Annotated in this window: 50 protein-coding genes and 7 tRNA genes (2 of these 57 cut by a window edge); 27 read left to right on the forward strand and 30 right to left on the reverse strand. The window is 74.1% G+C overall.

From position 1 onward, the window contains the following. Together thrS and JN535_RS07320 are read right to left on the reverse strand one after the other, a co-directional pair. Positions 1 to 1,551, reverse strand: partial view of a threonine--tRNA ligase gene (thrS, locus tag JN535_RS07315; protein ID WP_205204338.1) — the 5' portion only. It extends 477 nt beyond the left edge of the window; 1,551 of the gene's 2,028 nt are visible here — the first part of the coding sequence; its start codon is at positions 1,549 to 1,551; the stop codon falls past the left edge of the window. Between the two features lie 131 nt (positions 1,552 to 1,682). Continuing rightward, a complete protein-coding gene (locus tag JN535_RS07320; protein ID WP_087471974.1) occupies positions 1,683 to 1,862 on the reverse strand; it encodes a hypothetical protein in 180 nt (59 codons plus the stop codon). Between the two features lie 160 nt (positions 1,863 to 2,022). On the opposite strand from JN535_RS07320, the gene JN535_RS07325 reads away from it, so the two are divergent. The 3 genes from JN535_RS07325 to JN535_RS07335 are packed head-to-tail and all read left to right on the forward strand — an operon-like array spanning position 2,023 to position 3,948. Further along, entirely contained in the window at positions 2,023 to 2,466 is a 444-nt protein-coding gene (locus JN535_RS07325) for a hypothetical protein (protein ID WP_047234531.1), read from the forward strand. After that, entirely contained in the window at positions 2,459 to 2,863 is a 405-nt protein-coding gene (locus JN535_RS07330) for a hypothetical protein (protein WP_205204340.1), read from the forward strand. Before JN535_RS07325 ends, JN535_RS07330 begins: the two co-directional genes overlap by 8 nt. Further along, positions 2,860 to 3,948, forward strand: coding sequence for a hypothetical protein (locus JN535_RS07335; RefSeq protein ID WP_205204342.1), 1,089 nt, complete (start codon positions 2,860 to 2,862; stop codon positions 3,946 to 3,948). The genes JN535_RS07330 and JN535_RS07335 overlap by 4 nt, the downstream gene beginning before the upstream one ends. A 93-nt stretch (positions 3,949 to 4,041) precedes the next feature. Here the strand turns inward: JN535_RS07335 and JN535_RS07340 are convergent, their stop codons facing one another. From JN535_RS07340 to JN535_RS07385, 9 genes are all read right to left on the reverse strand, one after another. After that, positions 4,042 to 4,704, reverse strand: a complete 663-nt coding sequence (locus JN535_RS07340) for a TetR/AcrR family transcriptional regulator (protein ID WP_205204344.1) — start codon at positions 4,702 to 4,704, stop codon at positions 4,042 to 4,044. Then, positions 4,701 to 6,518, reverse strand: a complete 1,818-nt coding sequence (locus tag JN535_RS20680) for an ATP-binding cassette domain-containing protein (RefSeq protein ID WP_307868356.1) — start codon at positions 6,516 to 6,518, stop codon at positions 4,701 to 4,703. The genes JN535_RS07340 and JN535_RS20680 overlap by 4 nt, the downstream gene beginning before the upstream one ends. After that, on the reverse strand, positions 6,515 to 7,639 hold the full coding sequence (locus JN535_RS07355; RefSeq protein WP_307868358.1) for an ABC transporter permease: 1,125 nt from the start codon (positions 7,637 to 7,639) through the stop codon (positions 6,515 to 6,517). The genes JN535_RS20680 and JN535_RS07355 overlap by 4 nt, the downstream gene beginning before the upstream one ends. Positions 7,640 to 7,729: 90 nt before the next feature. Then, positions 7,730 to 8,200 carry a CAP domain-containing protein gene (locus JN535_RS07360; protein WP_205204346.1) on the reverse strand — a complete coding sequence of 157 codons (471 nt, stop codon included), beginning with the start codon at positions 8,198 to 8,200 and terminating at the stop codon, positions 7,730 to 7,732. A gap of 77 nt (positions 8,201 to 8,277) precedes the next feature. After that, positions 8,278 to 9,594, reverse strand: coding sequence for a UDP-glucose dehydrogenase family protein (locus JN535_RS07365; protein WP_205204348.1), 1,317 nt, complete (start codon positions 9,592 to 9,594; stop codon positions 8,278 to 8,280). Positions 9,595 to 9,682: 88 nt separating this feature from the next. Then, entirely contained in the window at positions 9,683 to 11,356 is a 1,674-nt protein-coding gene (locus tag JN535_RS07370; RefSeq protein ID WP_307868359.1) for a polysaccharide biosynthesis tyrosine autokinase, read from the reverse strand. A 94-nt stretch (positions 11,357 to 11,450) separates the two neighbouring features. Further along, positions 11,451 to 12,440 (reverse strand): GDP-L-fucose synthase family protein, encoded by a 990-nt coding sequence (locus tag JN535_RS07375; protein ID WP_205204350.1) that lies wholly within the window; start codon positions 12,438 to 12,440, stop codon positions 11,451 to 11,453. Beyond that, complete coding sequence (gmd, locus tag JN535_RS07380; protein ID WP_205204352.1) at positions 12,437 to 13,465, reverse strand: GDP-mannose 4,6-dehydratase; 1,029 nt, start codon at positions 13,463 to 13,465, stop codon at positions 12,437 to 12,439. Before gmd ends, JN535_RS07375 begins: the two co-directional genes overlap by 4 nt. Positions 13,466 to 13,504: 39 nt before the next feature. Then, entirely contained in the window at positions 13,505 to 14,890 is a 1,386-nt protein-coding gene (locus tag JN535_RS07385) for a glycosyltransferase (RefSeq protein ID WP_307868360.1), read from the reverse strand. A 76-nt stretch (positions 14,891 to 14,966) separates the two neighbouring features. Here JN535_RS07385 and JN535_RS07390 point away from each other — a divergent pair, with 76 nt between their 5' ends. Then, a complete protein-coding gene (locus JN535_RS07390) occupies positions 14,967 to 15,500 on the forward strand; it encodes an acetyltransferase (protein WP_307868361.1) in 534 nt (177 codons plus the stop codon). 31 nt (positions 15,501 to 15,531) lie between these two features. After that, the gene (locus JN535_RS07395; RefSeq protein ID WP_307868363.1) at positions 15,532 to 16,632 is read left to right on the forward strand and encodes a glycosyltransferase; all 1,101 of its coding nucleotides are present in this window, start codon (positions 15,532 to 15,534) and stop codon (positions 16,630 to 16,632) included. Here JN535_RS07395 and JN535_RS07400 read toward each other — a convergent pair. From JN535_RS07400 to JN535_RS07440, 9 genes are all read right to left on the reverse strand, one after another. Then, the gene (locus tag JN535_RS07400) at positions 16,620 to 17,990 is read right to left on the reverse strand and encodes a hypothetical protein (protein WP_205204354.1); all 1,371 of its coding nucleotides are present in this window, start codon (positions 17,988 to 17,990) and stop codon (positions 16,620 to 16,622) included. The two genes, JN535_RS07395 and JN535_RS07400, sit on opposite strands and share 13 nt — an antisense overlap. A gap of 252 nt (positions 17,991 to 18,242) precedes the next feature. Then, on the reverse strand, positions 18,243 to 19,469 hold the full coding sequence (locus JN535_RS07405) for a hypothetical protein (RefSeq protein ID WP_205204356.1): 1,227 nt from the start codon (positions 19,467 to 19,469) through the stop codon (positions 18,243 to 18,245). Beyond that, entirely contained in the window at positions 19,466 to 19,810 is a 345-nt protein-coding gene (locus JN535_RS07410) for a hypothetical protein (RefSeq protein WP_205204358.1), read from the reverse strand. Before JN535_RS07410 ends, JN535_RS07405 begins: the two co-directional genes overlap by 4 nt. After that, a complete protein-coding gene (locus JN535_RS07415; RefSeq protein ID WP_205204360.1) occupies positions 19,807 to 20,748 on the reverse strand; it encodes a polysaccharide pyruvyl transferase family protein in 942 nt (313 codons plus the stop codon). The genes JN535_RS07410 and JN535_RS07415 overlap by 4 nt, the downstream gene beginning before the upstream one ends. Further along, complete coding sequence (locus tag JN535_RS07420) at positions 20,745 to 21,848, reverse strand: glycosyltransferase family 4 protein (RefSeq protein ID WP_205204362.1); 1,104 nt, start codon at positions 21,846 to 21,848, stop codon at positions 20,745 to 20,747. The genes JN535_RS07415 and JN535_RS07420 overlap by 4 nt, the downstream gene beginning before the upstream one ends. Further along, positions 21,845 to 22,975 (reverse strand): glycosyltransferase, encoded by a 1,131-nt coding sequence (locus tag JN535_RS07425; RefSeq protein ID WP_205204364.1) that lies wholly within the window; start codon positions 22,973 to 22,975, stop codon positions 21,845 to 21,847. The genes JN535_RS07420 and JN535_RS07425 overlap by 4 nt, the downstream gene beginning before the upstream one ends. Continuing rightward, on the reverse strand, positions 22,959 to 24,482 hold the full coding sequence (locus tag JN535_RS07430) for a sugar transferase (protein ID WP_205204366.1): 1,524 nt from the start codon (positions 24,480 to 24,482) through the stop codon (positions 22,959 to 22,961). Before JN535_RS07430 ends, JN535_RS07425 begins: the two co-directional genes overlap by 17 nt. A 201-nt stretch (positions 24,483 to 24,683) precedes the next feature. Further along, positions 24,684 to 25,250 carry a peptidase gene (locus JN535_RS07435; RefSeq protein ID WP_205204368.1) on the reverse strand — a complete coding sequence of 189 codons (567 nt, stop codon included), beginning with the start codon at positions 25,248 to 25,250 and terminating at the stop codon, positions 24,684 to 24,686. Between the two features lie 96 nt (positions 25,251 to 25,346). After that, on the reverse strand, positions 25,347 to 27,017 hold the full coding sequence (locus tag JN535_RS07440; RefSeq protein WP_205204370.1) for a DUF4012 domain-containing protein: 1,671 nt from the start codon (positions 27,015 to 27,017) through the stop codon (positions 25,347 to 25,349). A 333-nt stretch (positions 27,018 to 27,350) separates the two neighbouring features. Between JN535_RS07440 and JN535_RS07445 the strand changes: the two genes are divergently transcribed. Then, a complete protein-coding gene (locus tag JN535_RS07445) occupies positions 27,351 to 27,896 on the forward strand; it encodes an arsenate-mycothiol transferase ArsC (protein WP_307868364.1) in 546 nt (181 codons plus the stop codon). Positions 27,897 to 28,290: 394 nt separating this feature from the next. Here JN535_RS07445 and JN535_RS07450 read toward each other — a convergent pair whose 3' ends face one another. The 4 genes from JN535_RS07450 to JN535_RS07465 form a co-directional block, all read right to left on the reverse strand. Beyond that, positions 28,291 to 28,578, reverse strand: a complete 288-nt coding sequence (locus tag JN535_RS07450; RefSeq protein ID WP_205204372.1) for a helix-turn-helix domain-containing protein — start codon at positions 28,576 to 28,578, stop codon at positions 28,291 to 28,293. Between the two features lie 308 nt (positions 28,579 to 28,886). Beyond that, positions 28,887 to 28,958 (reverse strand) — tRNA-Val (locus JN535_RS07455). Positions 28,959 to 29,012: 54 nt separating this feature from the next. Continuing rightward, positions 29,013 to 29,933, reverse strand: coding sequence for an aminotransferase class IV (locus JN535_RS07460; protein ID WP_205204381.1), 921 nt, complete (start codon positions 29,931 to 29,933; stop codon positions 29,013 to 29,015). Continuing rightward, entirely contained in the window at positions 29,930 to 31,033 is a 1,104-nt protein-coding gene (locus JN535_RS07465; protein ID WP_205204383.1) for a chorismate-binding protein, read from the reverse strand. Before JN535_RS07465 ends, JN535_RS07460 begins: the two co-directional genes overlap by 4 nt. A gap of 177 nt (positions 31,034 to 31,210) precedes the next feature. Here JN535_RS07465 and JN535_RS07470 point away from each other — a divergent pair. From JN535_RS07470 to JN535_RS07505, 8 genes are all read left to right on the forward strand, one after another. Then, positions 31,211 to 31,283: transfer RNA gene (locus JN535_RS07470), tRNA-Gly, on the forward strand. A 48-nt stretch (positions 31,284 to 31,331) separates the two neighbouring features. Continuing rightward, positions 31,332 to 31,402, forward strand: a tRNA-Cys gene (locus tag JN535_RS07475). A gap of 20 nt (positions 31,403 to 31,422) precedes the next feature. Continuing rightward, a tRNA-Val gene (locus tag JN535_RS07480) sits at positions 31,423 to 31,494 on the forward strand. Between the two features lie 156 nt (positions 31,495 to 31,650). Continuing rightward, positions 31,651 to 31,723, forward strand: a tRNA-Gly gene (locus tag JN535_RS07485). Positions 31,724 to 31,777: 54 nt separating this feature from the next. Further along, positions 31,778 to 31,848, forward strand: a tRNA-Cys gene (locus JN535_RS07490). 23 nt (positions 31,849 to 31,871) lie between these two features. Beyond that, positions 31,872 to 31,946: transfer RNA gene (locus tag JN535_RS07495), tRNA-Val, on the forward strand. Between the two features lie 56 nt (positions 31,947 to 32,002). Beyond that, complete coding sequence (locus JN535_RS07500; RefSeq protein ID WP_205204391.1) at positions 32,003 to 32,881, forward strand: hypothetical protein; 879 nt, start codon at positions 32,003 to 32,005, stop codon at positions 32,879 to 32,881. 51 nt (positions 32,882 to 32,932) lie between these two features. Beyond that, a complete protein-coding gene (locus JN535_RS07505; RefSeq protein ID WP_205204393.1) occupies positions 32,933 to 33,256 on the forward strand; it encodes a DUF2277 domain-containing protein in 324 nt (107 codons plus the stop codon). 55 nt (positions 33,257 to 33,311) lie between these two features. Here the strand turns inward: JN535_RS07505 and JN535_RS07510 are convergent, their stop codons facing one another. Both JN535_RS07510 and JN535_RS07515 read right to left on the reverse strand, forming a co-directional pair. Further along, positions 33,312 to 34,514: an IS110 family transposase gene (locus tag JN535_RS07510; protein WP_205204403.1), complete on the reverse strand. Its 1,203-nt coding sequence runs from the start codon at positions 34,512 to 34,514 to the stop codon at positions 33,312 to 33,314. Positions 34,515 to 34,766: 252 nt separating this feature from the next. Then, positions 34,767 to 34,982: a hypothetical protein gene (locus JN535_RS07515; RefSeq protein ID WP_087471935.1), complete on the reverse strand. Its 216-nt coding sequence runs from the start codon at positions 34,980 to 34,982 to the stop codon at positions 34,767 to 34,769. Between the two features lie 207 nt (positions 34,983 to 35,189). On the opposite strand from JN535_RS07515, the gene glgX reads away from it, so the two are divergent. From glgX to JN535_RS07535, 4 genes are all read left to right on the forward strand, one after another. Next, positions 35,190 to 37,382 carry a glycogen debranching protein GlgX gene (gene glgX / locus JN535_RS07520; protein WP_205204405.1) on the forward strand — a complete coding sequence of 731 codons (2,193 nt, stop codon included), beginning with the start codon at positions 35,190 to 35,192 and terminating at the stop codon, positions 37,380 to 37,382. Further along, positions 37,379 to 40,015: a malto-oligosyltrehalose synthase gene (treY, locus tag JN535_RS07525; protein ID WP_205204407.1), complete on the forward strand. Its 2,637-nt coding sequence runs from the start codon at positions 37,379 to 37,381 to the stop codon at positions 40,013 to 40,015. Before glgX ends, treY begins: the two co-directional genes overlap by 4 nt. 68 nt (positions 40,016 to 40,083) lie before the next feature. Further along, on the forward strand, positions 40,084 to 41,922 hold the full coding sequence (gene treZ, locus JN535_RS07530; protein WP_205204416.1) for a malto-oligosyltrehalose trehalohydrolase: 1,839 nt from the start codon (positions 40,084 to 40,086) through the stop codon (positions 41,920 to 41,922). 14 nt (positions 41,923 to 41,936) lie between these two features. Continuing rightward, on the forward strand, positions 41,937 to 42,866 hold the full coding sequence (locus JN535_RS07535) for a polyphosphate kinase 2 family protein (protein WP_205204418.1): 930 nt from the start codon (positions 41,937 to 41,939) through the stop codon (positions 42,864 to 42,866). Positions 42,867 to 42,909: 43 nt separating this feature from the next. Here JN535_RS07535 and zapE read toward each other — a convergent pair whose 3' ends face one another. Next, positions 42,910 to 43,908 (reverse strand): cell division protein ZapE, encoded by a 999-nt coding sequence (gene zapE, locus JN535_RS07540; protein WP_307868406.1) that lies wholly within the window; start codon positions 43,906 to 43,908, stop codon positions 42,910 to 42,912. 166 nt (positions 43,909 to 44,074) lie between these two features. Here zapE and JN535_RS07545 point away from each other — a divergent pair, with 166 nt between their 5' ends. Together JN535_RS07545 and JN535_RS07550 are read left to right on the forward strand one after the other, a co-directional pair. Continuing rightward, positions 44,075 to 44,965, forward strand: coding sequence for a dihydrofolate reductase family protein (locus JN535_RS07545; protein ID WP_205204428.1), 891 nt, complete (start codon positions 44,075 to 44,077; stop codon positions 44,963 to 44,965). A gap of 5 nt (positions 44,966 to 44,970) precedes the next feature. Beyond that, positions 44,971 to 45,456, forward strand: a complete 486-nt coding sequence (locus JN535_RS07550; protein WP_205204430.1) for a hypothetical protein — start codon at positions 44,971 to 44,973, stop codon at positions 45,454 to 45,456. A 37-nt stretch (positions 45,457 to 45,493) separates the two neighbouring features. Here the strand turns inward: JN535_RS07550 and JN535_RS07555 are convergent, their stop codons facing one another. Beyond that, a complete protein-coding gene (locus JN535_RS07555; protein ID WP_205204438.1) occupies positions 45,494 to 46,234 on the reverse strand; it encodes an aspartate/glutamate racemase family protein in 741 nt (246 codons plus the stop codon). An 81-nt stretch (positions 46,235 to 46,315) separates the two neighbouring features. On the opposite strand from JN535_RS07555, the gene JN535_RS07560 reads away from it, so the two are divergent. Together JN535_RS07560 and JN535_RS07565 are read left to right on the forward strand one after the other, a co-directional pair. Beyond that, a complete protein-coding gene (locus JN535_RS07560; protein ID WP_205204440.1) occupies positions 46,316 to 46,999 on the forward strand; it encodes an HAD family hydrolase in 684 nt (227 codons plus the stop codon). A 48-nt stretch (positions 47,000 to 47,047) separates the two neighbouring features. Continuing rightward, positions 47,048 to 48,280 carry a carboxylate--amine ligase gene (locus JN535_RS07565; protein WP_205204442.1) on the forward strand — a complete coding sequence of 411 codons (1,233 nt, stop codon included), beginning with the start codon at positions 47,048 to 47,050 and terminating at the stop codon, positions 48,278 to 48,280. 46 nt (positions 48,281 to 48,326) lie between these two features. On the opposite strand, the gene JN535_RS07570 is transcribed toward JN535_RS07565, so the two are convergent. Then, positions 48,327 to 49,496 (reverse strand): DegT/DnrJ/EryC1/StrS family aminotransferase, encoded by a 1,170-nt coding sequence (locus JN535_RS07570; protein WP_205204444.1) that lies wholly within the window; start codon positions 49,494 to 49,496, stop codon positions 48,327 to 48,329. Positions 49,497 to 49,686: 190 nt separating this feature from the next. Next, positions 49,687 to 51,123: an NADP-dependent phosphogluconate dehydrogenase gene (gene gndA, locus JN535_RS07575; RefSeq protein WP_205204446.1), complete on the reverse strand. Its 1,437-nt coding sequence runs from the start codon at positions 51,121 to 51,123 to the stop codon at positions 49,687 to 49,689. Between the two features lie 263 nt (positions 51,124 to 51,386). On the opposite strand from gndA, the gene JN535_RS07580 reads away from it, so the two are divergent. The 5 genes from JN535_RS07580 to JN535_RS07600 all read left to right on the forward strand — a co-directional run. Beyond that, entirely contained in the window at positions 51,387 to 52,010 is a 624-nt protein-coding gene (locus JN535_RS07580) for a DUF3000 domain-containing protein (protein WP_307868369.1), read from the forward strand. Continuing rightward, a complete protein-coding gene (locus tag JN535_RS07585; protein WP_240200680.1) occupies positions 52,007 to 53,281 on the forward strand; it encodes an HRDC domain-containing protein in 1,275 nt (424 codons plus the stop codon). Before JN535_RS07580 ends, JN535_RS07585 begins: the two co-directional genes overlap by 4 nt. A gap of 21 nt (positions 53,282 to 53,302) precedes the next feature. Beyond that, a complete protein-coding gene (locus JN535_RS07590; protein WP_307868370.1) occupies positions 53,303 to 54,346 on the forward strand; it encodes a lipid II:glycine glycyltransferase FemX in 1,044 nt (347 codons plus the stop codon). Positions 54,347 to 54,539: 193 nt separating this feature from the next. Then, positions 54,540 to 55,835: a thiolase family protein gene (locus JN535_RS07595; RefSeq protein ID WP_205204450.1), complete on the forward strand. Its 1,296-nt coding sequence runs from the start codon at positions 54,540 to 54,542 to the stop codon at positions 55,833 to 55,835. Positions 55,836 to 55,837: 2 nt separating this feature from the next. Beyond that, positions 55,838 to 57,396: the 5' portion of a 3-hydroxyacyl-CoA dehydrogenase NAD-binding domain-containing protein gene (locus JN535_RS07600; RefSeq protein WP_205204452.1), read on the forward strand. 604 nt of this gene lie beyond the right edge of the window; only the first 1,559 of its 2,163 coding nucleotides appear in the window; its start codon is at positions 55,838 to 55,840; its stop codon lies off the right edge, out of view.

Here is a 57,396-nt window from a genome sequence, read left to right on the forward strand (position 1 = left end):
GAGCTGCCACGTGCGGCCGATCGCGTCCTTCGCCTGGACCGAGATCTTCGGGCCGTAGAACGCTGCGCCGCCCGGGTCGGCGACGAGCTCGAGTCCCGACTCCGTGGCCACCTGGCGCAGGACCTCGGTCGCCTCCTCCCACGTCGCGTCGTCGCCGACCGACTTCTCCGGGTCGCGCGTCGACAGCTCCAGGTAGAAGTCGTCGAGCCCGTAGTCCCGCAGCAGGTCGAGCACGAACGAGAGCAGCGAGCTCAGCTCGTCGCGCATCTGCTCGCGCGTGGTGTAGATGTGCGCGTCGTCCTGCGTGAACCCGCGCGCGCGCGTGAGCCCGTGCACGACGCCCGACTTCTCGTACCGGTACACCGTGCCGAACTCGAACAGCCGCAGCGGCAGCTCGCGGTACGAGCGCCCGCGCGAGCGGTACACGAGGTTGTGCATCGGGCAGTTCATCGGCTTGAGGTAGTAGTCCTGACCGGCGCGCTTGACGTTGCCCTCGTCGTCGAGCTCCTCGTCCAGGTGCATGGGCGGGTACATCCCGTCCGCGTACCAGTCGAGGTGGCGCGACGTCTGGAAGAGGTTCGCCTTGGTGATGTGCGGCGTGCTGACGAACGAGTAGCCCGCCTCGACGTGCCGCTTGCGCGAGTACTCCTCCATCTCCATGCGGATGGTCGCCCCGTTGGGGTGGAAGACGGGCAGGCCCGAGCCGATCTCCTCCGGGAAGGAGAACAGGTCGAGCTCGTTGCCGAGGCGGCGGTGGTCGCGACGCTCGGCCTCCGCGAGACGGTCGAGGTACGCCTTGAGCTCGTCCTTGGTCGGCCACGCCGTGCCGTAGATGCGCTGGAGCTGGGGGTTCTTCTCGCTGCCGCGCCAGTAGGCCGCGGCCGAGCGCATGAGCTGGTAGCCGTTGCCGATCAGGCGCGTGCTCGGCAGGTGCGGGCCGCGGCACAGGTCCTTCCAGACCACCGTCTCGCTCTCGCGACCCGCGCCGCGCACGTTGTCGTAGATCGTCAGCTCGCCGCCGCCGACCTCGACGCTCGCCCCCTCGGCGTCGTCGGCCGCGCCGCCCTTGAGCCCGACGAGCTCGAGCTTGTACGGCTCCTGGGCGAGCTCGGCCCGCGCCTCCTCCTCCGTCACGACCCGACGGCGGAAGGTCTGGCCCTCCCGGATGATCCGGGACATCGCCTTGTCGAGCGCCTTGAGGTCCTCGGGGGTGAACGGCGTCTCGACGTCGAAGTCGTAGTAGAAGCCGTCCGTGATCGGCGGGCCGATGCCCAGCTTCGCGTCCGGGTTGACCTGCTGGACGGCCTGGGCGAGCACGTGCGCGGCCGAGTGCCGCAGCACCGCGAGCCCGTCGGGCGAGTCGATGGTCACGCCCTCCACCACGTCGCCGTCGGCGACGGGCGTGTCGAGGTCCTTGAGGACGCCGTTGACGCGGATCACGACGACGTCGCGACGGGCGGCGAACAGGTCCGTGCCCGTCGTGCCCGTCGTCACCGTGGTCTCCTCGGCGTCGAGGGTGATGGTGAGGGGTGACGAGACGACGTCAGACACGTCCGTGCTCCGATCTGCTGGCGGGAGGCGCGCGGCGCGCGCCCGGTCGGGTCCTGCGGCCGGCGGGCCCTGCCCGACAGCACGAAGGGCGCCGTCGTGGACGGCGCCCCTCGATCGTACCGACCCGCAGGTCAGTCGTTGGCCTCCTTGGCCTTCTCGGCCAGGGTGTCGACGTGCTGGTCGACCGAGTCGGGCGCGACGGACTTGATCTTCTCCGCGACGTCGTCGATGCGGTCGTCGGTGAGGAACTCCTTCGCCTTGCCGAGAAGGTCGTCGAGGCCCCCCTGGCCCTTCGGTGTCTGCTCGCTCATGTCGGCTCCCTCGAGGATGGTGGTGCGCGCGTCCCGCGCGGGGCGTCGGGCCGTCCCGCGCCCGTCCGGAACGCTACCGGCGCGCGCTGCGCGCCGCGACGGGAACCGCGTCGCCGGCCAGGCGCACCACCGCCGCCCCGCGCCTGCCACAATCGTCGGCATGGACGACGACGTGGCACCCGGCGAGCGGACCGCGCGGGTCTTCCGCCGCCGGCTCAACGAGCTCTTCGCACGCGGGCGGGGCGGGCGCCCCGTGACCAACCGCGAGGCCGCCCAGTGGATGACGGAGCGCGGGTACTCGATCAACGAGGCCTACCTCAGCGCGCTGCGCGGCGGGCACCGCTCCTCGCCGAGCCTGCGCGTCGTCGAGGGCATCGCCGCGTTCTTCCACGTGAGCACGGGCAGCCTCGTCGACCCGGAGGAGGACCCCGACGACAGCCTGCGGGCCGCCCTCGCCGACGAGGGCGTCGAGCAGTTCGCGCTGCGCGCCCAGGGGCTCTCGCCCGAGAACGTCCGCGCGATCATCGAGATCGTGGACCGGGTGCGGCGCCTGGAGCACCTCCCTCCCGTCACCCCGCCCGTGCCGGACGGCGACCGTGGATGACCTGCTGCGCGCCGCAGGCCTGGACCGTGCCCGCAGCATCGAGGAGGCGTGCCGCCTGGTCGCGGCGGTCCGCGGCCGGCCGCTCGAGGTCGTCGAGGGCGACCTCGGCCCCGGTGTGACCGGGCTCTGGCTCGCCTTCCCGGAGCGCGACCTCGTCCTCGTCGACGCCCGGCAGACCCTGGCCGGCCAGCACCGCGACCACGTCGTCGCGCACGAGCTCGTCCACGTCCTCGACGCGGCGGCCACCGCGGGCGCCCCGCGCGTCGGCGCGTGCCGGGACGGGTACGACGACCCGGACGAGCTGCGCGTCGAACGACTCGCGAGCGAGCTCATGATCTCGATCGCCTCGCACGGGAGCTCGGCGAGCCGGCTCACGTCGCTGGAGCTGTACCGGTGAGCCACGCGCTCGAGCTCCTCGCCACGGCGCTCTTCACCACCGCGGCGGCGTGGACCGGGCTGCGCGCCCGCACGCGCGCCGACGCGGCCCTCCCCCTGGGCCTGGGCTTCGTCGCCGTCGCCTGCGCGCTGCGGGTGCCCCTGGTCGCCGACCTGCTCAAGGAGCACGCACCCGCCGGCACGCACGAGGTCGCCAAGCACGTCGCCCTCGTCACCGGCTGCCTCTTCGTCGGCGTGTGGGCGTACAGCGCCACCACCGGCCGGGCGCCGCGCACCCGGCACGTGGCGCTCGCGGCCGCGGGCGTCGGGACCGCCATGGTGGCGCTCGCCGCGGCGAGCGGACCCTGGACGACCCACGACCTCGACGCGCAGGTCCACGACCGACCCCTCATGTGGGGCTACTGGGCGCTCTACTACGGGACGTTCCTCACGGCGACCGCGACCTTCGCCCTCTCCTGCCTGCGCACGCGCTCACGACGACCGCTGCGCCTGCGCTGGGGCATGGACGTGGCCGGGGCGGGCGCCGTCGTCGCCGTCGTGTGGGCCGTCGTGAGCTTCGTGGCGATGGTGCAGCACGAGCCGGGCAGCACGGAGCCCTACCTCGTCCTGGGCCTGCGCACGCGGTACCTCGTGCTCGCGGCGAGCGTCCTGCTGACCGCGGGAATCGTGGGCCAGCTCGCGTCGTCCGCCGCGTTCGCGCGCGAGCGGCGACGCGACCTCGGCCACCTCCACACGTTCCTCACGGCGGTCGTGGGCGACGGCGGGCTGCGCGGGTCGAGCGCCGCGGTGGACGAGTACCACCGCACCATCGAGATCCTCGACGGGCTCACCACGCTCGCCCTGCACTCGCGCCGCGACGACGTGGACCACGTGCGCATCGCCGTGCCGGGGAGCTCGCGCGAGGTGATCCTCGCCTACCAGCTCCAGGTCGCCGCCATCCGCAGGGCGCGCGGCGACGCGCCGAGCGTCGACCCCGACGACTGGTCCGGGCTCCTCGCCGACGACGACGCGCTGCGACGGCTGGGGCGCGCGCTGCGCGACCGCACGAGCCGGGAAGGGACGACCCGCGTCCTCGTGGGTGTCTGAGACGGGCCGCCGTGGCTCGACGCCAAGCTCCCCCTGCGCGCTTGGCCCCGCGCCGAGCCTCGGCCGGCGGCCCTCAACCTACAGACAGACGACCTACGGCGCAACATGCCTCTCAGTTGAAATCTCAACGTTTGCGACACCCTGCGCGCCCTCGGCGACGGCGCCCGGGAGCGGACCGGTGAGGCAGCCCTGGATCGTCGGGCCGACCGCCCCGACCACGGTCTCCGCGGGGGCACCCGCGAGCGGCTCCACCCCCAGCACGTACCGCGCGACGACCACCCCGGCGAGCTGGCTCGCCAGGAGGGCGCCCCGCCACGCGGCCCGGTGGGGATCGGTCTCGACCTGCGCGACGGTCGGCCGGACGACCCGGGCGAGCGCGAACTCGCGCAGCATCCGCGCCGCCCGCTCGGAGCTCGTGGCGGAGCGCAGGAGCGCGAGAGCGACCCTGCCGCGCGGCGAGTCCCACGCGCGCAGCAGGGTGCGGACGACGTGCTCCCCGAGGTGCGCCACGTCGTCGGGCGCGCCGTCGAGCAAGAGCTCCTGGGGGTCGAAGGGCACGTCCACGGCCGCCTGGAAGAGACGCTCCTTGGACCCGTACCAGTGGTGCACCATCGCTGCGTCGACTCCCGCCCGGCCCGCGATGTCGCGGACGGTGGCACGGTCGTAGCCGTGCTCGGCGAACGCGTCCCGCGCGGCGGACAGGATGTCGGAGCGGGTGTCCGAGCGGCCCGGGCGGCGCCCTCGCCGCCCGCTCACGCCGGACCCGCCGGGGTCGCGGACGCCCGGTCCACGAGCACCATGGTCTCCTCGAGCGTCGCGGGCACGAGGTCGCACGTGGCGGCGACGCCCGCCGCGGCGAGCGCGTCCCGGACCGTCGCGGGCGGCGTCCCCGCGACGCGCGCCGCACGCCCGTCGAGCATCACGGGCAGGCCTGCGGCGTCGAGCGCCGCGAACGCCGCCTGCCAGTCGCGGGACCGCACGACGACCGCCTCGCGGTCGCCCACGACGTCGGCGACCGTGCCCGCGGCCACGACGCGACCCCGGGACAGGACGTGCAGGCGGTCGCACTGCTCGGCCTCCTGGAGGTAGTGCGTCGTCACGAGCACGCCGACGCCCGCGTCGGCCTGCTCGTGGATCGCGTCCCACGCGCGGGCCCGCGCGAGCGGGTCGACGCCGGACGTCGGCTCGTCCAGGACGAGGAGTCGTGGCGCGTGCAGCAGGGCGCAGTGGAACGCGAGCTGGCGCCGACGCCCCAGCCCGATCTCGACGACCGGGCGGCGGCGGACGGCTGCGAGCGCCCGCGGAAGCGCGGGCAGGTCCCGCACCCCGTACACCGCCGCCACGAACTCGACGTTCTCCTCGACGCTCAGGTCGCCGGAGAGCCCGAGGCCCTGCGGGACGTAGCCGACCGACCGGCGGCCCGCACGGTCCGGCGGTGTGCCCAGGACCTCGATCCGGCCGCCGTCGAGCCGGTCGAGGCCCAGGACCATGCGCAACAGCGTCGTCTTGCCCGCGCCGTTCGCGCCGAGCAGGCCCACCACCTCGCCGGCGTGCACGACGAGCGAGACGTCGTCGACGGCCACGACGTCCCCGAACCTCCGCTCGGCGCCGTCGACCCGTACGAGGGAAGCGTCCGTCCCGGCCGCGGCAGCCGCCGGCCCGCCCGTGCGAGGCGGCGCCGGGCGCGGCGCGTCGGCCGTGCCGGCCGTGCCGTGCGCGTCGTACGCGCCGTACGCGCCGTGCGCGCCGCGACCGAGCGTCAGGGCCACGACGGCGTCCTCCAGGTCGGGGTCCACGGCGTCCCCGGACGGCGAGGACGAGCCGTCGGGCCACCACGTGCGGGCGGCCCGGCCGCGGCGCCACGAGCGGTCGGCCGCGTCTGCGGGCGGGACGGACGCGACCGTGATCCGGCCCGGGGCGGCGGCGCGCACGTCGTCGGGCGTCCCCGCGGCGAGGACCCTGCCCGCGTCGAGGACGACGACGTCGGCCGCCCGCTCGGCCTCGTCGAGGTACGTCGTCGTGACGAGGACGGCCGCGCCCGACGCCGCCGACTCGGCGACGAGCCGCCACAGCTCGACGCGACTCACGGGGTCCACCCCGGTGCTCGGCTCGTCGAGGAGCAGGACGTCGGGCTCGTGCAGCATCGCGAGGCACGCACCCAGCTTCTGCCGCATCCCCCCGGAGAGCTGCGACCCGAGGCGGGCGCGCGCCTCGGCGAGCCCCGCCCGCTCGAGCAGCTCGTCCGCGCGCCGCTCCCGGCGTGCGGTCGGCATGCGGTACGCGTCGCCGACGAGCTCGACGTTCTCCGCGACGCTCAGCGCCGGCCAGACACCGCTCGACGACGGCTGGTAGCCGATCCGGTCGCGGGGCGGGACGTCCACGGTGCCGTCCGCGACCGGTACCTGCCCGAGCAGTGCGCGCACGAGCGTGGTCTTGCCCGCCCCGTCGCCGCCCACGACCGAGGTGACCTGCCCGCGCGGGAGGTCGAGGTCCACGCCCGCGAGGGCGCGGACCACGCGCCCGTGGCCGACGCGGAAGGTGACGTCGAGACCGCGCGCGCCCCAGATCACCGGACTTCTCCGCTCGCCGCAGGCGCCGCGCCCGCGGGTTCGGCGGTACGCCGTCGGCGGTGCTCCCGCGCGGGCGAGAGCTCGCGCGAGAGTCGCAGGACCGCCAGCCCGAACACCACGACGGCCGTCGCCGCGAGCACGACGAGCGGCAGCCACAGCGCGGACCACGACGCCCCGCGGACCATCACGCCCTGCGAGACCTCGGTGAACCACGTCAGGGGCAGGAGGTACCCGATCCAGCGCACCCCGGCCGCCATGGCGTCGAGCGGGAAGATCATGCCCGAGAGCAGCACCTGCGGGAGCATCGTCATGAGCGCGACCTGCACCGCCTGCCCGGTGGTCTGCGACACGGTCGAGATGAGCGCACCGATGCCGAGGACGACGAAGAGAAAGAGGGCGGCCCCCACGACGAAGGGTCCGACGGGCCCGGCGAACGGGACGTCGAAGATCCCCATGCCGAGCAGCGTCACGGCGACCATGTCCAGGCACGCGAGCAGGAAGTAGGGCGTGATCTTCCCGAGGATCACCGCGGCAGGGCCGAGCGGCATCACCGCGAGCTGCTCGAACGTCCCCGCCTCGCGCTCCTTGACGAGCCCGATGGACGTGATGATCGTGCCGATGAACGTGAGGATGAGGCCGATCAGCGCCGGCACCATCACCCACGAGGTGTCGAGGTCCGGGTTGAAGAGGACCTCCGAGCCCACCGCGTCCCCGAGGGAGGCGACGAGCACCTTCGCCGCCTGCGCGGCGAAGAGGTTCGACCCGTCGACGTAGACGGTCGGCCGGCCCTCCCCCGGCGCCGGCGCGACGACCGCGACGTCGCTGCGGTCGTCGCGCAGCGACGCGCGGGCGTCCGCGTCCGTGCCCGCGAGGTCCACGCCCACGACGTCGAGCGTGTCCGCGGCGGCAGGGTTCGCCTCGATCGCGTCCACCGCCTGCTCGGCACCCGGCCCGACGGCCGTGACGGTCAGCGTCGCGACCGTGAAGTTCGCCGCGAACCCGAACACGACGAGCAGCAGCACCGGCATCCCGACGAGCATGGCGACGGTCCGCCGGTCGCGGCGCAGCTCGCGGAACTCCTTGACGACCATCGCGCGCACGATGCCTCCCCCGACTCTCACGACACGACCCGTGGTCGAATTCGTCGTCCGTTGAAAAACGGTAGGACGCGGCGGCCGAGGGATCAAGGGGCGGACCGCGCCGGGCCCCGGTCAGCCGAGAAACACCTGCGCGCAGACGAGGCCGCCGGCGCCCTCGGTGGCGTCCGCCACGCACGCGACCCCGACGGACGTCAGCGTCGGGTCCAGGATGTTCGCCCGGTGTCCTTGGGATCCCATCCACGCCTCGACGACCGCGGGCGGCTCGGCGGAGGCACGGCTGAGGTTCTCCGCCGCGGTGCCGCTCGCGGGAGCGCAGGTCGTCACGACCTCGTCGAGGGGGGCGTGCTCGAGCGGGGCGCCGACGAGCGCCGTGGCACGAGACAGCGCCTCCTCGGTCGCACAGCCGCTCTCCTCCAACCGGGGAACCCCCGCCTTGTCGCGTTCCTCCTGCGTCTCCGCGAGCAGAAGGGCGGCGTACTCCGTCGGTTCCCAGGGCTGCGTCGCCGAGGGCTCGTCGGTGCTCGGGGCCCCGTGCCCGACGTGGTGGCCCGGCTGCACGCAGCCCACGAGTGACAGGCTCACGAGCGTCGTCACCAGCACGGCGAGCCTGCGCACTCCGGCACGGGGCTTGGAGCCGACCCGCGCCGCCGGGGCGCCGTTCACCGCCGGCCGAGCGCGCGGTAGGTCCACCCCGCCTCGCGCCACACGGTGGCGTCGAGCGCGTTGCGGCCGTCGACGACCCGGGGGGCCGCCACGAGGCCGTACAGCTTGCCCGGGTCCAGCTCCCGGTACTCCTGCCACTCGGTGAGGACCAGCACGGCGTCCACGCCGTCCACCGCCTCCTCGACGGTCTCGGCGAAACCGAGCGAGGGGGCCTTGGCGCGCGCGTTGGCCAGCGCGCGCGGGTCGGTCACCACCACACGCGCGCTCCTGCGGTGCAGCCGCTCCGCGACGTCGAGCGCCGGCGAGTCGCGGACGTCGTCGCTGTCGGGCTTGAACGCCGCGCCCAGGACGGCGACGCGCGCGCCGGCCAGCGGGCGTCCGTCGAGCACGCCGACCGTGAGATCGACCATGCGCTCGCGCCGACGCAGGTTGATCGAGTCGACCTCACGCAGGAAGCTGACGGCGGGGTCGGCGTGCAGCTCCTCGGCCCGCGCCATGAACGCACGGATGTCCTTCGGCAGGCAGCCGCCGCCGAATCCGAGCCCGGCGTTGAGGAAGCGCCGCCCGATCCGCTCGTCGAGCCCGATCGCGTCAGCGAGGAGCGTCACGTCTCCCCCGGCGACCTCGCACAGCTCCGCCATCGCATTGATGAAGGAGATCTTCGTGGCGAGGAAGGAGTTCGCCGCGACCTTGACGAGCTCGGCCGTCGCCCGGTCGACCACGAGCCGCGGCGTGCCGTCGCCGAGGGCGACGGCGTAGACGGCGTCGAGCGCCGTGACGGCACGAGCGCCCGCCGCGTCGTCAGTGACGCCGTAGACGAGCCGATCAGGTCGCAGCGTGTCCTGAACCGCGAACCCCTCGCGCAGGAACTCGGGGTTCCAGACGAGCGTCGCGGTGGGGTGGACGGCGGCGAGCTCGTCCGCGAGCCGCGCGGCTGTCCCGACGGGGACGGTCGACTTGCCCACGACGACCGCGTCCGCGGCGAGGTGCGGCACGAGCGACCGGAAAGCCGCGTCGACGGCCGACAGGTCGGCGGCGTACGAGTCGGCGCGCTGGGGCGTCCCTACGCACACGAAGTGGACCTCGGCGTCGGCCGCCGCGGCGGGCTCGGTCGTGAAGGTGAGCCGCCCGGAGGACCTCGCCTCGGCGAGGAGCCCGTCGAGTCCCGGCTCGTAGAACGGCGCCCGCCCCTCACGCAGCGAACGCACCTTCCGTGCGTCGACGTCCACCCCGACCACGTCGTGCCCGAGCGTCGCCATGCACGCGGCGTGCACCGCACCCAGGTAGCCGCAGCCGATCACCGAGATCCTCATGCCGTCCCCCTTGCTCGTCGCCGCCGGCCACCCGGCCACCCGTCCCCGGCAGCGCGCGCAACCGGCGGCACCGGCAACGCCGCTGTCCTCACTGCCGCTCGCTCGGCAGCACCTCGTCGAAGGTTCCCGCACGAACGGGACGGCCGGCCGAGACCGCCTCGTCTGCGGCGACCCCCTCCCCCCGTTCAGTGTCCGAGGCCGTACCGCCTGCCGCACCGTCGGGCGGGCCGGCCCGTCCCGGCTCGTCGGCGCCGACCCGCGCCCACACGCCCGAGCCCGGCGGCGAGGTGGTGCCCTGCGGCGTCGGCCGACGCGCGTGCCGCCGCCGGGCCCCGCCCACCCGATCCCGGGTCCCGCGGCGCGTCGTGCCCGGCGACGCGCCGGGCTCGTCCGCGGTGTACTCCTGATAGGCGTACTCGTACGCGCCCGCGCCGGGTCCCCGCACCGGGACGCGGTTGACGACGATCCCCAGCGGGCGGACGCTGACGGTACCCAGGGCGGAGAGCGCGGTCTCCAGCTGGTTCCGGTGCACGGTGCCGGCACCGACCACGACGATCGCGCCGCCGACCCCCTTCGCGAGGATCGCCGCGTCGGTGACCGGGAGGAGCGGGGGCGTGTCGATCACGATCACGTCGTAGTCGGCCCGCAGCCTGTCCAGGAGCTGCGCCATCGGCGCCGCACCGAGCAGCTCGCTCGGGTTCGGCGGGATCTGCCCGGAGGCGATGACGTCGAGGTTCGCGTTGCCCCAGGACTGCACCGCGTCCTGGACGCCCACCTTCCCGATGAGGATCGTCGTCAGCCCGACCGAGCCCTCGACCCCCAGGTACCGGGCGATCGACGGCCGCCGGAGGTCCGCGTCGACGAGGACGACGCGCTGGCCCGCGTCCGCGAGCGTGATGGCGAGGTTGATGCTGGTGGTGGTCTTGCCCTCGCCGGGGAGCGCCGACGTCATGAGGTACGTGCGCGCGGCCGGGCCGAGCTCGAGGAACTGCAGGTTGGTGCGCAGCCTGCGGAAGGCCTCCGCCCGGACCGCCTTGGGCGACTCCTGGACGATGAGCGGGTGCTCCGGCGCACCCTCGTCGAACCCGACGACGCCCAGAACCGGGGCGTCCGTCACGTCCTCGACGTCCGCCGTGGACCGGACGCGCGTGTCCACGAGCTCGCGCACGACCGCCACCGAGACGCCGAGCACGAGGCCGACGACCAGACCCAGCGCCAGGTTCAGCCGGACGTTCGGCGACGCGGCGGACGCCGGCACCGACGCCGCGCGGACCGTGCTGATCTGCACGGGAGAGTCCCCGCCCCCGACCGGGGTCTCGAGCTCGCCCACGACCGCCGCGAGCGACCGGGCTGTCGCGTTCGCGATCTCGGCGGCGAGCTGTGGCGACTCGTCGGTCGCCGTGACGTTGATGAGCGCCGTGTCGAGCGGCGAGTCGGCGCGGACCCGCTGCGCGAGCGACCCGGCGTCGTCCGCGAGGCCGAGCTCCTCGATCACGGGGTCCAGCACGCGCGGGCTCGTCACGAGCTCGACGTACGACTTGACCTGGCGCACCGTGAAGTTCGACCCCTGCAGCAGGTCCGTCGTGGAGTCGGAGCCCTGCACCGACACGTACACCTGGGACCGCGCTGAGTACGTCGGCGTCGTCAGGAGCGAGTACGCGCCCGCGAGCGCCAGCCCGAGCGTCCCGGCGACCACGATCGTGACCCACCTCTTACGCAGCAGGACGAGGTAGTCCTTGAGCTCCATCGTCGTCCCCCTCACCGGACCGCTCCCCCTGAGCGTCCACCCACGACCGCCTCAATCTCGCACACGGCACCGCACGTCGCGAGCCTGGGAGCCCCGGCCGACGCCGGAGTCACGTGCGGACGCTCCCGGCCTGCTCGCGGTACCACGCCACGGTCCGTTCGATCCCCTCGCGCAGCCCGATCCTTGCCTCCCAGCCGCTCGCGCGCAGCCTGGACACGTCGAGCAGCTTCTGCGGCGTGCCGTCCGGCCTCGACGTGTCCCAGCGCGTCGCGCCGTCGTACCCGACGACGTCGGCGATCGTCTCGGCGAGCTCGCGGACGGTGATGTCCTGCCCCGTACCCACGTTCACCTGGACAGGGCCGTCGTAGTGCTCGAGGAGGTGCAGGCACGCGTCGGCCATGTCGTCGCTGTGGAGGAACTCCCGCCGCGGCCTCCCCGTCCCCCAGTTCGTCACCTCCCTCGCGCCGTTCCGCACGGCCTCGTCGTAGCGCCGGATCAGCGCGGGCAGCACGTGCGACCCGGTCGGCGAAAAGTTGTCGCCGGGTCCGTAGAGGTTCGTCGGCATGGCCGAGATCCACGGCAACCCGTGCTGGCGGCGGACCGCCTGGACGTGCAGGATGCCGGTGATCTTCGCGATGGCGTAGGCGTCGTTGGTCGGTTCGAGGGGCCCCGTCAGCAGCGCATCCTCGACGATGGGCTGCGGCGCGAGCCGCGGGTAGATGCACGACGAGCCCAGGAACAGCAGCCGCTCGACCTCGGACGTCCGCGCCGCGTCGAGGACGTTCACCTGGATGCGGACGTTCTGGCTGAGGAAGTCGACGGGGTACGCCGCGTTCGCCATGATCCCGCCGACCTTCGCCGCCGCGAGGACGACGTAGCGCGGACGGTACGCGCGGAAGAAGTCGTGCACCGCGTCGCGGTCGGTGAGGTCGAGCTCGGCGGAGGTCCGTCCCACGAGCCGGGAGAACCCCGCCCGTTCCAGACGGCGCCAGATCGCCGAGCCGACCAGGCCCCGGTGGCCGGCGACGTAGAAGACGGCGTCCCGGTCGAGCGGTGCCGGTTCATGGCGGACGAGGTCGCGCTCGTCGGGCGACGTCATGCCGCGTCCCACGTCGCGAGCGCGACCCGGTCGATCCACGGCGACCCGGCGTGGCCCAGGGCCTCGACGTCCGCGTCGACCATGATGCGCGCGAGCTCGCGCCCGTCGACGGTCGGCTTCCACCCGAGGTCGGCGTGGGCCCTGCTGGGGTCGCCGATGAGGGCGTCGACCTCCGTCGGACGCAGGTAGCGCTCGTCGAACCGCACGTGGCGCTCCCAGTCGAGCCCTGCGTGGGCGAACGCCTCCTGGAGGAAGTCGCGCACCGACAGCCCGATCCCCGTGGCGAGGACGTAGTCGTCCGGCTGCTCGGCCTGCAGCATGCGCCACATGCCCTCGACGTACTCGGCCGCGTACCCCCAGTCGCGCACCGCGTCGAGGTTGCCCAGGTAGAGGTGCTCCTGGCGACCGGCCTGGATGGCCGCCACGGCGCGCGTGATCTTGCGGGTCACGAACGTCTCGCCCCGACGCGGGCTCTCGTGGTTGAAGAGGATCCCGTTGACCGCGAACATGTCGTAGGCCTCGCGGTAGTTCTTCGTGATCCAGAATGCGTAGAGCTTGGCGGCCGCGTAGGGCGACCGTGGGTGGAATGGCGTCGTCTCGTTCTGCGGCGGCGGCGTGGCGCCGTAGAGCTCGGACGAGGACGCCTGGTAGTAGCGTGTCTCCACCCCCGCCAGGCGCACCGCCTCGAGCAGGCGGATCGCTCCCGTCCCGGTGGTGTCCGCCGTGTGCTCCGGCTCGTCGAACGAGACGCGCACGTGGGACTGCGCCGCGAGGTTGTAGACCTCGTCCGGGCAGATCTGCGCGATGAGCGACACAAGACGCGCGCCGTCGGACAGGTCCGCGTAGTGCAGGAAGAGCCGCGCGTCTTCGTCGTGCGGGTCCTGGTAGAGGTGGTCGATCCGCGCCGTGTTGAAGGTCGAGGCGCGGCGGATCAGCCCGTGCACCTCGTACCCCTTGCGGAGCAGGAGCTCCGCGAGGTACGAGCCGTCCTGCCCGGTGATCCCGGAGATCAGTGCCTTCTTCATGCTTCCCCCTGAGTCGTGCAGCGGCGCTGCGGTCGGTGGTTACGTGCGCACGGCGTCCGGGACGCGCGGCGCGCCGTCAGGCGTCGGCGGCACGGCGCCTGCGGTCGTGCTCGTTCCCGCTGTCGTAACGGTGCCGGCGGTGGTGGTCCTGGCCCGGGTGCCCCACGGACGACGTGCGTGATGCTCGAGGACCACCGCGAACGCGTCCACCGCAGCGCCCTCCGTGAGCGTCTCGTCGCGGTAGCGGCGACCCGCCGATCCCAGACGGTCGCGTCGCCCCGGGTCGGCCGCGAGCGCCCGCGCTGCGTCGAGGAGCGCCTGCGGGTCCTGCGGGTCGACGCGGACGCCGCCACCGGACGCGCGCAGCTCGGCCGCCGTCGTCGAACGCTCGGACGACGCCGCGAGCACGGGTCGGGCCGCGTCGAAGTAGGACGTGAGCTTGCTCGGCACGGACATCTCGGCGAGCCCCGCGAGCTCGTTGACGAGCAGCACGTCGGAGGCCACGAGCGCGGCGCGGAACTCCTCGTCGGGCAGGGAGTCGACGAACTGCAGCCGGCGTACCCCGCTCCCGGCCGCCTCGAGCGCGGCTCGACGGCTCCCGTCGCCCAGGAGCACGAACCGCACCCGCGCGTCCTGCGCGTCGGCCAGGCGCGCCGCCTCGACGACGTTCTCGAGCCCCTGCTTCACCCCCTGGTTGCCCGCGTGGAGCACGACCGTCTCGTCGTCGCGCCACCCGTGGGCGGCGCGTACCGCCGCGCGGTCCGGGAGCACCGCGTCGTGCGCGAGGTGCGTCCAGTTGCGCACGACGTGCAACGCGGCGGCGTCGACCCCGAGGGACTCGCCCAGATGCCGCGCGAAGCGCTCGTGGATCGCCACCACCGCGTCGGCACCGCGCGCGACGAAGCGCTCGACGGCGCCCACGGCGCGAGCAGCGCGGCCCGAGGCGGCCCCGGTCTCCTCGACACCGAGCGAGTAGAGGTCCTGGGTCCAGAGCACGACGCCCGGCGCGGCGGGGCGCGACCTCCCGCGCGCACGTCCGGCGCGGAGCCGGAGCATCGCGACGGCCGCCGCGAAGAGCGACGGCGAGACGAGCAGCACGACGTCGGCGTCGGGCCAGGGCGTCGTCGCGGACCGCACCCCGAAGCTCAGCTCGGCGAGGAGACGGCGCACGGAGCTGGGCGACCGGGGCACGTAGTGGCGCAGACGGAGCACGTCGACGCCGTCGAGCCGCTCCCGGCGCGACCACCCGCGGTAGCCCTCGCGGACTCGCCACTCCGGGTAGTGCGGAAAGGTCGTGAGAACGTTCACCCGCGCACCGCGCGCGGCCAGGGCGCGGCTCAGCGCCGACGTGTACGGCGCATTTCCGGTAGGTTCAGGGGCGTAGTTGGCGCCGATCACCAGGACGCGCATTCCCGAGGTGCTCACGCACGTACGATAACGACTTTCGAGCCGATTCGCTGGGGGGCAGATGACATCGCACGAAATGCGCCGGGAAAGCCGCGTGATACCGCTCGTCGACGCCCCCGGAGAAAAGACGGCCTGGGGACGGCCGAGCGCGCTCGTCTACCTGTGGGGAGTCGCCGAGCTGCTGTTCGTCTCGAACCCCTGGCAGGTCAGCTCGCGCCTGCGCGTCGCGGTGCTGCGCGCCTTCGGGGCCGACATCGGCGACGGGGTCGTCTTCCGCCCGCGCACGCGCGTCCGCTTTCCATGGAAGCTTCACGTCGAGGCAAACTGCTGGGTGGGCGAAGGAGTGTGGATCCACAACCAGGACCACGTCTGGATCGGGCACGACGCCGTGCTCTCGCAGGACACGTTCCTCACCACGGGGAGCCACCGGCACCGCACCGACATGGGGCTCGTGACGGCCCCCGTGCACGTCGGCCCCGGGGCGTGGGTCACCGCACGGTGCGTCGTCCTCGGCGGGACGCGGATCGGGCGCTCGGCACTCGTCACACCCGGGTCGGTCGTCCGCGGCGACGTGCCCGACGGCCGTGTCTGGGACGGCCGGTCGCTCTCTGACCGGACGCGGTTCTGAGATGGTCGGCCGACGCCTGCGGGTCCTGCACGTGGCCACCCTCCTCACCCCCGACGGTGCGTACGGAGGCCCCGTCCGCGTCGCGACCAACCAGATCCGGGCGCTGCGCGCACGAGGTCACGACGCGCTCCTCGTCGCCGCGGCGGCAGGTTTCGACGAGCTCCCGACGACGTGGGACGGCGTGCCGGTCGTGACGTTTCCTGCCGTGCGGGTCGCTCCGGGCGCGGGGTTCGCGGGGCTCGCCGCACCCTCGATGGTGCGGTGGATCCGGACCCGCGGAGCTCGTGCCGACATCGCGCACGTCCATCTGGCCCGCGACCTCGTCACCCTGCCCGCAGCGATCGCCTGGGGCCGGTCCGGCAAGCCCTTCGTCACGCAGACGCACGGCATGGTGATGCCGTCCTCGCACCCGCTCGCGGCGCCCCTCGACGCGGTCCTCACGCGACGCGTCGTGACGCGCGCGTCGACGAGCTTCGCCCTCACGCCCGTCGAGGAGGCCGGCCTCCGCACGCTGTTCGGCCGGGGAGTCAGAGTCCAGCGGCTCGTCAACGGCGTGCCGGCAGGCGGGACCAGCGAGCCGCCGCACGCCCAGCGCCCCGAGGTGCTGTTCCTCGCCCGTCTGCACCCGCGCAAGCGGCCTCTCACCTTCGTCGACGCCGCCGCCCGTCTCGCGCCGCGGTTCCCCGAGGCCCGGTTCCGGATCGTCGGTCCGGACGAGGGCGAGGGCGCCGCGGTGCGCGACCGGATCGCGGCACTCCCGGCGGACGTCCGCGGGCGGGTCGTCTGGGAGGGGGCGCTGCCTCCCGAGCGCACGACAGCCCGGCTCGCGCGCGCCTCGCTCTACGTCCTGCCGTCCGTCGAGGAACCGTTCCCCATGAGCGTCCTCGAGGCGATGTCGTGCGGGGTCCCGGTCGTCGTGACGCGCACGTGCGGGCTCGCGGCACCGGTCGAGCGCGCCGCCGCGGGCGAGGTCGTGGGCGAGGACGTCGACGACCTCGCCGCCGCGGTGGCACGGTTCCTCGACGACCCGCGTCTCGCCCAGGACGCGGGCCGCCGCGCGCGCGACCTCGTCCGGAGGGACTACTCGATGGACGCGGTCGCGGACACGCTGGAGCGCGCCTACGCCCGTTGAGCCCCGGCGCCCCGGACGTCTCGGGCTGCACCGACGCCCGGCCGCAGAGCGACCGCGGCGGCGACGAGAGCGACCGGCACCCAGAGGTAGCGGTTGTACATGCTCGGCGCGGTCGCGCTGAAGGCGAGCGCCGTGATGCCGACCGCGTACACGCGGGCCCGGAGCGCCGTCCGGGGCACGGCCCGCGCGGCGCGCAACACCGCGACCACGAGGCAGCCGAGCAGACCCGCCGCGAACACGACGCCTCCTTGGAAGAGCGCCGCGACCGGCAGGCTGTGCACGCCCAGCGTGTCCACGACGAGGGAGGACCGGGCGTCGAGACCGGCCCCGCTGATCGGGTCCTGCAGGAAGCCCCGCCACCCGAGGACGATGGTGTCCCACCGGGACGCCGAGGTGTTGAGCGACGCGTCGCCCCCCGAGAGCCCGAGCACCTGCATGACCCGTTCCGCCGGCCGCAGCGCACCCTGCGTCTCGCCGAGCACGCCGCCCGCGAACCAGAGCGCCCCACCGGCGACGACGGCCGCGACGGCGACCCGCCCGACGGGGATGCCTCGCAGGAGCAGGAGCGCGGCGCTGCCGAGGACGGCCGCCAGCATGCCGCTCACGCTGCCGCTGAGCACGAGACCCACGATGCCCGAGAGGGCCACGCCCACGAGCAGGAGCCGCTGGAGCCCTCCCAGTCCCCGCGTCAGCCCGGACAGGCCGATGACGACCGCGAGCGACGCGATGGCACCGGTGTCGCTGACGTGGCCGGTGAACCCCGTGTAACGGCCCGCCGTCGTGACGACCCCTCCGGGGATGGCGTCCGGCCCGAGCGCGAACTGCACGAGCGTCCCCAGGGAGCACAGGGCCGCGCCGACGCCGAACGCGACGAGGCCGCGCCGCAGCCGTCGCTCGTCGTCGAGGAGGACCGCGAGCTGCCACGGGAGCGCGAGCGCGACGTACAGCACCCGGACGAGGCTGACGAGGCTCTCTGTCGGTGCGGGCGAACCCGCCGTCGCGAGGCAGCCCCCGACGACCAGCAGCACCGCGGCGGGCAGCGCCCAGGCGCCGTACGGGTGCGGCGTGGGAGGTCGGCCCACGGCTGCGAGGCACAGCGCGAGGCTGGCCAGGAGGGAGACGTCTCCCGCCGTGATGCCGCCGCCCACCCGCAGCACCATGAGGGACACGAGAACGAGACCGCCGTACAGGAGCGCCCGCGCGAGCGCCAGCACGGGGTCGCGCGACCCGTCGTGCCCCTCGTGGACGACCTCGACGTCGCGGGGAGGCCGCGGCGACCCTCCGGCGCGCCGGCCCGCAGGGCGACCGGCGACCCGCCCCGCTCGTGCGGGGACGATCCGCGTCGGTTCCTCCGTCACCGCAGCGTGGTCATGCACTCGTCATCATCCGATCACATCTCCTTCGCCGTCCCGGCCACCTGCAGGTCCGCCGACTCTGCCCCCTGCTATGCCGCGGCGGGCGTCGGAGGTGCGCGACGGACCGCTCGCTCCGAGCTCGGACCACACGGGGGTGCGCGCGCCGACACCGGGGAGAAGACACGCTCGGCGCCCACTCGGTCCCGGAAGAGAAAAGGGCTTCGCAATGGCCAGGGGCTGTTCCGCATTCTCGGGTCACGGGACCGCCGCTTGATAGGTCCGCCCCGCCGCAGGGAGGAAGAAGACGACATAGCCGATCCCCCCGAGGAAGAATCCTAGAACGAGGCTCGCAAATGGCCCTCCGGCCAGATATCCGATCACGAACCCGCACCAGGTCACCGCGACCATGCCGACCCGCGCGCGCGTCACGACGGACTGCGCCTTGAAGATCCGCATGACGACGAGGTGCGGTCCCACGAGCCCGCCGCAGGCCGCGAAGCAGCCGACCGCCGCGAGCGCGACGACGAGCTCCCCGCGCTCGATGCCGGACGGGTGGACCGCCCCCGCCGCGGCGACGACAACGAGCACCGCACCGAGCGCGGTCGCCCCGCCTGCGGACAGCAGGCCGAGGCGCCGTGCGCGCCGGACAAGCGCGGCGTCGTCGGGCCGGTCGGACTCGCCCACCGCGTCCGAGAGCAGGTTCAGCGCGACGGCCGCGAAGAGCACGTTCACCGGACCGTAGAGCGTCTGGCTGAGCCGGAACGCCCCGACGCTCGCGCTCACGGAGAGCGCGCCGAGCACGAGGAGCGGCACCGTCGTGGCGAGCTGGGCGACGAGGAACTCCCCCGCCTGGGAGCGAGCCCGCGCCCCGTACACCGAGTACCGCGAGAAGCGGGGCACGCGGCGTGCCGCCAGCGCGAGCGGGACAGCCGCCACGGCGTAGCCCGCGCACCACACCGCATAGAAGGCGACGAGCGGCTGCGCCGTGCCGGCGACGGGGAGAACGGCGGGGACGAGCAGGAGACGGATCCCGTCCGAGAGCGCGACGGTCCCGTTCCGTCCCTGGCCAATGCAACGGAACCGCAGCCAGTCCTGGACGACCGGCGCGACGCTGAGGACCCCCAGCAGCGTCGCTCCGCCCGCGCCGAGGACGGTCACGGCGAGGTCCGCCGCGGCGACGAGCACGGTGACCGTCCCCGCGGCGACGGCGACGTAGCGGACCGGGACGACGGCGTGAGGATCCGTCCGCCGCTCGATGAGCGCGGGCTGGAAGAGCCCGCTCCGTACCAGGCCGGTGCCGACGTTCAGCACGAGGAGGGCCAGGCTGAAGCTCGCGAAATCGACCGGCTCCATGTGCCAGGCACCCAGCAGGACGACGGCCGCACCCGCCGCGCTGGCCGCGGCCTGCGAGAGGACGAGCGGCCGGGTCAGCGCAGCCGCCGGGACCGCGAGGGACCTCCGCAGCACGTCGGGAGGCGTCATGCGTCGAACCTCACGACCCGGCTCCCGGCGAGCAGCGCGCCCACCCGGGGCGCCAGCGGGGCACCCCGCCTCCAGTAAACGACCCCGATGCCCGAGTTGAGGATGGTCCGGCGCCAGCGCCAGGGCATGACGAGCCGCCCGAGCCGGGCGGCGGCGTCGGAACGGCGGTCCGTGACGCTGAACCGCAGGTGCGTGGCCACGGGGTCCAAGCCCGCCCGGGCCGCCTCGTGCCACGCGTGCTCGTCGGTGACGAGCACGAAGTCGGCCGCGCGGTCCGCGTCCGCGACGGCCTGCCCCGGCCCGGCGAGCACGGCCGTCGCCTCCGGTCGTCCGCGCGTCATCGTTCGATCCCCCATCGGCGGCGCCAGGAGTCGACGGCGTCTCGCGGGACGTCGATGCGGATCACCTCTCCCGAGCGCAGGTCGTCCTGGTAGCGCCGTGCCGCGTGGCGCGAGGGCGCCCGCAGGCCGACCGACCGCGCGATCTCCCGCGCGCGGTTGTCGATCGACAGCACGAGGGTGGGCACGCCCCGCTGCATCGCCCGGATGCCGCCGTGGAGCCGGAGCCCCACGTACGCCGTCCCCGGTGCGTCGAGCGCCGCGTCGAAGTCCTCGAGGCGCGGGCCGAGCATCGTGCCCGTGCCGGCCCGGAGACCGTCGACGTACTCGCGGTCGCCGGGGCCCTGGGGCCAGAAGAGCACCTCGTCGAAGCGTTCGGCGAGCGCCCGCACGAGCCTCCGGTCGGCCAGCGGGTCCTGGCTGTAGTCGGTGAACGTCACGACGACGCGCCGTTCGTCGGACGGGAGCGTCTGCTTCTCCACGCCCCACAGCGTCGGGCAGCTCGTGTGCAGCGCGGGCACGCGCGCGCGCCGCAGCTTCGCGAGCGAGTACTCGTCGCGCACGGCCCACGGCACGTCGCCGGCCAGCGACCGCAGCCACGCCGCCGAGACCGGATCGATGCCCGCACGCTGGTACTGCCACCAGCCGACGCCGAGGAACGTCAGCCGCCCCCGGCACAGGTCGACGTCGTCGACGGGCCAGTGCCACGCGCGACGGAAGCGCATGTGGTCGGAGAGCAGGTTCGTGCCGCACACGACCACCGACCGGGCGTCGCGCAGGGCCGCGCGATGGGTCGCGTCGAGCCGACCGTGCATCGGCACGAGCTCGACCTCGGTGCCCCGCCCGCGCAGGGGCGCGACGAGCTCCGCGTCGACGGCCTCCGAGATGATCCGGTCGCCGACGTTCGTCGACGCCGCCCCGGGGTCCACCACCACGATCATCGGACCGCTCCTTCCTCGAGGCTGCTCAGCCAGCCGCGGTACTCCGCGCCCACCCGCTCCCACGTGGCGGAGCCCTCCGTCCACTCCCGGGCGCGGCGGCCGAGGTCGCGGTTCCCGTCGACCTCCTCGAGCGGCCCCAGCAGACCGGTGGGGCGGGCGAAGTCGGCGACGACGGCCGCGCCCGCGGACCGCAGCGGGTCCGCCGCGTGGATCGTCGACGAGACGACGGTCGGGACCCCCGCGGCGAGCATCTCGAGCAGCGTGATGCTGCACGACTCCCAGCGCGAGGGGTGCAGGTAGGCGCGGCAGCCCGTGATGAGCAGCCACTTCTCCTCCCCGCGCGCGTTGCCGCGCAGCTCGACCGTCCCGTCGAGGCCGAGCTCGCGGACCAGACGGGCGGTCCGCTCGCGACCACCCCGAAAGTCGGGTCCCGCGAGCGCGAGGCGCGGACACGGCACCGGGAGCTCGGCCCAGCGGCGCAGCAGGTTGTCGATCCCCTTGTGGTCGGGGTCGTAGCGGCCCATCCAGAGGAAGTAGTCGCCCGCTCCGACCCAGCGAGGGACCTCGTCGGGCGCCGGTGCGCCGTTGGGCAGCACGAGCGCCGGCGCGGTCCGGCCGCGCGCGACGTCGTCCGCGAGGCGACGCTCGGACGGGTAGAACACGTGCAGCCAGTCGACGCGGCGCACGACGGATGCCTCGGCGGCCCGCCGGGCACCGGCCACGTCCCGCAGGCGCGACGTGATGCCCGGCTCGTACACGCCGTGAGGCATGAGCACCACGACCGCGCCGCGCGCCCGGGCGCTCCGCGCCGCGACGACGTTGCTCACGACCCAGCCCTCGTGCAGGTAGACGACGTCCCCCGGCCGCACCTCGCTCGCCAGGCCCGTCGGTACCCAGCTCGTGCGTCCCCGCCCGAGGTGCGTGACGGTGCGCACGCTCCCCCGCAGGTCCTCCGGCACATCTCGCGGTGCCGGCACGCTCGCGCACAGCACCACCGCCTCGTATCCCGCGCGGCGCGCCTGGCGCACCCAGTTCTCGACGGAGTCGGTCACACCGGACGGGTGGGCCAGGAAACGCGCGTAGTAGTGGACGACCCTCATGCCGCCTCCTTCACGACCTTGTGCACCGACCGCACGATCCGCTCGGCGGCCGCCTCCGTCGACGGCACCTCGCCCGCGGCCCCCGCCGGACGGTCCGTCGCGGCAAGGCGCAGCCACGCGGCGGCGAGGTCGGACGGTGTCCCGGACACGGTGAAGAGGTCGGACCCCTCGGTGAGGTACTCGACCTCCGGGGCGTGGCGACCGACGTCGCTGGTGAGGACGGGCAGCCCGAGCGCGAGGGCGTCGACCGCGACGAGCCCCACCCGACCCGGGTTCAGCAGTAGCCGCGACACCGCGGCGGCACGCGCGGTCCCCCGTGCGTCGACCTGCCCCAGCACCACGACGCGGCCCGTCTCGGCGGCCAGGTCCTCGAAGACCCGCCGAGCGGGTCCGTCGCCCGCCACGAGGAGCCAGACGTCGGGGTCCCGACGCAGGACCTCGCGCACGGTCCCGACGACGAGGTCCGGCAGCTTGTGCTCGTTGAGCGCCCCCAGCAGGAGCGCGGCGCGGGCGTCCCCTGGCAGCCCGACCGCGTCACGGTAGGCGGCCAGGTCCCGATCGTCGAGGGCGACCAGCTCGCGCCGCAGCGTGCGCGTGTCGGTGCTGTTGCCGAACGACGTGACACGGTCCGCCGGGACCCGTGCCGTCTCCAGGACGTGACGACGTCCTGCCTCGGTGTACGTCAGGACGTGCCGCGCGCGGCGGTTCAGCCAGGCCTCCCAACGCCCTGCGAGCGTCACCTCGTCGGCGGTGTAGGAGGCGCCGTGGCCCCACGTCACGTACGGCCTCCCCCGCAGCGCGGCCGCCAGTGCGTCGAGGTTGCCCGCCTGCATCTCCGTGACGAGCACCGCGTCGCGCCACCCCGTCGGGATCGCGCGACGGACCAGGTGCCGCCCGCCGGGACCCACACGCACCACGCGCACGGGCACCTCGGTGGCCCAAGGCGCCTCGACCATGTCGCCGCGTCCGCGGCGGCGACGCATCTGCTCGGGGTCGCCCCCGTAGAAGACGTGCACGTCGACTCCGCGCTCGTCGAGCCCCTCCACGACCAGACCGAACAGGTGCTCCCGGTAGGCCGGGACGTAGGGCTGGGTGATCGCGACCCTCGGCCTAGTACGCGCCGTCACGCCCCACCACCGCTCGCAGCGTCCGCAACAGGATGAGGAGATCCCCGGTCACGGTCCAGTTCTCGACGTAGTACAGGTCCAGCCGCACGCTCTCCTCGAGCGTGAGGTTGTTGCGGCCCGAGACCTGCCACAGCCCCGTGAGCCCCGGCTTGACGAGCAGCCGCCGGCCGATCTCGTCGTCGTACTGGTCGACCTCGAGCGAGACCTGCGGACGGGGTCCGACGAGGCTCATGGAACCCCCGAGCACGTTGAAGAGCTGGGGGAGCTCGTCGATCGAGTAGCGGCGGATGAACGCACCCACCCGGGTGACCCGGGGATCCTGCTTGGGCTTGTAGAACACGCCCACGTTGCCCGCGCCGAGGACGTCCTCGAGCCGGGACTCCGCGTCGACGACCATCGAGCGGAACTTGAGGACGGTGAACGGCTCGCCGCGCAGCCCGACGCGCTCCTGGGCGAACAGGACCGGACCGCGGCTCGTGAGCCGCACCGCGAGCGCCGTCACGAGGAGCGGGACGGAGAAGAGCACGAGGAGGCAGAGCGCGCCGACCACGTCGAACGCTCGCTTGAGCACGTGCTGCGGGCCCGAGTACCCGGGCGCCTCGACGTGCAGGAGCGGCAGCCCCGCCACGGGCCGGGTCCGGATGCGAGGTCCCGCGACGTCGGTCAGCGCGGGCGCGAGGACGAGGTCCGCGCCCCACGGCTCGAGGTCCCACGCGAGCCGCTTGACGGTCCGGGGGGTCACGAGGTCCGAGCCGGTGACCATCACCGTGTCGGCCCGCAGCGGCTCGACGAGGCGCGCGGTGTCGCAGACCTCGCCGACCACCGGCACGCCCGCCACGGTCTCGTGCGGCTCGACCGCGCCTCCAGGGACGCACACACCGACGACCTGATAACCGCTGTCCGCCGCCTCGCGCAGCCTCTCCACGAGGTGGGCGGCTCCGTCGCGGCCACCGACGACGAGCGTCCGCGACCGGCAACGGCCGCGCCTGCGCAGGCGGACCAGTCGGCGCCGCACCGCCCACCGCCCGAGCAGGAGGAGGACGAGCCCGACGGGCAGCGCGATGGCGACGTACCCCCGGGCCAGGTCGTACCGGACGAGGTACGCCGCGATCGCCACCACGCCGAACACCGCGACGGTCGTGTTGACGACGCGCGCGTACTCGGGCGCGCCGGAGCCCAGGCTCCGGCTGTCGCGCGAGAACGCCGTCCGAAGCGCGCACCACCAGGTCACGAGCAGGCCGACCGAGATGGCGACGTACTGGGCGTCCAGTGCGGTCCCGCCGATCCCGTCGAACCGGACGAGGTACGCCGTCGCGACGGCGGCGCCCACCGCCAGCGCGTCGACGACGGCGACACGGCGCGCGAGCCGCGGCTTCCAGCCCGGGCGCCGGTAGGCGCCGAGGGCGATCCGGACGAGCTGTCCGGTGTCGAAGGACGGCGTGGTGACCTGCCGTCCTGTCCCTTCGAGATCGACGGCGTCGACCTCGTGATCCTTCTCCAGCGTCATGCTGCCCCCTGTGACGTCCGTGGACGCAGCCCCGACGGCTCGCCGACGCGCGACCGCCCTCAGTGGGTGCCGGACGCCGCCGTCACCGACGGTCTGCCGAGCTCTCCGCCGCAGGTCCGGACGTCGTCGTCACGGCGGCGGCCGGTCGTCGGGCGACCGGTGTGCCTGCGATGCACCCGTCGTCGAGGACGGGTGCCCGGCTCAGGCCTTGGCCCCCGACGAGCGGCGTCGGCTGCGAGAGACCAGCACCGCCGTCGCACCGCCCGCGACGAGCAGGACGGCCCCGCCGAGCAGCAGCACGTCGTCGGACCCGGTCTCGGCGAGCCCGCCCGAGGCCCCGTCGCCCGCACCGTCGGCCGAGTCGCCGCCCGAGCCCGTGCCCCCGGCTCCGTCCGAGGCCGGGACGGCGACGATCTGCTGGCTCGAAAGCACGGTCCCGTTCGCGTCGGTCGCCACCAGGGAGAACGTCCCGGGCTGGGAGAGCGTCACGGCGAACGAAGCGAAGCCGTCGGCGGTGTCCTTGGTCAGCGACTTCGTCCCTGCGATCGAGATCGCACCGTCCGGGACGTCGGGCGACGAGATCGTCAGCGTGATCGTCGGGTTCCCGGCCGGTCCGCCCACCGTGACGGTGAACGTCTCGCCGACCTCGGGCGTCGCGGTGGAGACACCCACCTCGTACTCGTCCGCCTCGTAGGCGGACGCGACGGCCGGTGCCGCGGCGAGCGCCGCGGCGAGGAGCAGCGTGGTCGCTGCGCGTCGAAGCTTCATGTCAAAGGCCCCCTGCCTTCGTCGTCGGGTGCGGGGGCCCCTGGCCGAACCGACGTCATCGACGCCGGTCGTCGCACGTGCCCCCGCCGTGCCTCCTCAGGAGAACACACCCGTGCCGCACCCGACAGTCGGAAGTGCCGTCGTGCCGTTCCTGACACCAGGAGTTTTCCTGACGGAAACAGGGCCGCGCTGATTCTTGCCGCTGACGACCTCGTACTCGTACGTCGCCGACTCCCCCGGCGCGAGCGCGACCGACCGCGCCCCGACGACGAGCCCGTCGTGCACCTGAGCGAAGAGCCCCGGCTCACCGTCGCCCGTCGACGGCCCACGGATGCCCCCGCCGTGCGGCGCGTAGACGAGCAGGTTGGTCCGTATCGTGCCGTCCCCGCCTGCTCCGAGAACGTACTCGGGCAGCTCTACCGCCTCGGCGCGAGTGAGCGTGGAGGCGAGCGTCACGTGCACCGTGAAGGCCTGCGAGCCGTCGGGACGGCAGGTCACGTCGCCGACCGCCACGGTGGAGTCGAGGTAGTAGCCGGTCTTGGACGCGGTCGTCGCGTTGAGGTAGACCCCGACGACGGGAGACGTCGGACCACCCGCCGGGTCGGTGCGACGCCCCTCGAGCTCGCCGGAGAGGACCGTCCCCGTCAGGAGGTCCTGCTCCGCGGCCCTGGCGGACCACACGAGCAGACGACCGTCCCGGGCCGACCGGGCGAGCGCGTCGACGAGTGCCGCGGCGTCCCCCTCCCCCGTGGTCAGCGAGCCGAGCACCTCGCGCGCGACCAGGGCGAGCACGGCGTCCTGCTCCGCCGGGTCCGCGTGGTCGACGTAGACGCCGTTGAGCAGGTAGGCGGCCGCGTCCTGCGTCGTGAGCCGGAGCGCCCCGCCGCCCGGCGTCGAGACCTCGACCGGCCCGACCCCGCCGAGCACCCCCGCGAGAGCCACCGGATCGACGGCCACCACGCCGTCGACCTCCTCACCGGTCTGCCGCAGCCAGGCCTCGCGCGCCACGCGTGCGGCGCGCGGGAAGTCGGGGGTTGACGTGACGTTGAGCATGTACCTGCCGAGGTCGTCACCGAACAGCGCCGCCTCGGGGCCGCTCAGGTCGACCACGCTCTCCGGGTAGCCGCCGATCGCGCTGCCCGGACGGACCTCGACGAGCTCGACGGCGCCCGACTCCGCCCGGAGGTGGAGCACCGAACCAGCGATCCCACCGGTCGCGCGCGGCTCGGCGTTGTTCTGGACGAGCACGAGGTAGTTCCGCGCGCCGTCGGCGCCGAGCATCGGGGGGACGAGCTGTACCGCGCGCGCGGCAGTCGCCGTCTGGGAGGCGACATCGCCGAGCTGCGCGCGCAGGTCGCCCACGGCGGCGGCCAGCGGGCTCACCAGGGTCGACGTGTCGATGCCCGAGACGGTCTCGTACGACGCCCCGAGCGCGCGGTCGGCGGCGACGACGTCGTCGCGCGCAGCGCTGAGGGGCCCCAGGTCGACGGCCCCGGCGGTCGGCGTGAGGGTCGACGGGGACGCGACGGCGACGGCGTCGGCGAGGCGTGGCAGGGCGTCCTGCGCGACCCGGTCGACGGCTCCGGTCATCTCCCCGAGGGCTCGCGCGTCGTCGCCGACGAACGGCAGCGCGCGGGCGACCGTCCAGTGCGGGCCGTGCGTCGCGGACGCCGCGACGCGTGCGGAACGTCGGACGTCATCGATCGCCGTCCCGGCGTCCCGGCCCGCCCGCACCTGCTCCTGCAGTGCGGGCAGGGTCGAGGCCACGTCCTCGAGTGCGGCACGCGCGCGCAAGACGTCCGTGACCAGCCAGGCGAGCCACGCCAACGCCACGACGAGGGCGAGCCCGCCGGCTACGGCGACGCGCCTGCGCAGCCGCCAAGAACGTGCTCGGCGGGACGTTCGCCGTGCCGCGGGACGGCCCCGTTCCGACTCCGGTCGTGCGGAGGACGCGACCAGCGTCGCGGCACCTGACCATCGTGGACCCCACCCGTCGTGCACCATGCCGCCCCCCGCGACTCGCCCCCGGTGCGACGGCTCCGGTGCGGGCCGCCGCTCGCGCTACATTACCCAGACCCCCGGTCGCAAGGAGGTTGGAGCGTGCTGTCGGTCCTCGTCGTGTGCACCGGGAACATCTGTCGCTCACCCGCGGCACAGCTCGTGCTCGGCTCCGCGCTGGACGACTCCGTGGTCGTGACGAGCGCCGGGACCGGCGCCGTGGTCGGCGCACCCGTCGCGCCGAGCATGGCCCGTCTCCTGTCGGATCGCGGTCTCGACCCGTCCGGCTTCGTCGCCCGCTCGCTCACCGAGGACCTGGTGCGGTCCGGGGACCTCGTCCTCACGATGACGCGCCAGCACCGGGCCGCGGTGCTCGAGCTCGCGCCGTCGGCGCTGCGGCGATCCCTCCTCTTCACGGAGCTCGCGGCGATCGCGGAACGGACGGGTCCCGGCGCTCCTGGGGCGGATGACGCCGCACGGCTCGCCGACGTCGTCGCCGCCGCGCCTCGAGCGCGCGCGAGCCTCGATCTGGAGCGCGACGCACCGGACGTCGAGGACCCCTACGGGCGGTCGGACGACGTCTACCGCCGCGTGCTCGACCGCATCGGGGCCGACGCACAGCGGCTCGTCGCCGCCCTGCGAGGGTGACCGGTCCACCTCCCTGCCCCCTGCACAAGGAGGGGGACCGGCTGCCGTCAGGGCCCCTGGAGCACCGTGACGGCCACCACCACGACCGTCTCCACAGAGCCAGGCCTCCGCCGCGCCCGGTGGCGATGCCCTCGGCACCCGTCGCGCCGACGGGTACCTCGCCCGGGGAGGATCGCGGTCGCTGCATCGAGGACGACCAGTACCAGCGGACCGTCACCCGGAGCATGCGGGCAGCCTGCACGCCACCCCGACAGCTCGCAGGCTGGACATCTGTCCAGAGCTCGCCGCTTCGTCCGGTATCGGCGCTATCTCCGGGCTACGCGAGCTGTTTGTCCCGAACATTCACCCGCTCCCACCGAGGGCACCGCTCAGATGGCGAGACGACCACTGCGCCTCAAGCGTCCGTCGAGCATCCCGGACGCTGCGCAGGAGCCTCGGCCGAACCCGGCCCCGGGTCCACGAGGGCCCGCACAGCGGGCCCGATCCGGTACCGGCGGTCCGTGCCCTGGACGAGCCACCGGTGCGCGACGAGGGTCTGCGCGATGCGGAACGCCCCCGGCCGGCTCACGCCGAGACACGACGCCAGCTCGGCCAGGCGTATCGCCTCCGACTCGGCGACCAGCTCGATGGTGCGCACCGTGCGTGACACGGACGCCAGGACGTACGACCCCCTGCTCGACATGCCAGGAACCCTAGGAGCCTTCCCTGCCGTTCGCACCGCACGCCCCCAGCTCTCACGCCAGCCCTGCGAGGCGGCGACCATGCCAGGGACGGCCGACGGGCGCGGCGCGGCTCGCAGGGCGTGGACGTGGCGCCACTCATCGGCGCGCGGTACGGGAGCCCCCAGGTGAGATCCTTCGTCGTGAGGCGCCCTTCAACGGCGGTGCCCGGCCATCGTCGGACGTCGACAGCGCTTCGTGCGGCTCGCGGACGTTGCGAAACGGACGCGACGGAGGCCCGGAACCATGCGGTTCCGGGCCTCAATCTCGGTGGGCGATACTGGGTTCGAACCAGTGACCTCTTCGGTGTGAACGAAGCGCGCTACCACTGCGCCAATCGCCCGAGTGCGAGGTCGATACTAGCCTGAAACGGACCGGATCGAAAAACCGGCCCCGATCACGGGTCCAGGCGCTCGCGACGGCGCCGCTCGAAGAGCTCGCGCGCGGCGAGCGACAGCCTCCCGGCCGCGACGTCGACGCCGTCGAGCCAGGTGACCGGCTGGACGTTGCGGACCGAACCGGTGAGGAGCAGTGCCGCCTCCCCCGCGCTCACCTCGTCGAGCACGGCGAACGGCAGCTCGCCCGGCCGCGCCTCGCGCACGGGAAGGCCGTCCTCCGCGGCCCACTCGAGCAGGAGCTCGCGCGTGATGCCGGCGAGGCAGCCCGATGCCAGGAACGGCGTGACGAGCTCGCCCCCGCGCTCGACGAAGACGTTCGCGCCCGTGCCCTCGCACAGGTCGCCCGCGGTGTTCGCCAGGAGCGCCTCGTCGCCGCCCTTCGCGACGGCGTCGGCGAGCGCGACCACGTTCTCGGCGTACGACGTCGTCTTGAGCCCGGCCACCGCCGACCGCTCGTTGCGCGTCCACGGCGAACGCACGGCGCGGCCGGTGGGGCTGATGGTCGCGGGCCCCGCGGCGACGACGACGGTCTGCGCGCCGGGCGTCCGTCCGGACCCGAGCGGGCCGACACCGGCGGTCACGGTGATGCGCAGACGCCCGACGTCGCCCGCCCCCGCCCGTGTCCGGGCGCCGGCCTCCGCGAGCACGGCCGTGACGCCGTCGAGCACGCGCTGCTCGTCCGGCGCGTCGAGCCCGAGGCCCGCGGCCGACCGCGCGAGCCGGCGCAGGTGCCGGGTGAGCGCGAACGCCTGCCCGTCGAACACGGCGCACGTCTCGAACACGCCGTCCCCGACCGTGAGGCCGTGGTCCACGGCGCTCAGCGCCTCCTCGCCCGGTCGCACGAGGCGCCCGTCGGCCCAGATCACGAGGTTCTCGGACGGTCGGTCGGACGACGGCGTCGTGGCGGCAGCGGAGCTCATGGCTCCAGTGTGCCGGAGGCGAGGCCGACGAGCCGCCGGGCCTTGAGCTCGGTCTCGTCCCACTCGCGCGCGGGGTCGCTCCCCCACGTGATGCCGGCCCCGGTCCCGAAGCGCAGCACGCCGTCGGTCCACCAGAACGTCCGGATCCCGACGGCGAGCACCGCCTCGTCCCCGTCGACCCATCCGATCGCGCCGCAGTACGGGCCGCGCGGCACCGGCTCGAGCGCCTCGATGATGCGCAGCGCGGACGACTTCGGGGCGCCGGACACGGACGCGGGCGGGAAGGTCGCGCCGAGCAGCGCGGGCCAGAGCGAGGCCGGGTCGTCCAGGCCGGGACGGAGCCGCCCCGCGACGGTGCTCACGAGGTGCACGAGGCCGGGGTGGGGCTCGACCGCGAGCAGGTCGGTGACCTCGACCGTCCCCGGGTCGCACACGCGCTGGAGGTCGTTGCGCACGAGGTCGGTGATCATGACGTTCTCCGCGCGGTCCTTGGCCGTGAGCCCGTCCGGCGTCGGCGCGGTGCCCTTGATGGGGCCGGACGTCACCGTCCTGCCCGCGACGCGGAGGTAGAGCTCGGGGGACGCGCTCACGACCCAGGCGGGGTCGACGCCGGAGCTCGCCGGGACGTGCAGGACGCCCGCGTAGGGCGCCGGGTTCCCCCGGGCCAGACGGCGCCCGAGGGCCGCGGCGCCCGGCTCGCCGCCGTCCGGGGCGACGAGCGGTGCCGACAGGACGCGGCAGACGTTGGCCTGGTAGACCTCGCCCTCGCGGACCGCGTCGCGCACGCGCGCGACTGCGGCCTCGTAGGCCGCCCGGTCCATCGAGCTCGACCAGTCCGACGACGCCGGCCCTCGCCATGCGCTCCCTTCGCCCGGTTCCCGCGCGAGCGCCGCCGGGTCGGCGCGCTCCGCGAACCGCCAGGCGCGCGCCCGGCCGCCGCGAGCGGGGGCGTCGAAATCCGCCACGACGAACCACGGACCGTCGTCGGCGAGCCGCTCCGGCTCCCGCCACAGGTCGACGACCTCCACCACGCCGGTGGCGGCGCGGCCGGCGAAGCGCGCGATCCCCGGCCTCGACGGCGTTCTCCCAGGTCCTGGCACAGGACCACGCTACCGACCACGTGCGCACCGCCCGGCGGGGGTCCGGGACGCGCACGGCGCGTACGGGGACGGTGCCGGTTGGACGTCGGGCGCGAACGTGGACTAATGTCTGGGACGCGCCGGAACGCCGGGGGCAAACAGGAAGCGATTCCTCGACACCTCGCAGGGTCCGGCCGCGCGGATGTGGCTCAGTTGGTAGAGCATCACCTTGCCAAGGTGAGGGTCGCGGGTTCGAGTCCCGTCATCCGCTCGGAGGCCCACTCTCCGCCCGCTCTCGCGGCGGCGGAGGGCAGGTCGCGGTGGAGTGGCCGAGAGGCGAGGCAGCGGCCTGCAAAGCCGTATACGTGGGTTCGAATCCCATCTCCACCTCGCAGACAGCACCACCCTGGGGGCGATTGGCGCAGCGGTAGCGCGCTTCCCTGACACGGAAGAGGTCACTGGTTCGATCCCAGTATCGCCCACGAGCACGACGCGAGAGGCCGCCCGGGCACCGTCCGGAGCGGCCTCTCGCGTGCCGACCATCGCCCGGACCGGATGCACGATCCGGCCGGGAAGTCGGCTAGTATGTGCTTCGCGCCGGATCACGAAGGCTCTCAGGAGCCGGACGGACCGGCCGCGCGGATGTGGCTCAGTTGGTAGAGCATCACCTTGCCAAGGTGAGGGTCGCGGGTTCGAGTCCCGTCATCCGCTCGGAGGCCCACTCTCTGGCCTGCTCTCTCGGGAGCGAGAGGGAGCACGTCTCATGGTGGAGTGGCCGAGAGGCGAGGCAGCGGCCTGCAAAGCCGTATACGTGGGTTCGAATCCCATCTCCACCTCGCATGCAGTGCAGCAACACCCCGGGCGATTGGCGCAGCGGTAGCGCGCTTCCCTGACACGGAAGAGGTCACTGGTTCGATCCCAGTATCGCCCACCAGCACGAAGGCCGTCCCGGTTCCCGGGGCGGCCTTCGTCGTCGATTACCCTCGGCCCATGCCCGACCTGCGCCCTGCCCACGACGTCCTTGCGCTCGGCGCCGCCCCGCGGCCCGCGTCCGCCCCCGACCTCGTCGCCCGTCTGCGCCCCGTCCTGCTCGACCTGCTCGGGCCGACCGTCCAGCACGCCGAGCGGGCCCGTATCGACGCCGGCCTCGACGGCGCCGACGTCGCGCGACTCGACGTGGACCTGACCGGGGTGCACGTGCGCCTCGGCGGTACGACGTCGGGCGCCACCGCGTCCGGCCCGGCGACCTCGGACGTCGAGGACGTGCGCTCGCGCGAGGACGCGGTCCTGCGCCGGCTGCGCGTCGACGCGCACCCGCTCGTGGTCGAGGACGTGCCGGTCGACGTCGTCGCCGAGGCCGAGGGCCTGCGGTTCCGCTGGGTCGAGGACGCCGGCGGCGCCCTCGGGGTCGAGGGCGTCGAGCCCGACGACGCCGCACCCCTGACCGGTCACGTCCGGGTCGCCGCGCCGCGCGACGCGATCGTCGCGACCGCCCGGCGGCTCGTGGCCACGGAGCTCCAGAAACTCGGCCTCACGCTCGCGTCGCTCGACGTCGAGCTCGAGTCGGCGGGACCTCGCAGCGTCACGCTCCGCGCGTTCGCCCGGGTCCGCAAGGGCATCCTCTCCGCGAGCGTCCGCGCGACGGCGACCGCCGAGGTCGACGCGCGGATGGTGCTCGCCGTCCGGGACCTCGAGCTGTCGAGCCGCAACCCCGTGGTCGCGGCGCTGCTCGTCGCGGCACGCGGCGAGCTCGCGAAGGTCGAGGGTCGCCAGGTCGACCTCGTGTCCGACCTTCCCCCCGGCGTCCGCCTCGCGGAGGTCCGCGTCGACGTCGGTGAGACGCTCGCCGTCTCGGCACGCTTCGCCTGACCTGGCCGGCCACCCTTGTCGTGCTCCTCCCTCGCACGTAGCGTCGAGGGCATGTGCCGGAACATCACGACCCTGCGCGGCCTCGAGCCCCCCGCCACGGACGAGGAGATCGAGGCGGCCGCACGCCAGTTCGTCCGGAAGGTGACCGGGATCCAGCGCACGAGCGCCGCGACGCAGGAACCGTTCGAGCGGGCGGTCGACGAGGTCGCGGCGATCGTCGCGCGGCTGCTCGGCGAGCTGCCCGAGCGCCGCAACCCGCCGACGACCGTTCCCCCGCTCCGGCGCGAGGAGGTCCGGGCGCGCATCGCCGCGCGCGAGGCCGCCGAGCGCGAGCACGAGCGGACGCACGCCCTGGGGATCGCCCACTCCCACTGACGCGCCCGAGGCGCCGAGACGTGACGCGGCGTGCGCGCCGCCGCGGCGACGGCGTCTAGGCTCGTGACCTGTGAGTGCCGCACCCGCCCCGACCCCGCCGCGGGAGAACCCGCGCCCCGAGCCCGTCAGCGCGAGCATGCGCCGCGCGAAGGCGGACGCACGCTCCGCGCACGTGACGATCGGGCAGGTCCGCGAGGACACGGCGGGGCGGGTGACGATCGACTGCTCGTGCGGCATGTCGCTGACGAACGGCCCGGACTGGACCGTCGACGAGCACATCCGCCTCCACCGCGCCGAGGCGCGCTACCTCGCGCTGAGCGCCGTCGCCCCCGCCGGGATGCCGCGGCTCATCCCGGTCGACGCCCAACGGTTGCCCCGCATGGACTGACAGCCCTATGTCAAGCGGCCTCCTTGGTGAGGTTGTTGAGGCGGCCGTAGGTCGGGATTGTAGGGCGTGTGGTCGTGCCGGCGGCGCCACAGGATTCTGGTCCAACCCTGCCTGGGCGTCGGGGAACCGTGCGCGGCAGTCGCCGATCTCGGCCAGGAGGGTGGCAGCGCGGACGGTGCCGGCGCGGGGTAGCGACCGGAAGATCGGCCCGTCGGGATGGGCCAGGAGCGCTTCCTTGATCCGGGCCTCGAGGTTGTCCTGCTGGGCGCGCAGCGTGGTGAGCAGGTCGACCAGGGCGGTGACGATCACCTCGCCGGCCTCGGCGGCGGGACCGTGCACATGTCCCATCACGGCTTGGCGCAGGTGAGCGACGAGCTCGTCGGGAGTCTGCCGGCTGCAACAGCCGTTGGCCCGCAGCCAGTGCGCCATCCTGACCGGGGACAGCCAGGCGGCCTTCGCTTCGGAGGGGAACCTGCGCAGGAACGCCAGGCTGATCGAGATGTCGAGCTGGCTGATCGGGATGTCGAGCTGGCTGATCGGGATGTCGAGCTGGCTAAACAGCCCGTCGAACCGGTCGTCCTTGTTGCCCGCTGCCCCATAGCGGGCTCGCAGCGACCGGACCTGACGCGAGGAGATCACCACGACCTCGAACCCCGACCGGATCAGGTGCTCGACCACGGGACCATCCCCACGTTCGATCCCGACCCGGTCAACGCCGTGATCCCTGAGCACGGTGGCGACCTTGACCAACCCGGCCTTCGGGTGCGTCACCGGGACTTCTTCGACGCGGTCACCTGCCCCGTTGACGATACAGACCCCATGGTGCTGCCAGGACCAGTCGATCCCGGCGAACGCGCGCGTCGCCTCCATGGAGTGTGCTCCTTCCGTCCAGCCCACGCAGAAGCACTCCGGCCCCGGGACGTCACGGCCGGTGGGTCACTGCGGCACTCGCGGCGCACAGCCCTATGCCCGGTCTGCACGTCCCGGGCCACCGAGCCCTGCAACTGTCAGCCAGGTCCTCACCAAGGGCGGGACTCCCTCAGCCCGGCAGTGACCCGGCAGCACCGGGGTGCAGACAAGACGTTTCCACGCCTGTCTAGACCGACGGTCCACCAGTGACGCTCAGAGCTCGTCGGGGTCGTCCCAGGACGTGCCCGACGACGCGCCGTCGATCGGTCGACGCTCGTTCTCCGACAGCGACTGCGGGGCCTTGGTCGCGTCCCCACCGGTCAGCACGTCACCGACGGCCTCCCCCTCCTCCTCGCGGCGCGGGGACAGTCGTGCGGAGGCGACGTCGGACTCGTTGAGGTCGTCGCGGTGGTCTGCGTGGGTGCTCATAGGCACGGGTCTACCAGGTCCGACGCCGCCGTGCACGACCGTCCGCGGCGTGCCGCGGTCAAGGCTCGACGTGGTGAGACGACCGCGTCGGACACCAGACGGACGACGTGCGCTTGGCACACTTTTTCTGCCGAGTGTCGGCTGTCACGCGGCGCCGGGTGCCTCCTGCGACGACAGCGACCCGGGGTGCGTGGAATCCTCGAGGGCATGCAGACCTGGCCAGGCCATCCCTACCCCTTGGGCGCCACCTACGACGGGACGGGGACGAACTTCGCCCTGTTCTCCGAGGTGGCCGAGCGCGTCGAGCTCTGCCTCCTCGGCGACGACGGCACCGAGACCCGCGTCGACCTCGAGGAGGTGGACGCGCACGTCTGGCACGTCTACCTGCCCGGGAAGGGGCCCGGCACGCGCTACGGCTACCGCGTGCACGGCCCGTACGACCCGGCGAACGGCCACCGCTGCAACCCGGCGAAGCTGCTGCTGGACCCGTACGCGAAGGCGATCGAAGGGCAGGTCGACGGCGACGAGTCGCTGTTCTCCTACCGCTTCGCCGATGCGGACGACGCCGCGCGCGCCGACGATCCCGCCGAGAGCGGCCAGGGCGACCAGCCCCCGGCCGCTCCCCCGCTCAACGACGACGACTCGGCCGGGCACACGATGGTCTCGGTCGTCATCAACCCGTACTTCGACTGGGGCCACGACCGCCCGCCGAACCGGGACTACCACGACAGCGTCATCTACGAGGCGCACGTCAAGGGCATGACGATGCTCCACCCGGACGTGCCCGAGGAGCTGCGCGGCACCTACGCCGGCATGGCCCACCCTGCCGTGGTCGAGCACCTCGTGACGCTCGGCGTCACGGCGGTCGAGCTCATGCCCGTGCACCAGTTCGTCAACGACCCGACGCTCGTCGACAAGGGGCTGTCCAACTACTGGGGCTACAACACCATCGGGTTCTTCGCCCCCCACAACGGCTACGCGGCGTACGGGACGCGCGGGCAGCAGGTCATGGAGTTCAAGACCATGGTCAAGGCGCTGCACGAGGCCGGCATCGAGGTCATCCTCGACGTCGTCTACAACCACACCGCCGAGGGCAACCACCTCGGCCCGACGCTGAGCTTCCGCGGCATCGACAACAAGGCGTACTACCGGTTGGTCGACGGCGACGAGGCGCACTACTTCGACACGACGGGCACGGGCAACTCGCTCCTCATGCGCTCGCCGCACGTGCTCCAGCTCATCATGGACTCGCTGCGGTACTGGGTGACCGAGATGCACGTCGACGGGTTCCGCTTCGACCTCGCGGCGACCCTGGCCCGGCAGTTCCACGAGGTCGACCGCCTCTCGGCGTTCTTCGACATCGTGCAGCAGGACCCGGTGATCTCCCAGGTCAAGCTCATCGCCGAGCCGTGGGACCTCGGCGACGGCGGCTACCAGGTCGGCGGCTTCCCGCCGCTGTGGACCGAGTGGAACGGGCAGTACCGGGACACCGTGCGCGACTTCTGGCGCGGCGAGCCCTCGACGCTGCCCGAGCTCGCGAGCCGGCTCACGGGCTCGTCCGACCTCTACGAGCACAGCGGTCGCAAGCCCATCGCGTCGATCAACTTCGTCACGGCGCACGACGGCTTCACGCTGAACGACCTCGTCTCCTACGACGAGAAGCACAACGAGGCCAACGGCGAGGACAACAACGACGGCGAGAGCCACAACCGGTCGTGGAACTGCGGCGTCGAGGGGCCGACGGACGACCCCGAGGTCCGGGCGCTGCGCGCGCGCCAGCGCCGCAACTTCCTCGCCACGCTGCTCCTCTCCCAGGGCGTGCCCATGCTCGCGCACGGCGACGAGGTCGCGCGCACGCAGGGCGGCAACAACAACGGCTACTGCCAGGACAACGAGATCACGTGGATGGACTGGGGCGGCGAGGAGGGCCTCGACGACGAGCGGGCCGCGCTGCTCGACTTCGCCCGCCGCGTCGTGTGGCTGCGCCGCGACCACCCCGTGCTGCACCGGCGGCGCTTCTTCGTGGGTCGCGACGGGTCCGGGACGGCCGACGACGAGCTGCCCGACATCGAGTGGCTCGACATCACCGGGTCGCGCATGGACCAGCAGGACTGGGACCACGCGTACGCGCGCACCGTCATGGTGTTCCTCAACGGCGACGCGATCCCGGAGCACGACCGGCGCGGCGAGCCGATCGTCGACGACTCGTTCCTCCTGCTGCTCAACGCCCACTCGGACGCGCTCGAGTTCACGGTGCCGCCTGCGGCGTACGGGCAGGAGTGGGACGTCGTGCTCGACACGGACGGCACGGTGGACGTCGGCGACTCCCTGCACCCGGGCGACACGGTCTCCGTGACGGGCCGCAGCGTCATCGTCCTGACCCGCCCGCCGCTGCGATGACGGCCGCCCCCGACGTCCGCGCGGGCGCCGCGCCGCGCGGCGTCCCGGTCTCGACGTACCGGCTCCAGCTCGGCCCCGACCTGACGTTCGACGACGCCGCGCGCCAGGTGCCCTACCTCGCGTCGCTCGGGGTCACGCACCTCTACCTCTCCCCCGTGCTGCAGGCCGCGCCCGGCTCGACGCACGGGTACGACGTCGTCGACCACTCGCGCGTCAGCGACGAGCTCGGCGGGCGCGAGGGGCTCGAGCGCCTCGCCGCGAGCGCCCGGGCCGCGGGCCTCGGCATGGTGCTCGACGTCGTGCCGAACCACATGGCGGTCCCGACCCCCGCGTGGCACAACCGCGCGCTGTGGTCCGTGCTCGAGGAGGGCCCCGACTCGCCCTACGCGCGGTGGTTCGACGTCGACTGGTCCGCGGGCGAGGGCGCGGTGCTCATGCCGGTGCTCGGCGCGCGCCTGGGCGACGTGCTCGCGGCGGGCGAGCTGGTGCTCGACGAGGTGTCGGTGCCGGGCGAACGCTCCCCCCGCCGCGTCCTGCGGTACTACGACCACGTCTTCCCGGTGCGCCCGGGGACGGAGGACCTGCCGCTCGCCGAGCTGGTCGAGCGCCAGCACTACCGGCTGGCGTTCTGGCGCGTCGGCGACGAGGAGCTCAACTACCGGCGGTTCTTCGACGTCGGGTCGCTCGTGGCGGTGCGGGTCGAGGACGAGGAGGTCTTCGACGCGACGCACGGGCTCCTCCTCGACCTGGTCGCCGACGGCACGGTCGACGGTCTGCGCATCGACCACCCCGACGGCCTCGCGGACCCGGCGCAGTACCTCCAGCGCCTCGCCGACCGCACGGACGGCGCGTGGGTCGTCGTGGAGAAGATCCTCGCGGGCGAGGAGCAGGTGCCGCCGGACTGGGCGACGGTCGGGACCACGGGGTACGACGTCGCGTGGCGGCTCCAGCAGCTCTTCGTCGACCCGGGCGGGCGGTCGGGCCTCGACGCAGTGATGACCCGACTGACGGGCGCGGCGCCGGGCGGCTTGGGCGGGCTCGTCGAGGAGGCCAAGCGCGAGGTCGTCGCAGGTCCGCTGTACGCGGAGGTGCACCGGCTCACGGACCTGGCTGCCGCCGTCTGCCACGACGACCCGCGGCTGCGCGACCACACGTGGCGCGGTCTGCACCAGTGCCTGCGCGAGCTGCTCGTCGCGTTCGACCGGTACCGGGCGTACGTCGTCCCGGGCACGCCCCCGCGGCACGAGGCGGTCCGTGCGGTCGAGGAGGCGGCCGAGCATGCTCGGGCGCGGCTCGACCCGCAGCGTGCGGAGACTCTCGACGTCGTGGTGGACCTCGTGCTGGGCCGGGAGGTCGGCAGCGCCGGCCGACGACGCGAGGCTCGTCGCGACGAGCTCGTCGTGCGATTCCAGCAGGTGTGCGGCGCGGTGACGGCGAAGGGCGTGGAGGACACGGCGTTCTACCGCTGGACCGAGCTCGTGAGCCTGTGCGAGGTCGGGGGCGAGCCGGACCGGTTCAGCCTCGGCGTGCACGACTGGCACGCGTTCGCGCAGCGGTTCGCCGCGCTCACCCCGCACGCGCTCACGGCCGGGTCGACGCACGACACCAAGCGCGGCGAGGACACGCGCGCGGCGCTCGGGGTGCTGTCCGAGGACGCGGCGGGGTGGTCGCGCCTCGTCGACGAGGTCCGTGGCGCGACCGCGCCGTACCGCGGCGTGCTCGTGGACGGCCTCGCCGAGAACCTCCTGTGGCAGACCGTCGCGGGCACGTGGCTGCCCGACGTCGACGCCGCCACCGACCCGGCCGACGGCGCATCGGACGCGGCGATCGGGCCCGACCGCCTCGTCGACTACCTCCGCAAGGCGCTGCGCGAGGCGAAGGTCGCGACGTCCTGGACGAGCCCCGACGAGGCCTACGAGGAGGCCGTGACGGACCTCGCGCGGCGCGCGCTCGCCGACCCCGCCGTGACCGGCGCCTTCGCCCGGTGGTCGCGCGAGCACCGCCAGGAGCTGCGCGCGGCGAGCCTCGGGATCACCCTGGTGCGACTCACCGCGCCGGGCGTCGCCGACGTCTACCAGGGGGCCGAGACCTACGGGCCCACCCTCGTGGACCCCGACAACCGCCGCCCGGTCGACGTCGAGGCGCTGACCGAGCGCCTCGCGCGGCTCGACGGCGGGGCGCCCGCACGCACGCTCGCCGACGAGAAGCTGCTCGTCACCGCACGCGCGCTGCGGTTGCGCCGCGCACTCGCCGACGCGTTCGTGGGCGACGGCGCGGGCTACGCGCCCGTCGCGGCGTCGACGCCGTGCGCGCTCGCGTTCGCGCGCACGACGCCGGGCGGCGCGGGCGTGGGACCGGACGCCGCGCCGGTGGCGCGCGTCGTGACGGTCGCGACGCGGCTCGCGGGCACGGTCGACCGCCTCGGCGGGTGGCGCGACCACGTCGTCGCGCTCCCGGAGGGCACGGGGGTCTGGGTCGACGTGCTCACCGGGCGGGAGCACCCGTCCGGCACGGTGCGCGTCGCCGACCTGCTCGCCGACCTCCCGGTCGCGCTGCTCGTCGACCGGGACGACGCGGCGGGCGCCGCCGTCGCGAGCACACGCGAGACCCAGCCCGCGGGGGACGCGCCATGACGGCCGGCCCGACGCCGTCGACCCCCGGTGCCCCCGCCTCCCGCGTCCCCCCGCCCCGGTCGACCCCCATGCTCGCCGTGCCGGGCCCGCGTCCACTCGTCTGGGCACCGACGGCGCGCGGCGTGGAGCTGCTCCTGCCCGAGCCGGGCTCGGGCACGTTCGACGGCGCCGAACGGCGACCGCTGCGCCTCGTGGGCGCGCACGTGCCCGGCTGGTGGGGCTACGACCACGAGCTGCCGTGGGGCACGGACTACGGCTTCGCGGTCGACGGCGGACCGGGCCGGCCCGACCCGCGCAGCCCGTGGCAGCCGTACGGGGTGCACGGCCCGAGCCGCACGTTCGACGCGGCGTTCGCGTGGACCGACGACGCGTGGGCGGGCCGGGACGTGCGGGGCGAGGTGCTCTACGAGCTCCACGTCGGCACGTTCACGCCGCAGGGCACGCTCGACGCGGCGATCGACCGGCTCGACCACCTCGTCGACCTGGGCGTCGGCGCGGTCGAGCTGCTGCCGGTCGCCGCGTTCGGCGGCGAGCGCGGCTGGGGCTACGACGGCGTGCACCTGTACGCGGTGCACGAGCCGTACGGCGGGCCACGCGCCCTGCAGCGGTTCGTGGACGCCGCGCACGCGCGCGACCTCGCGGTCGTGCTCGACGTCGTCTACAACCACCTCGGACCGTCGGGGAACTACCTGCCGGAGTTCGGCCCCTACTTCACCGACGCGCACACGACCCCCTGGGGCGCGGCGGTGAACCTCGACCGCCCGGGCAGCCGCGAGGTGCGCGAGTGGGTCATCGACAACGCCGAGCGGTGGTTCGTCGAGTTCCACGTCGACGCGCTGCGCCTCGACGCCGTGCACGCGCTCGTCGACGACTCCCCCACGCACCTGCTGGCCGAGCTCGCGCGGCGGGTCGACCGGGTCGAGCAGGCGCTGGGGCGGCCGCTCACCCTCGTCGCCGAGTCGGACGAGAACGACCCGGCCACGGTCACGGGCGTCGAGCAGGGCGGACGCGGCATGCGGGCCCAGTGGGCCGACGACGTCCACCACGCGGTGCACGCGCTCCTCACGGGCGAGCGGCAGGGCTACTACGTCGACTTCGGGTCGGTCGCCGTGCTGCGCAAGGCCCTCACGGGCGTGTTCGTCCACGACGGCACGTTCTCCACCTTCCGCGGCCGCGAGTGGGGCCACCCGGTGCCCGAGGGGGCCGACGGCCACGCGTTCGTCGTGAGCACGCAGAACCACGACCAGGTCGGCAACCGCGCGTTCGGCGACCGGACCTCGGCGACGCTCGACGGCGGCGGACTCGCCGCCGCCGCCGCGCTCGTGCTGGTCTCCCCGTTCACGCCGCTGCTCTTCATGGGCGAGGAGTGGGGCGCGTCCACGCCGTGGCAGTTCTTCACCGACCACGCCGAGCCCGAGCTCGCCGAGGCGGTGCGGCGCGGCCGCGCCGCCGAGTTCGCCGACCACGGGTGGTCCGACGGCTCGCCCGTCCCCGACCCGCAGGCCCCGCAGACCCGGGACGCGAGCGTCCTCGACTGGTCCGAGCGCGACCGCGGCGAGCACGCGCGCCTGCTCGCGTGGTACCGCGCGCTCGTGGCGCTGCGGTCGCGCCCGGACGTCCGCTCGGGCGACCTCTCGGTCGTGCGGCTGCACGGCCCCGGAGGCGTGGACGACGACGGCTCGGGCGAGGAGCCGGCGACGGCGTCGGCCCCGCAGGGTGGGCCGGCGTTCGTCGTGGATCGCGGGACGGTCGCGGTCGCGGTGAACCTCGGCGACGCGCCCCGGCGGCTCCGGCTCGCGCTCGGCGGGACGCCGCACGTGCTCGCGGCGTGGGACCCGGCGACGAGCGTGCACCGGCGCGGCGTCGACCTCCCCGCGCGCTCGGTCGCCGTCCTGGCCCGGGTGTGACTACGCTCACGCCCATGTCGACGAAGAAGAAGTCGAGGAAGAAGCACGGCAAGGGCTCGGCCTCCGGGTCAGGGTCCGGCTCGGCGCCGGCGGCGCTCCACGCCGACTGGGAGGTCGCGCCCACCGAGTCGCTGCGCGTGCGCGCCGGGTTCGACCTCGCGGCGTTCGACCGTGGCTCGACCCCGGGCTTCACGGGCGGCAAGGCGGACGGGAAGGCGCTCGTCGCGCGGCACGCGGACGAGCTCTCCGAGCTCCAGGAGCGCCTGTTCGCCGAGGGACGGTCCGGCGGCTCGCGCTCCGTGCTGCTCGTGCTCCAGGGCATGGACACCGCGGGCAAGGGCGGCATCGTGCGGCACGTCGTCGGGCTCGTCGACCCGCAGGGCGTCGCGCACCGCTCGTTCGGCGTCCCGACGCCCGAGGAGCGCAAGCACCACTACCTGTGGCGCATCCGCCGCGCTCTGCCGGAGCCCGGGTACATCGGGGTCTTCGACCGTTCGCACTACGAGGACGTCCTGGTCGCGCGCGTCGACGGTCTCGTGCCGCCCGAGGTCTGGGAGGCACGGTACGACGAGATCAACCGCTTCGAGGAGAAGGTCGTCGCGTCGGGTACCACGATCGTCAAGGTCGCGCTGCTGGTGTCCTACGAGGAGCAGCGGGCCCGGCTCATGGAGCGCCTGGAGCGCCCGGACAAGTTCTGGAAGTACAACCCGAACGACGTCGACTCGCGCCAGAAGTGGCCGGCGTACCAGGAGGCGTACCAGGCCGTCCTCGACCGCACGAGCACCGAGGCCGCGCCCTGGCACGTGGTCCCGGCCGACCACAAGTGGTTCGCACGCCTCGCGGTGAGCGAGCTGCTCCTCGACGCGCTGCGCGGCCTCGACCTCGGCTGGCCCCCGGCCGACTTCGACATCGAGGTCGAGAAGAAGCGCCTCGCCGCCACGTGAGCCGCGACGTGAGCCGCGGCGCCGCGCCCCCTCGGGCCCGCCGTCAGGCCGACGCGCGCGCGACCGCGCGACCGTCCTCGGCGAGCGCGCCGAGGCGGGAGAGCGCGCGGTAGTACTTCTTGCGGTACCCGCCGCGCAGCATCTCCTCCGTGAACAGGCTCCGCTCGCCCGCGTAGTCGCCGGACCCGGCGAGCAGCACGGGGACGTCGCGGTCGTAGAGGCGGTCGACGAGGACCACGAGGCGCAGCGCGGCGGACTGCTCGGTGACGGTGTGCACGCCGGTGAGCGCGACGACCTCGACGCCGTCGAGCAGCGCGCGGTAGCGGCTCGGGTGCACCTGGGAGAGATGCGCGAGCAGGTCGTCGAACGTGTCCAGCGTGGCGCCCGGCCGGCCGACGACGGCGGCCCGGACGTCGGCCTCGGGCAGCGGGGCGGAGTCGGTGACGACCGCGCGGTGGCGGTAGTCCTCGCCGTCGACGCGCAGCACCTCGAACCGGGCCGCGAGCGCCTGGATCTCGCGCAGGAAGTCCTCGGCCGCGAAGCGACCCTCGCCGAGCGCCTCGGGCAGCGTGTTCGACGTCGCCGCGAGAGCGACGCCGCGGTCGGCGAGCTCGCGCAGGAGCCGGGACATGAGCACGGTGTCGCCCGGGTCGTCGAGCTCGAACTCGTCGATGCACACGAGCTTCTTCGTGGCGAGCGCGTCCACGGTCGCCTGGAAGCCGAGCGCGCCCACGAGGTTGGTGTACTCGACGAACGTGCCGTAGGCGCTCACGTCGAGGCCCACGGCGTGCGCGAGGGACGTGAGGAGGTGGGTCTTGCCGACGCCGAACCCGCCGTCCATGTACACCGCGGGCGCGGTCTGCTTGCGCCCGCCGAAGAGTCCCTTGCGCGCGGGCTTCACGACGGCGGCCGCGACCTCCTCGAGCCGCGCGACGGTGCGTGCCTGGCTCGGGAAGGCGGGGTTGGCGCGGTACGTGGAGAAGCGGGCGTCGGTGAAGTGGCGCGGGGGCACGAGGTCGGCCAGCAGGCGCGCGGGCGGCACGGCCGGACGGACGTCGGAGAGGGCGCGTGGGCTTCCGTGCGCACCGGGAGCCGCGTCGGAGGCCGACGCGCGGGAGGTGCCGGGGAGGGCTGCCGGGGCCGAGGCGCCACCGGCGACGGGCGAAGTCACGAGGATCCAGCCTACGCCTGCGGCTAGCCTGGCCGCTGTGACCTCCACCACGGCACCCTCCGGCGAACCCGCCGCGGCGTCCGCCGGGCCGCCCGTCGGCCGCACGGACCTCCCCCCGCTCGACGTCCTCCTGCCGGCCGCCGAGCACGTGCCTCCGGACGCGCGGGAGGAGCGCCTCGCGGCCCTCTACGCGTACGGGCCGCCGACGCGCGGGCGGCACGTCGTGCGCGCCAACATGGTCGCGAGCGTCGACGGCGCGGCCTGGGGCCCGGACCACCGGTCCGGGTCGATCAACGACGACGCGGACTGGCGTGTGTTCCGGGTCCTGCGCGCGCTCGCCGACGTCGTGCTCGTCGGCGCCGGCACGGCGCGCGCCGAGGGGTACACCGCGCTCGACCGGCCGCGCGGACTGCGGCACCTGCACGGCGCGCCGCTCGAGCTGGCGATCGTGACGCGCAGCGGTCGCGTGCCCGAGGCGCTCGCGCGGGGCGAGCGCCCGCCCTACGTGCTCACCGCGCCGGCCGGGGCCGCCACCGCCCGGGCGGACGTACCCCCGGACCGGGTGCTCGTCGTCGGGCAGGACACCGCGGGTACGCAGGACCAGGACGAGCCGGGCGCCGCCGTCGACCTGGCCGCGGGGCTCGCCGCGCTGGCCGACCGCGGCCTGGCCCGCGTGCTCACCGAGGGCGGGCCGACCCTCCTGGGCGACCTGCTCGCAGCGGACCTCGTCGACGAGCTGTGCGTCACCACGACGCCGACCGTCGTCGGCCGCGGTCCCGGCCGGATCGTGGCCGGGACGACGCCGTCGGGCACGACGGCGCTCCCGCCCCGAGGTGCACGTCTCGCCCACCTGCTGCACAGCCCCGACGACCGGCCCGGGTCGCCCGCCGGTACGACCGCCGCGCGCTGGCTGCTCCCGCTAGGCTGACGCGCGTGACCGACACGATCCTCGTCCTGACCGAAGACACGCTGAACCCGGCCGACGTGCAGCACATCCTGTCGCTGCACCAGGACGAGCAGCTCGCCTACCGGGTCCTCGTGCCCGCGGACACCGAGCGCAACGTGATCTCCGGGATCATCGACCACCTGAGCGTGGGCGAGCTCAAGGAGGCGTGGGACGAGGTCCTCGGTCGCGAGCCCTCGCCCGCCACGGCCAAGGCGGAGGCGAGCGAGCAGCTCGAGCGCAGCGTGGCCGAGCTCCGTGCGGCGGGCCGCGAGGCCGACGGCGCGGTCGTCGACGACGACCCGCTGCCCGCGCTGCACAAGGCGGTCGCGGCGGACGGCGTGCGCGAGATCGTCGTCGTGACCTACCCGCACGCCGTCGAGGACACGTTCCACACCGACTGGGCGTCCCGCGCTCGCGAGGAGCTCCACGTCCCGGTGCTGCACCTCTACTCGGGCACGAGCGAGCTCGGCTGACGCGTCCGCGCGCCGCGCTGCCGGGGCAGCGCCCGGGTCACTCCCCGCGGACGCGGTGCCCCGCCCGGCGGATGGTCGCGCGGACGAGCTGGTCGGTCGAGTCGAGGTACAGCGGGTCGGCGAGCAGGTCGTGGTCGACCGCGACGACCGACAGCTCCGTGCAGCCGAGCACGATCACCTGGGCGCCCCGCTCGACGAGCCGGCCGGTGACGGCGCGGAACGTCTCGATGTCGACGGGCCTGCCCGCCTTGACCTGCTCGTAGATGATCTGCGAGACGAGCCCCTGGTCCGCCTCGTCCGGGACGAGAGCGTCGACGCCGTGGCGTGCGAACGCGTCCTGGTACACGCCCGACGACGCGGTGCCCGCCGTCGCGAGCAGCCCCACCGCGCGCAGGTCGCCGACCCGGGCCCGGGCCGCGTCGACCGTCGTGTCGATGATGGACACGAACGGCACGCTGATCGCGTCGAGCACCTGCTGCGTGAAGTAGTGCGCGGTGTTGCACGGCATGACGAGGAAGTCCGCCCCGAACCCCTCGAGCCGCTGTGCGTCGCGCGCGAGCACCGGGCCCGGGTCCGCGTCCGAGCGCCCGAGGATGAACTCGGTGCGGTCGGGGATCGTCGCGTGGTTGAGCACGACGGCGTCGACGTGGTCCTGGTCGCGCTCGGCCTCCGTGAGCTCGACGAGGAGCTGGAGAAAGTACGCCGTGGCGAGCGGCCCGACACCTCCGAGCACGCCGACGAGAGGCTGGGCGAGGTCCTGGTCCGGTCGCGACGTCACCCGTGGATCCTACGGCGGCCGGCCCCGCCCGCCGCCACGGCCACAGGTCCCGTGCCGGAGAGCGCCGCTAGGGTGGCGGCCATGACCGTGCGCCACGTCCTGTTCGACGCCGACGGCGTGCTCCAGCACCTCCCCGACGGCTGGTACGCGGCGGTCGAGCGCTTCCTCGGCGACCGGACCCGGGAGTTCCTGCTCGAGACCTGGAGCGAGGAGCTGCCCATGCTCGTGGGCGACGGCGACTACCTTCCGGTGCTCGCCGCCGGCCTGGAGCGTTACGGCGTGGCGGAGCCGGCGGAGGACGTGTACCGCGCGATCTGGTTCGACGCGCTCGAGGTCGTGGACGTGTCGTTCGACCTCGTGCGGGCGCTCCGCGCGAGCGGCTACGGCGTGCACCTCGGCACCAACCAGGAGAGCCGGCGCGTGCCGTTCATGCGCCGGACGCTCGGCTACGACGCCGAGTTCGACACGAGCTGGTACTCGTGCGAGCTCGGGCTCGCCAAGCCGGACCCGCGGTTCTTCCTCGAGGCGGCGCGCCGGATCGGCGCGGACCCGGGCGAGGTGCTCTTCGTCGACGACACCGCGCGCAACGTCGAGGGCGCGCGCGCCGCGGGCATGGTCGGGGTGCACTGGGACGTCTCGCGCGGCCACGACGAGCTCGTGCGCGTGCTGGCGGGGCACGGCGTCGTCGTCCGCGCCGGTCAGGGCTCCGCGGGTGAGGGCGTCACGAGCGACGGCAGCCCGGGCGCGGCCGTACCCGGCCCGTAGGATGGCGGACGCCCGCCGACCACACAGAGAAACGGACGACCCTCCGCGATGACGTACGGCAACGCCGAGTTCCTCCCCATCGTCCTGGGGACCAACCTCAACACCTACAACATCGCGAGGTCGTTGCACGAGGCGTACGGCGTCCGCACGCTGGCCCTGGGCCGCTTCCCCCTGCGGGAGACGGCGGACTCCCGCATCGTCGACGTCCGCACCTACCGCGACTTCGACGACCCGGAGCGCATCGTCGCGGTCCTGCGCGAGCTGGCCCAGGAGTTCCCGGGCCGCAAGCGCCTGCTCATCGCGAACATCGAGTTCTACACGAACGTCGTGATCGCGCACCGCGCCGAGCTCGAGGACCTCTACGTCATCCCGCTCGTCGGCCAGGAGCTGGCCGCGCGCCTCATGAACAAGACCGACTTCTACCGCACGTGCGCGGAGCTGGGCGTGCCGCACCCGGAGACGGTGATCGCGACGGCGGCGGACGTCGACGCGCCGGGATTCGGCGAGGACCTGCCGTTCCCGTACCCCCTCATCCTCAAGCCGTCGGACACCGACACCTACCCGCGCCTGCAGTTCGAGGGCAAGAAGAAGGTCTACCTCGTCCAGGACGCGGCCGAGCTGCGCGACGTCGCGCGCCGCATCTACGCCGCGGGCTACACCGACGACCTCATCGTGCAGGAGTACCTCGCGGGCGACGAGTCGGTCATGCGCGTGGTCAACACGTACTCCGACCGGCACGGCCGGCTGCGGTTCCTGTCCGCCGCGCAGATCGTGCTCGGCGAGTACGACCCGAAGCTCGTGGGCAACTACAACGCCGTCGTGACGATGAAGGACGACAGGCTCACCGAATCGATCCGGCACCTGCTCGACAGCCTCGGCTACGTGGGCGCCGCGAACCTCGACGTCATGTACGACCGCCGCACCGGCACGAGCAAGATCCTCGAGGTCAACCTGCGCCAGGGCGCGGCGAGCTTCTACACGATGGCCGCCGGCGGGAACCTCGCGCGCTGCTACGTCGAGGACCTGGTGCACGGGCGCGAGCTGCCCGAGCAGGTCACGTCCGAGGCGCGCCTGTGGGTCAACGTGCCCTACCCGGTCGTCCGCGCGCTCGTGCCGGTCTCGCTGCGCCACCGCGTGAAGAAGGCCCGCAAGCACGGTGTGTGGCACACGTTGCGCTACGCGCCCGACATGAGCCTGCGCCGCCGGGTCGACGTGTGGCGCGTCGACCTGCGCCACACGCTCGACTACGTGAAGTTCGCGCGCTCGCGCCCGTCGGCGTGAGCGCTCGTCGGTCCGGGCGGCTCTTCGCCCGCCCGGACCGGCTCACTCAACCGGCGAGCCGTGACCGTACCGCCTCGACGATCCGGCGCGCCGTCGCGACCCCGACCGTGGTCGGCAGGTTGACGACGCGCGCCACGAGGTCCTCGGTCGTCGCGAGCGCCGGGTCTCCGGGCGTGTACCCGTACACGGCCGGGTCGTCCGGGCCGGGGAACAGCGCGGGGCGGTACCACTTGCCGACGTAGAAACCGGCGGCGGTGAGCTCCCGCACGAGCCGGTCGGCGGTCGGCGCGTCGGGCGCGAAGAAGGGGAACCGGACCAGCGGCGCGCGCTCGCCGATACCCGCCGGCACCTCGACGACGTCGGACAGCCCGCGCACGTACTCCGCGACGGTGTCGGCGCGGCGCGCCTCGACGTCGCCGCTCGACCGCAGCGCGTCGACCATCCGGCCGGTGACCCACGACGACGGCCGCTGCGGCGGGTGCGCCAGGCCGCCGCGGTTCTCCACGGGGGCGATCGCCGGCTCGTACGCACCGACGGCGGTGAGCGCCCCCCGGACCTTCCCCGCCGCGCCGCCCGGGAGCCGGTTGAGCACGCGCACCTGCGTCCGGAAGCTGCGCGCGGCGAGGTCGAGCCGTGCGCCCACGACCGGCAGCGCGTCGAGGGCGGAGACGACCCGGGTCCGCAGCGCCGGGTCGAGCGCCGGGTTCACCCAGACCGCGCCCCCGAACCGCGTGGGGAGCATCTTCTCGACGCCGAACGAGTGGAACGACACGTCCGCGACGGGCGACCCGTCGGCATCGCGCGCGAGGCGCGTGACGCAGTGCGCGCTGTCCTCGACGAGCAGGGCCCCGACGGAGCGCGCCGCAGCGCGCAGCCGGAGCGCGGTCGAGTCGTCGACGATGCCGAACGTGTTCTGGAGCACGACGGCGCACGTGGCCGGCCCGACGGCGAGCCGGTCGGGGTCGATCGCGACGGTCGCCGGGGACACCTCGGCGTAGACGGGCCGCAGCCCGGCGACGAGCACCGGGTCGACCGCCGTCGAGCACGTGAACGCCTGGGTGACCACGTCGCCCGCCCCGCGCGCCTCGGCGAGCGCGCGGAACACGACCTCCATGCCGTAGCGGGCCTTGAACACGAGGAACCAGTCGGCGGGGTCGGTGCCCGTCCGGTCGGCGAGCATCCTCGTCGCGGTCGCGTCCTGGGGGTGGCGGCTCATCGTTCTCCGTGTCGTCCGGCGGCAAGGGAGCGGACCGGCGCAGCGGCCCGCCCGGCCTAGCCTGCCACGTCGGCCGACGCGTGCGGGCCGCACGGGCGGCGGCGGACCCGACCAGGCAGGGCCGGACGCGCCGACGGCGGCCGCCGCGCCGGAGCGCGACGACCGCCGTCGGTGGATGCGGCGCGAGCCGTCAGGCGTCGGACTCGGTCCGGTCGCCCGACCACTCGGTGTGGAACACGCCCGCCTTGTCGACGCGGCGGTAGGTGTGCGCGCCGAAGAAGTCGCGCTGCGCCTGGATGAGCGCGGCGGGCAGGCGCTCGGCCCGCACGCCGTCGTAGTACGCGAGCGACGACGAGAACGCGGGCGTCGGCACGCCGTTGAGGGCTGCCTGGGACACGACGCGGCGCCACGCCGCGAGGCCGTTGCTCACGGCACCGGTGAAGTACTCGTCGGCGAGGAGCAGCGGGAGCTGCGCGTCGCGCTCGTACGCCTCGGTGATGCGGTTGAGGAAGCGCGCGCGGATGATGCAGCCGCCGCGCCAGATCCGGGCCATCGCCCCGCGGTCGATGTCCCAGCCGTACTCGGCGGACGCCGCCGCGATCTGGTCGAAGCCCTGCGAGTAGGCGACGACCTTGGACGCGTAGAGCGCGAGGCGCACGTCCTCGACGAACGCGTCGCGGTCCTGCACGTCCCAGGCCGCCGCGTCGGCGGGCAGCGCCGCGCGGCCGGCCTCGCGCTGCGGCACCGAGCCGGACAGCGCGCGGGCGAACGTCGCCTCGGCGATGCCGGTGATCGGCACGCCGAGGTCGAGGCCGTTCTGCACCGTCCAGCGGCCGGTGCCCTTCTGCTCCGCCTGGTCGAGCACGACGTCGACGAACGCCTTGCCGGTCTCCGCGTCCACGTGCTGGAGCACGTCCGCGGTGATCTCGATGAGGAACGACTCGAGGTCGCCCGTGTTCCACTCCTCGAAGATCTTCCCGATCTCCGCGGCGGACGCGCCGAGCCCCTGCTTGAGCAGGTCGTACGCCTCGGCGATGAGCTGCATGTCGGCGTACTCGATGCCGTTGTGCACCATCTTGACGAAGTGCCCGGCGCCGTCGGGCCCGACGTAGGTGCAGCACGGCACACCGTCGACCTTCGCCGAGATGTCCTCGAGGATCGGACCGAGGCTCTGGTACGACTCACGCGTGCCGCCGGGCATGATCGACGGGCCGTTGAGCGCACCCTCCTCGCCGCCCGAGACGCCCGTGCCGACGAAGTGCAGGCCCTTCGCCGCGAGCGCCTTCTCCCGGCGGATCGTGTCGGGGAAGTGCGCGTTGCCGGCGTCGACGACGATGTCGCCCTCCTCCAGCAGCGGCACGAGCTCGTCGATGACCGCGTCGGTGGCCGCGCCGGCCTTGACCATGATGACGACCTTGCGCGGGCGCTCGAGCGAGGCGACGAAGTCGGCCATCGACTCGGACGGGACGAAGTCGCCCTCGCTGCCCGCCTCGGCGATCAGGGACTCGGTCTTGGCGTACGAGCGGTTGTGCACCGCGACCGTGTAGCCGTGCCGGGCGAAGTTGCGGGCCAGGTTGCGACCCATGACGGCGAGTCCGGTCACACCGATCTGTGCGCGTGCTGACATCTGCTTCCCTGCTCCTCGAGGGTCGGTCCCGGCGCACCACGGCTGCGCGCGGGAGGGCGCGCAGCCGGACCGGGCCGGGCGTGGGGCACGGCCGGGTGCACCGGTGATGGATACGCGGCCAGCCTAGTCCTCGTGCGCCGCACCGCTCCCGAGGGGCCACGATCCGGTCACCGGCAGCGTTCTTGACGAAGTCGGGGTCACGATTCGATGACGCCCGCGCGGCGCGCGTCCGGTTCGTCCGGTCGGCTCGTAGTGTGCCGAGAGTGATCACCGCTCACGGGACCGACGCTCCCCCGGCGTTCCGTGCCGTCCTCGACGCCCTCGGCGCGCGGCGGCTGCGACCCGAGGTCACGCTGCGCGAGGTCCCCGCCCCCCGCCGGATCGCGCCGTGGTCGGTCGCGCTCACGGGCGAGGTGGAGGCCGCACGCTCCGAGGACCCCGACCTCGCGTCAGGGCGGTTCATCGTGCTCCACGACCCCGACGGCCAGGAGGCGTGGCAGGGCACCTTCCGCGTGGTGACGATGGTGCGTGCCACGCTCGAGCCGGAGATGGCGTCGGAGGAGATGCTCGCCGAGGTCGCGTGGACGTGGCTCGAGGACGCGCTCCACGACACGGGTGCGGCCGCCCGGGCGGAGGGCGGCACGGTGACGCGCGTCCTGTCGCAGAGCTTCGGCGCGCTCGCCGGCAAGCACAACGACGTGGAGCTGGAGATGCGCGCGTCGTGGACCCCCGTGCCGGCGGGGAGCGCCGGTGCGGCGGACCTCGGCGACCATCTCGCGGCATGGGCGCAGCTGCTGTGCACCGCCGCCGGGCTGCCGCCCCTGCCCGACGGCGTGACGCCGCTCGGCGCCCGGCCCCCCGCGCGACGCAATACCGTGAACCCATGAGCTCGACCGCAGCACCCGCACCCCCGCCGCTCGACCCGACCCCCGCGCCCGGCACTCCGCAGACCGTCGTCACGCCGCTCACCGAGCCGTCCGACGGGCTCGGCCCGGTCGTCGACACCCCGGCGGCCTTCGCCCGCGTCGTCGACGCGTTCGCCGCCGCGAGCGGACCGGTCGCCGCCGACGCGGAGCGCGCGTCGGGATACCGCTACGGTCAGCGCACGTACCTCGTCCAGGTGCGCCGCGAGGGTGCGGGGACGGCGCTCGTCGACCCGGTCGCCGTGCCCGACCTGTCGCCGCTGCGCGAGGCGGTCGGCGACGCCGAGTGGGTGCTGCACGCCGCGTCGCAGGACCTGCCCGGCCTCGCCGAGCACGGCGTGGTCCCGGCGAGCGTGTTCGACACCGAGCTCGCGGCACGGCTCCTCGGCATGGAGCGCGTGGGGCTCGCGGCCGTCGTCGCGGACGTGCTGGGCCTGGGCCTCGCGAAGGAGCACTCGGCGGTCGACTGGTCGACCCGCCCGCTCCCGGACGACTGGCTGCGGTACGCGGCGCTCGACGTCGAGGTGCTCGTCCCGCTGCGCCGGGCCCTCGGTGAACGGCTCGAGGAGGCGGGCAAGGCCGGCTGGGCGGCCGAGGAGTTCGAGGCGGTCCGGACCGCCGGTCCGCCGGCGCCGCGGCCCGAGCCCTGGCGGCGCACGTCGGGGACGCACACGCTGCGCGACCCGCGCCGGCTGGCGGTCGTGCGCAGCCTGTGGGAGGCCCGGGACGCGACGGCCCGCGCTCGCGACATCGCGCCGGGCCGGGTGCTGCCCGACCGCGCGATCGTCGCCGCGGCGGAGGCCCTGCCGCGCACGGCCGGCCAGCTCGTCGAGCTGCCCCCGTTCGCGGGCAAGGGCACACGCCGCCGCGCGGCGTACTGGCAGCGGGCGATCGACGCCGCGCTCGCGTTGCCCGCGAGCGCCCTCCCGACGACGCGGGGGCCCCGCACCGACGCCCCGCCTCCGCCCCGAGCGTGGGCCGACCGCGACCCTGGCGCCGCGGCACGGCTCGAGGCGGCGCGCGCCGTCGTGCAGGGTCTGTCGGAGCAGCACGCGGTCCCGGTGGAGAACGTGCTGCAGCCGGACGCGCTGCGGCGGCTGTGCTGGACGCCGCCGGATCCGCTGGACGCGGCGGGGATCTCCGCGTTCCTGCACGGGCGGGGTGCGCGCGACTGGCAGGTGGCGCTCGTCGCCCAGCCCCTCGCGGAGGCCTTCGCGAGCGTCGAGCGGGCGTAGCGAGCGGGTAGGGTCGTCCGCGTGCACGACGCGAACCTGACGATCCGGACAGTCACCGACCGCGCCTCCTGGGACGCCCGGGTGAACGAGCTCGGCGGCCACCCGCTCCAGCTCTGGGGCTGGGGCGAGGTGAAGGCCACGGGGGCGTGGACCCCGCACCGCGTGGAGGCCGTGGACGCCGACGGTCGCGTCCGCGGGATGGCGCAGGTCCTCGTCCGGTCTCTCCCCGCGCAGTTCAAGGCGCTGTGCCACGTGCCCCGCGGGCCCGTGATCGCGCCGGCGGGTGACGGCTGGGGTGCCGGCCCGGGCGTGGGCGACGACGCGACGCGCGACGCCGTGACCCGGGCGGTCGTCGCGTGGTGCAAGTCGACGGTCGGGGGCGTGGGCATCACCATCGAGCCCGACTGGCCGGTCGGGACCCACCTCGCGCTCCCGGACGCCCGGCCCGCGGCGAACCCGATCCTCTACCCGGTGACCCTGATCCTCGACCTGACGAAGTCCCAGGACGAGCTGACGAAGGCCATGGGCAAGTCGACGCGGTACGACATCCGCAAGGCCGCCCGCACGGGCCTCGAGGTGCGCCGCGTGACGGACGAGGCCGAGGTGCGCCAGGTGCTCGACGTCTACCACGAGACCGCGGAGCGCGCGGGCTTCGCGCTGCACGACGACGAGTACTACCTCGCGATCCACCGCGAGCTCGGGGAGCACTCGGTGCTCGTCGCCGCGTTCTCCGAGGGCGCGCCCGTGTCGTTCGTGTGGTGCGTGTCGTCGGCGACGACGTCGTTCGAGCTCTACGGCGGCATCAACGACGCGGGCCGCAAGCTGCGCGCGAACGCGCCGGTGAAGTGGCACGCGATCACGCTCGCGCAGCAGGCCGGGCTGGTCCGGTACGACATGAACGGGCTGCTCAACGACGGGATCAGCGAGTTCAAGCGGAGCTTCGCCCAGCACGACGACGAGCTCGTGCACAGCGTCGACGTGCCGTTCTCGATGTGGTACTCCGCGTGGAACAAGGGCCTGCCGACCGCGAAGAAGGTCGTGCGCAAGCTCCGCGGGAGCCGCTGACCGGGACCCTGTCCCAGCACGAGAGCGACGACGAGAGACCCGGTATCGCGCGATGCGATACCGGGTCTCTTCATGTCGTAGCATCGGTCTCGTGCTTTACCGATACTCGCGGTAGCGTGTATCGCACGTACGACCCCGAGCGGTGCCGCTCCGGACACCGCCGTCCCGACCATCTGCATCGGATGGAGATGCCATGACCGTGGCCAACGAGGCCTCCTCTCCCACCTCGGCACCCACCCAGGCGGCCAGCCAGCGCTCGCGTCACCGCCCCGTGCGCGACGTCGTCTTCGTCGAGGGCGTCCGCAGCCCGTTCGGCAAGGCACGCCCCGACGGGATCTACGCCGAGACCCGCGCGGACGACCTCGCGGTGAAGACGGTCCGCGAGCTCCTGCGCCGCCGCCCCGAGCTGCCCGTCGAGCGCATCGACGAGCTCGCGCTCGCCGCGACGACGCAGACCGGCGACCAGGGCCTCACCCTCGGCCGCAGCGTCGCGGTCCTCGCGGGGCTGCCGAAGTCGGTGCCCGGCTTCGCGATCGACCGCATGTGCGCCGGCGCGATGACCGCGGTCACGACCACCGCGGCGAACGTCGCCGTGGGCGCGCAGGACGTCGTCGTCGCGGGCGGCGTCGAGCACATGGGCCACCACCCCATGGGCGAGGGGTCGGACCCGAACCCGCGGTTCGTCGCAGAGAAGCTCGTCGACTCCTCCGCGCTCGTCATGGGCGCGACGGCCGAGAACCTGCACGACCGGTACCCGCACCTCACCAAGGAGCGTGCCGACGCGTACGCCGTCGCGAGCCAGGCCAAGTACGCCAAGGCCCTCGCGAACGGCGACATCTCCCCCGACCTCGTGCCGATCGCGACCCGGTCGACCGAGCTCGGCTGGGGCCTGGCCACCGCGGACGAGCTGCCCCGTCCCGGTACGACGGTCGACGCGATCCGCGACCTCAAGACCCCGTTCCGCCCCGGCGGCAAGGTGACCGCGGGCAACGCCTCGCCGCTCACCGACGGCGCGACGGCGTGCCTGCTCGCCGCGGGCGACGTCGCCGACGAGCTGGGGCTGCCGGCGCGCATGCGCCTCGTGGCGTACGCGTACGCGGGCGTCGACCCCGAGGTCATGGGCATCGGACCCGTCCCCGCGACCGAGCGCGCGCTCGCGTCCGCAGGCCTGACGATCGACGACATCGGTCTGTTCGAGATCAACGAGGCGTTCGCCGTCCAGGTGCTCGCGTTCCTCGACCACTTCGGCATCGCGGACGACGACGAGCGCGTCAACCAGTACGGCGGCGCCATCGCCATGGGCCACCCGCTCGCGTCCTCCGGCGTGCGCCTCATGACGCAGCTCGCGCGCCAGTTCGAGCAGCACCCCGAGGTGCGCTACGGCCTGACGACCATGTGCGTCGGCCTCGGCATGGGCGGCACCGTGATCTGGGAGAACCCGCACCACGCCGACTACTCCGGCCACACCTTCGAGACCGCGGAGAACTGACGATGAGCGCACCGACCGACACCACGCCCACCACCTCCGCGGACGCGACGAAGGACACCGCGCGCGGGGAGCGCGTCACGCACTCGCTCGTGCGCGACGTCGCGCTCCCCGGCGGGACGGGCACGCTCGCCTTGCTCACGCTCGACAACGGGCTCGACCACACCAAGCCGACGACGCTCGGTCCCGAGGGCCTCGCGGAGCTGCACACGGCTCTCGAGGCGCTCCAGCGCCGCGCAGCCGACGGCGAGATCGTCGCCGTCGCCGTCACGGGCAAGCCGTACTTCCTCGCCGCGGGCGCGGACCTCACGCAGGCCGCGGCCGTCCAGGTGCGCGACGACGCGCTCGCGCTCGGCCGCGCCGGGCACGCCGCGTACACGCTGCTCCAGGACATGGGCGTGCCGACGTTCGCGTTCGTCAACGGCGTCGCCCTCGGCGGCGGCCTCGAGATCGCGCTGAACTGCACGTACCGCACCGTCGCGTCCGACGCCGGTGCGCTCGCGCTACCCGAGGTCGGCCTGGGCCTGGTCCCCGGCTGGGGCGGCGCCTACCTCGTGCCGCGCCTGCTCGGCGTCGAGAAGGCGATGGACGTCATCCTCGCCCGCCCGGCCGCGAACAAGCCGTTCAAGGCGAAGGAGGCGTACGAGATCGGGCTCGTCGACGCGCTCTTCGAGGCGCCCGACTTCCTCGAGTCCTCGCTGCGCTGGGCCGAGGCGGTGCTGCGCGGCGAGATCGTCGTCGAGCGGCGCGAGCTCGACCCGCAGCCCGTGTGGGACGCGGTCGTCGCCGGGACGCGCCAGCGCCTCGACGCCGTGGTCGCGGGCTCGCGCCCCGCCCCGTACCGCGCGCTCGACCTCGTCGCGGCCGCCCGCACGGCGACGCGCGAGGAGGCGTTCGCGGCCGAGGACGAGGCCCTCGCGGACCTCATCATGAGCGACGAGATGCGCGCGAGCGTCTACGCGTTCCAGCTCGTCTCGAAGGGCAAGCGGCCCCAGGGCGCGCCCGACGCGAAACTCGCCCGCCCCGTCACCCGCGTGGGGATCGTCGGCGCGGGGCTCATGGCCGCGCAGATAGCGCTGCTGTTCGCCCAGCGCCTCCAGGTGCCGGTCGTCATGCGCGACCTCGACCAGGAGCGCGTCGACAAGGGCCTCGGCTACGTGCGCTCGACGGTCGAGAAGCTCGTCGGCTCGGGCCGCATGTCCGCGGACACCGGCGCGCGCATCGTCGGCTCGGTGCACGGCACGACCGAGCTCGGCGACTTCGCGGGCTGCGACGTCGTCATCGAGGCGGTCACGGAGATCCTCGGGCTGAAGAAGAAGGTCTTCGCCGAGCTCGAGGGCGTGATCTCGCCCGAGGCCGTGCTGCTGACGAACACCTCCGCGCTCTCGATCACCGAGATGGCGGCCGACCTGCAGCACCCCGAGCGCGTCGTCGGGATGCACTTCTTCAACCCCGTCGCCCAGATGCCGCTCGTGGAGATCATCCAGGCGGCCAAGACCGACGACGCCGCGCTCGCCACGGCGTTCGCGATGACGAAGAAGCTGCGCAAGACGGCCGTGCTCGT

The organism is Cellulosimicrobium cellulans (assembly GCF_016921195.1).
In the GTDB taxonomy this organism is placed as follows: Bacteria; Actinomycetota; Actinomycetes; order Actinomycetales; family Cellulomonadaceae; genus Cellulosimicrobium; species Cellulosimicrobium cellulans_F.

What these genes read in the sequence shown, in the direction of transcription:
- JN535_RS07320 (WP_087471974.1), bottom strand. Translation starts at nt 1,862, where the DNA reads ATGAGCGAGCAGACACCGAAGGGCCAGGGGGGCCTCGACGACCTTCTC.
- JN535_RS07325 (WP_047234531.1), top strand. Translation starts at nt 2,023, where the DNA reads ATGGACGACGACGTGGCACCCGGCGAGCGGACCGCGCGGGTCTTCCGC.
- JN535_RS07365 (WP_205204348.1), bottom strand. Translation starts at nt 9,594, where the DNA reads ATGAGGATCTCGGTGATCGGCTGCGGCTACCTGGGTGCGGTGCACGCC.
- JN535_RS07375 (WP_205204350.1), bottom strand. Translation starts at nt 12,440, where the DNA reads ATGACGTCGCCCGACGAGCGCGACCTCGTCCGCCATGAACCGGCACCG.
- gmd (WP_205204352.1), bottom strand. Translation starts at nt 13,465, where the DNA reads ATGAAGAAGGCACTGATCTCCGGGATCACCGGGCAGGACGGCTCGTAC.
- JN535_RS07405 (WP_205204356.1), bottom strand. Translation starts at nt 19,469, where the DNA reads ATGACGCCTCCCGACGTGCTGCGGAGGTCCCTCGCGGTCCCGGCGGCT.
- JN535_RS07410 (WP_205204358.1), bottom strand. Translation starts at nt 19,810, where the DNA reads ATGACGCGCGGACGACCGGAGGCGACGGCCGTGCTCGCCGGGCCGGGG.
- JN535_RS07415 (WP_205204360.1), bottom strand. Translation starts at nt 20,748, where the DNA reads ATGATCGTGGTGGTGGACCCCGGGGCGGCGTCGACGAACGTCGGCGAC.
- JN535_RS07420 (WP_205204362.1), bottom strand. Translation starts at nt 21,848, where the DNA reads ATGAGGGTCGTCCACTACTACGCGCGTTTCCTGGCCCACCCGTCCGGT.
- JN535_RS07430 (WP_205204366.1), bottom strand. Translation starts at nt 24,482, where the DNA reads ATGACGCTGGAGAAGGATCACGAGGTCGACGCCGTCGATCTCGAAGGG.
- JN535_RS07435 (WP_205204368.1), bottom strand. Translation starts at nt 25,250, where the DNA reads ATGAAGCTTCGACGCGCAGCGACCACGCTGCTCCTCGCCGCGGCGCTC.
- JN535_RS07450 (WP_205204372.1), bottom strand. Translation starts at nt 28,578, where the DNA reads ATGTCGAGCAGGGGGTCGTACGTCCTGGCGTCCGTGTCACGCACGGTG.
- JN535_RS07460 (WP_205204381.1), bottom strand. Translation starts at nt 29,933, where the DNA reads ATGAGCTCCGCTGCCGCCACGACGCCGTCGTCCGACCGACCGTCCGAG.
- JN535_RS07500 (WP_205204391.1), top strand. Translation starts at nt 32,003, where the DNA reads ATGCCCGACCTGCGCCCTGCCCACGACGTCCTTGCGCTCGGCGCCGCC.
- JN535_RS07505 (WP_205204393.1), top strand. Translation starts at nt 32,933, where the DNA reads ATGTGCCGGAACATCACGACCCTGCGCGGCCTCGAGCCCCCCGCCACG.
- JN535_RS07510 (WP_205204403.1), bottom strand. Translation starts at nt 34,514, where the DNA reads ATGGAGGCGACGCGCGCGTTCGCCGGGATCGACTGGTCCTGGCAGCAC.
- JN535_RS07515 (WP_087471935.1), bottom strand. Translation starts at nt 34,982, where the DNA reads ATGAGCACCCACGCAGACCACCGCGACGACCTCAACGAGTCCGACGTC.
- glgX (WP_205204405.1), top strand. Translation starts at nt 35,190, where the DNA reads ATGCAGACCTGGCCAGGCCATCCCTACCCCTTGGGCGCCACCTACGAC.
- treY (WP_205204407.1), top strand. Translation starts at nt 37,379, where the DNA reads ATGACGGCCGCCCCCGACGTCCGCGCGGGCGCCGCGCCGCGCGGCGTC.
- treZ (WP_205204416.1), top strand. Translation starts at nt 40,084, where the DNA reads ATGCTCGCCGTGCCGGGCCCGCGTCCACTCGTCTGGGCACCGACGGCG.
- JN535_RS07535 (WP_205204418.1), top strand. Translation starts at nt 41,937, where the DNA reads ATGTCGACGAAGAAGAAGTCGAGGAAGAAGCACGGCAAGGGCTCGGCC.
- JN535_RS07560 (WP_205204440.1), top strand. Translation starts at nt 46,316, where the DNA reads ATGACCGTGCGCCACGTCCTGTTCGACGCCGACGGCGTGCTCCAGCAC.
- JN535_RS07565 (WP_205204442.1), top strand. Translation starts at nt 47,048, where the DNA reads ATGACGTACGGCAACGCCGAGTTCCTCCCCATCGTCCTGGGGACCAAC.
- JN535_RS07570 (WP_205204444.1), bottom strand. Translation starts at nt 49,496, where the DNA reads ATGAGCCGCCACCCCCAGGACGCGACCGCGACGAGGATGCTCGCCGAC.
- gndA (WP_205204446.1), bottom strand. Translation starts at nt 51,123, where the DNA reads ATGTCAGCACGCGCACAGATCGGTGTGACCGGACTCGCCGTCATGGGT.
- JN535_RS07585 (WP_240200680.1), top strand. Translation starts at nt 52,007, where the DNA reads ATGAGCTCGACCGCAGCACCCGCACCCCCGCCGCTCGACCCGACCCCC.
- JN535_RS07595 (WP_205204450.1), top strand. Translation starts at nt 54,540, where the DNA reads ATGACCGTGGCCAACGAGGCCTCCTCTCCCACCTCGGCACCCACCCAG.